This is a genomic window from Bacillus sp. MN7755 (genome assembly GCF_054771475.1).
Genome location: NZ_BTRL01000012.1, coordinates 369,518 through 425,802, shown reverse-complemented (window position 1 = coordinate 425,802; position 56,285 = coordinate 369,518). Strand labels below are relative to the sequence as shown.

67 protein-coding genes and 2 riboswitches (2 of these 69 running past the window's edge) are annotated in these 56,285 nt (G+C 35.6%); of the genes, 47 read left to right on the top strand and 20 right to left on the bottom strand.

The genetic code is table 11. From position 1 onward, the window contains the following. From spoIIM to corA, 9 genes are all read left to right on the top strand, one after another. Window positions 1-285 carry the end of a stage II sporulation protein M gene (spoIIM, locus tag ACYVEC_RS14315; protein ID WP_229200852.1) on the top strand. 333 nt of this gene lie to the left of the window's left edge, so the window shows 285 of its 618 coding nt (coding positions 334-618); the start codon falls outside the window, past its left edge; its stop codon occupies window positions 283-285. 106 nt (window positions 286-391) lie between these two features. Further along, window positions 392-847 carry a ferric iron uptake transcriptional regulator gene (fur, locus tag ACYVEC_RS14310; RefSeq protein WP_000392657.1) on the top strand — a complete coding sequence of 152 codons (456 nt, stop codon included), beginning with the start codon at window positions 392-394 and terminating at the stop codon, window positions 845-847. Between the two features lie 103 nt (window positions 848-950). Continuing rightward, complete coding sequence (locus ACYVEC_RS14305; RefSeq protein WP_060632164.1) at window positions 951-1,181, top strand: YqzK family protein; 231 nt, start codon at window positions 951-953, stop codon at window positions 1,179-1,181. Between the two features lie 6 nt (window positions 1,182-1,187). After that, the gene (xerD, locus tag ACYVEC_RS14300) at window positions 1,188-2,078 is read left to right on the top strand and encodes a site-specific tyrosine recombinase XerD (protein WP_016135298.1); all 891 of its coding nucleotides are present in this window, start codon (window positions 1,188-1,190) and stop codon (window positions 2,076-2,078) included. Between the two features lie 143 nt (window positions 2,079-2,221). After that, the gene (locus ACYVEC_RS14295; protein WP_063223068.1) at window positions 2,222-2,965 is read left to right on the top strand and encodes a FixH family protein; all 744 of its coding nucleotides are present in this window, start codon (window positions 2,222-2,224) and stop codon (window positions 2,963-2,965) included. 400 nt (window positions 2,966-3,365) lie between these two features. After that, window positions 3,366-4,550, top strand: a complete 1,185-nt coding sequence (gene deoB, locus ACYVEC_RS14290; protein ID WP_063223069.1) for a phosphopentomutase — start codon at window positions 3,366-3,368, stop codon at window positions 4,548-4,550. Window positions 4,551-4,562: 12 nt separating this feature from the next. Further along, window positions 4,563-5,384, top strand: a complete 822-nt coding sequence (locus ACYVEC_RS14285; RefSeq protein WP_001078444.1) for a purine-nucleoside phosphorylase — start codon at window positions 4,563-4,565, stop codon at window positions 5,382-5,384. A gap of 7 nt (window positions 5,385-5,391) precedes the next feature. Next, a complete protein-coding gene (locus tag ACYVEC_RS14280; RefSeq protein WP_001243077.1) occupies window positions 5,392-6,696 on the top strand; it encodes a pyrimidine-nucleoside phosphorylase in 1,305 nt (434 codons plus the stop codon). A gap of 62 nt (window positions 6,697-6,758) precedes the next feature. Beyond that, complete coding sequence (gene corA / locus ACYVEC_RS14275; protein WP_063223168.1) at window positions 6,759-7,721, top strand: magnesium/cobalt transporter CorA; 963 nt, start codon at window positions 6,759-6,761, stop codon at window positions 7,719-7,721. A gap of 34 nt (window positions 7,722-7,755) precedes the next feature. Here corA and ACYVEC_RS14270 read toward each other — a convergent pair whose 3' ends face one another. Together ACYVEC_RS14270 and ACYVEC_RS14265 are read right to left on the bottom strand one after the other, a co-directional pair. Continuing rightward, window positions 7,756-9,045, bottom strand: coding sequence for an NCS2 family permease (locus ACYVEC_RS14270; protein ID WP_063223070.1), 1,290 nt, complete (start codon window positions 9,043-9,045; stop codon window positions 7,756-7,758). 134 nt (window positions 9,046-9,179) lie between these two features. Further along, window positions 9,180-9,851, bottom strand: a complete 672-nt coding sequence (locus ACYVEC_RS14265; RefSeq protein ID WP_460506988.1) for an SIMPL domain-containing protein — start codon at window positions 9,849-9,851, stop codon at window positions 9,180-9,182. A 160-nt stretch (window positions 9,852-10,011) separates the two neighbouring features. Here ACYVEC_RS14265 and ACYVEC_RS14260 point away from each other — a divergent pair, with 160 nt between their 5' ends. Both ACYVEC_RS14260 and ACYVEC_RS14255 read left to right on the top strand, forming a co-directional pair. After that, window positions 10,012-10,431, top strand: a complete 420-nt coding sequence (locus ACYVEC_RS14260; RefSeq protein WP_001003313.1) for a MarR family winged helix-turn-helix transcriptional regulator — start codon at window positions 10,012-10,014, stop codon at window positions 10,429-10,431. A 102-nt stretch (window positions 10,432-10,533) separates the two neighbouring features. Next, window positions 10,534-11,079, top strand: coding sequence for a hypothetical protein (locus tag ACYVEC_RS14255; protein ID WP_063223072.1), 546 nt, complete (start codon window positions 10,534-10,536; stop codon window positions 11,077-11,079). A gap of 24 nt (window positions 11,080-11,103) precedes the next feature. Here the strand turns inward: ACYVEC_RS14255 and ACYVEC_RS14250 are convergent, their stop codons facing one another. The 4 genes from ACYVEC_RS14250 to ACYVEC_RS14235 are packed head-to-tail and all read right to left on the bottom strand — an operon-like array spanning window position 11,104 to window position 14,501. Beyond that, complete coding sequence (locus tag ACYVEC_RS14250; RefSeq protein ID WP_063223073.1) at window positions 11,104-12,168, bottom strand: ABC transporter permease subunit; 1,065 nt, start codon at window positions 12,166-12,168, stop codon at window positions 11,104-11,106. Window positions 12,169-12,180: 12 nt separating this feature from the next. Next, window positions 12,181-13,245 carry an ABC transporter permease gene (locus ACYVEC_RS14245; protein WP_063223074.1) on the bottom strand — a complete coding sequence of 355 codons (1,065 nt, stop codon included), beginning with the start codon at window positions 13,243-13,245 and terminating at the stop codon, window positions 12,181-12,183. Further along, complete coding sequence (locus ACYVEC_RS14240; RefSeq protein WP_063223075.1) at window positions 13,235-14,116, bottom strand: ABC transporter ATP-binding protein; 882 nt, start codon at window positions 14,114-14,116, stop codon at window positions 13,235-13,237. Before ACYVEC_RS14240 ends, ACYVEC_RS14245 begins: the two co-directional genes overlap by 11 nt. Further along, entirely contained in the window at window positions 14,082-14,501 is a 420-nt protein-coding gene (locus ACYVEC_RS14235; protein WP_000548038.1) for a GntR family transcriptional regulator, read from the bottom strand. The genes ACYVEC_RS14240 and ACYVEC_RS14235 overlap by 35 nt, the downstream gene beginning before the upstream one ends. Window positions 14,502-14,667: 166 nt before the next feature. Here ACYVEC_RS14235 and dacF point away from each other — a divergent pair, with 166 nt between their 5' ends. The 14 genes from dacF to ACYVEC_RS14165 all read left to right on the top strand — a co-directional run bounded on the left by dacF (window position 14,668) and on the right by ACYVEC_RS14165 (window position 25,288). Next, a complete protein-coding gene (gene dacF / locus ACYVEC_RS14230; RefSeq protein ID WP_063223076.1) occupies window positions 14,668-15,858 on the top strand; it encodes a serine-type D-Ala-D-Ala carboxypeptidase DacF in 1,191 nt (396 codons plus the stop codon). Between the two features lie 170 nt (window positions 15,859-16,028). Continuing rightward, window positions 16,029-16,379: an anti-sigma F factor antagonist gene (gene spoIIAA / locus ACYVEC_RS14225; protein WP_000059133.1), complete on the top strand. Its 351-nt coding sequence runs from the start codon at window positions 16,029-16,031 to the stop codon at window positions 16,377-16,379. Beyond that, entirely contained in the window at window positions 16,380-16,820 is a 441-nt protein-coding gene (spoIIAB, locus tag ACYVEC_RS14220; RefSeq protein WP_001243399.1) for an anti-sigma F factor, read from the top strand. It abuts the gene before it with no gap. A gap of 12 nt (window positions 16,821-16,832) precedes the next feature. Continuing rightward, window positions 16,833-17,591, top strand: coding sequence for an RNA polymerase sporulation sigma factor SigF (sigF, locus tag ACYVEC_RS14215; protein ID WP_063223077.1), 759 nt, complete (start codon window positions 16,833-16,835; stop codon window positions 17,589-17,591). 137 nt (window positions 17,592-17,728) lie between these two features. Next, entirely contained in the window at window positions 17,729-19,255 is a 1,527-nt protein-coding gene (locus tag ACYVEC_RS14210; protein WP_063223078.1) for a sodium-dependent transporter, read from the top strand. Next, a complete protein-coding gene (locus ACYVEC_RS14205; protein ID WP_000016826.1) occupies window positions 19,255-19,353 on the top strand; it encodes a methionine/alanine import family NSS transporter small subunit in 99 nt (32 codons plus the stop codon). The genes ACYVEC_RS14210 and ACYVEC_RS14205 overlap by 1 nt, the downstream gene beginning before the upstream one ends. A 116-nt stretch (window positions 19,354-19,469) precedes the next feature. Next, a complete protein-coding gene (gene spoVAA / locus ACYVEC_RS14200; protein ID WP_063223079.1) occupies window positions 19,470-20,090 on the top strand; it encodes a stage V sporulation protein SpoVAA in 621 nt (206 codons plus the stop codon). Then, window positions 20,083-20,499, top strand: a complete 417-nt coding sequence (gene spoVAB / locus ACYVEC_RS14195; protein WP_063223080.1) for a stage V sporulation protein SpoVAB — start codon at window positions 20,083-20,085, stop codon at window positions 20,497-20,499. Before spoVAA ends, spoVAB begins: the two co-directional genes overlap by 8 nt. A 14-nt stretch (window positions 20,500-20,513) precedes the next feature. Beyond that, a complete protein-coding gene (spoVAC, locus tag ACYVEC_RS14190) occupies window positions 20,514-20,972 on the top strand; it encodes a stage V sporulation protein AC (protein ID WP_199677478.1) in 459 nt (152 codons plus the stop codon). Between the two features lie 13 nt (window positions 20,973-20,985). Continuing rightward, complete coding sequence (spoVAD, locus tag ACYVEC_RS14185; RefSeq protein ID WP_063223082.1) at window positions 20,986-22,002, top strand: stage V sporulation protein AD; 1,017 nt, start codon at window positions 20,986-20,988, stop codon at window positions 22,000-22,002. Window positions 22,003-22,005: 3 nt separating this feature from the next. Beyond that, on the top strand, window positions 22,006-22,356 hold the full coding sequence (spoVAE, locus tag ACYVEC_RS14180) for a stage V sporulation protein AE (protein ID WP_063223083.1): 351 nt from the start codon (window positions 22,006-22,008) through the stop codon (window positions 22,354-22,356). A gap of 5 nt (window positions 22,357-22,361) precedes the next feature. Beyond that, a complete protein-coding gene (gene spoVAEA / locus ACYVEC_RS14175; protein ID WP_063223084.1) occupies window positions 22,362-22,931 on the top strand; it encodes a stage V sporulation protein SpoVABEA in 570 nt (189 codons plus the stop codon). Continuing rightward, on the top strand, window positions 22,918-24,390 hold the full coding sequence (gene spoVAF / locus ACYVEC_RS14170) for a spore germination protein SpoVAF (RefSeq protein WP_063223085.1): 1,473 nt from the start codon (window positions 22,918-22,920) through the stop codon (window positions 24,388-24,390). Before spoVAEA ends, spoVAF begins: the two co-directional genes overlap by 14 nt. Before the next feature lie 94 nt (window positions 24,391-24,484). After that, on the top strand, window positions 24,485-25,288 hold the full coding sequence (locus ACYVEC_RS14165; RefSeq protein ID WP_199677477.1) for a Cof-type HAD-IIB family hydrolase: 804 nt from the start codon (window positions 24,485-24,487) through the stop codon (window positions 25,286-25,288). Between the two features lie 32 nt (window positions 25,289-25,320). Here ACYVEC_RS14165 and ACYVEC_RS14160 read toward each other — a convergent pair whose 3' ends face one another. Continuing rightward, the gene (locus ACYVEC_RS14160) at window positions 25,321-26,187 is read right to left on the bottom strand and encodes a DUF1002 domain-containing protein (RefSeq protein ID WP_060632144.1); all 867 of its coding nucleotides are present in this window, start codon (window positions 26,185-26,187) and stop codon (window positions 25,321-25,323) included. 187 nt (window positions 26,188-26,374) lie between these two features. On the opposite strand from ACYVEC_RS14160, the gene ACYVEC_RS14155 reads away from it, so the two are divergent. Both ACYVEC_RS14155 and ribT read left to right on the top strand, forming a co-directional pair. After that, a complete protein-coding gene (locus ACYVEC_RS14155) occupies window positions 26,375-26,812 on the top strand; it encodes a peptidylprolyl isomerase (RefSeq protein ID WP_060632143.1) in 438 nt (145 codons plus the stop codon). 470 nt (window positions 26,813-27,282) lie between these two features. Then, window positions 27,283-27,651 (top strand): GNAT family N-acetyltransferase RibT, encoded by a 369-nt coding sequence (ribT, locus tag ACYVEC_RS14150; RefSeq protein WP_060632142.1) that lies wholly within the window; start codon window positions 27,283-27,285, stop codon window positions 27,649-27,651. 20 nt (window positions 27,652-27,671) lie between these two features. Here the strand turns inward: ribT and ACYVEC_RS14145 are convergent, their stop codons facing one another. After that, a complete protein-coding gene (locus tag ACYVEC_RS14145) occupies window positions 27,672-28,190 on the bottom strand; it encodes a DUF309 domain-containing protein (protein ID WP_063223087.1) in 519 nt (172 codons plus the stop codon). 98 nt (window positions 28,191-28,288) lie between these two features. Continuing rightward, on the bottom strand, window positions 28,289-28,384 hold the full coding sequence (locus ACYVEC_RS14140; RefSeq protein ID WP_000510194.1) for a YjcZ family sporulation protein: 96 nt from the start codon (window positions 28,382-28,384) through the stop codon (window positions 28,289-28,291). A gap of 169 nt (window positions 28,385-28,553) precedes the next feature. On the opposite strand from ACYVEC_RS14140, the gene scpA reads away from it, so the two are divergent. The 6 genes from scpA (at window position 28,554) to phnF (ending at window position 33,814) form a co-directional block, all read left to right on the top strand. Then, window positions 28,554-29,297, top strand: a complete 744-nt coding sequence (gene scpA, locus ACYVEC_RS14135) for a segregation/condensation protein A (protein ID WP_060632140.1) — start codon at window positions 28,554-28,556, stop codon at window positions 29,295-29,297. A gap of 158 nt (window positions 29,298-29,455) precedes the next feature. Continuing rightward, window positions 29,456-30,028 (top strand): segregation/condensation protein ScpB, encoded by a 573-nt coding sequence (scpB, locus tag ACYVEC_RS14130; RefSeq protein ID WP_000376224.1) that lies wholly within the window; start codon window positions 29,456-29,458, stop codon window positions 30,026-30,028. Between the two features lie 78 nt (window positions 30,029-30,106). Then, window positions 30,107-31,009 (top strand): ComEC/Rec2 family competence protein, encoded by a 903-nt coding sequence (locus ACYVEC_RS14125; RefSeq protein ID WP_063223089.1) that lies wholly within the window; start codon window positions 30,107-30,109, stop codon window positions 31,007-31,009. A gap of 208 nt (window positions 31,010-31,217) precedes the next feature. Next, complete coding sequence (nagA, locus tag ACYVEC_RS14120; protein WP_460507086.1) at window positions 31,218-32,360, top strand: N-acetylglucosamine-6-phosphate deacetylase; 1,143 nt, start codon at window positions 31,218-31,220, stop codon at window positions 32,358-32,360. A gap of 4 nt (window positions 32,361-32,364) precedes the next feature. Beyond that, a complete protein-coding gene (gene nagB / locus ACYVEC_RS14115) occupies window positions 32,365-33,153 on the top strand; it encodes a glucosamine-6-phosphate deaminase (protein ID WP_063223090.1) in 789 nt (262 codons plus the stop codon). Beyond that, window positions 33,083-33,814, top strand: coding sequence for a phosphonate metabolism transcriptional regulator PhnF (gene phnF, locus ACYVEC_RS14110; RefSeq protein WP_002194085.1), 732 nt, complete (start codon window positions 33,083-33,085; stop codon window positions 33,812-33,814). Before nagB ends, phnF begins: the two co-directional genes overlap by 71 nt. Window positions 33,815-33,884: 70 nt before the next feature. On the opposite strand, the gene ACYVEC_RS14105 is transcribed toward phnF, so the two are convergent. Next, complete coding sequence (locus ACYVEC_RS14105) at window positions 33,885-34,691, bottom strand: Cof-type HAD-IIB family hydrolase (protein WP_063223091.1); 807 nt, start codon at window positions 34,689-34,691, stop codon at window positions 33,885-33,887. Between the two features lie 165 nt (window positions 34,692-34,856). On the opposite strand from ACYVEC_RS14105, the gene glcT reads away from it, so the two are divergent. The 4 genes from glcT (at window position 34,857) to ptsP (ending at window position 40,220) form a co-directional block, all read left to right on the top strand. Then, window positions 34,857-35,705 (top strand): glucose PTS transporter transcription antiterminator GlcT, encoded by an 849-nt coding sequence (glcT, locus tag ACYVEC_RS14100; RefSeq protein ID WP_060632136.1) that lies wholly within the window; start codon window positions 34,857-34,859, stop codon window positions 35,703-35,705. A 339-nt stretch (window positions 35,706-36,044) separates the two neighbouring features. Then, window positions 36,045-38,108 carry a PTS glucose transporter subunit IIABC gene (ptsG, locus tag ACYVEC_RS14095; RefSeq protein ID WP_063223092.1) on the top strand — a complete coding sequence of 688 codons (2,064 nt, stop codon included), beginning with the start codon at window positions 36,045-36,047 and terminating at the stop codon, window positions 38,106-38,108. 136 nt (window positions 38,109-38,244) lie between these two features. Next, the gene (ptsH, locus tag ACYVEC_RS14090) at window positions 38,245-38,508 is read left to right on the top strand and encodes a phosphocarrier protein HPr (protein WP_000411080.1); all 264 of its coding nucleotides are present in this window, start codon (window positions 38,245-38,247) and stop codon (window positions 38,506-38,508) included. Further along, window positions 38,508-40,220 (top strand): phosphoenolpyruvate--protein phosphotransferase, encoded by a 1,713-nt coding sequence (gene ptsP / locus ACYVEC_RS14085; RefSeq protein ID WP_063223093.1) that lies wholly within the window; start codon window positions 38,508-38,510, stop codon window positions 40,218-40,220. Before ptsH ends, ptsP begins: the two co-directional genes overlap by 1 nt. A 97-nt stretch (window positions 40,221-40,317) precedes the next feature. Here the strand turns inward: ptsP and ACYVEC_RS14080 are convergent, their stop codons facing one another. The 3 genes from ACYVEC_RS14080 to ACYVEC_RS14070 form a co-directional block, all read right to left on the bottom strand. Continuing rightward, window positions 40,318-40,689 (bottom strand): DUF3915 family protein, encoded by a 372-nt coding sequence (locus tag ACYVEC_RS14080; RefSeq protein WP_063223094.1) that lies wholly within the window; start codon window positions 40,687-40,689, stop codon window positions 40,318-40,320. Between the two features lie 196 nt (window positions 40,690-40,885). Beyond that, a complete protein-coding gene (locus ACYVEC_RS14075) occupies window positions 40,886-41,104 on the bottom strand; it encodes a hypothetical protein (RefSeq protein WP_060632133.1) in 219 nt (72 codons plus the stop codon). A 235-nt stretch (window positions 41,105-41,339) separates the two neighbouring features. Beyond that, complete coding sequence (locus tag ACYVEC_RS14070) at window positions 41,340-41,957, bottom strand: nitroreductase family protein (RefSeq protein ID WP_000180385.1); 618 nt, start codon at window positions 41,955-41,957, stop codon at window positions 41,340-41,342. Between the two features lie 329 nt (window positions 41,958-42,286). Here ACYVEC_RS14070 and ACYVEC_RS14065 point away from each other — a divergent pair, with 329 nt between their 5' ends. The 4 genes from ACYVEC_RS14065 to ACYVEC_RS14050 all read left to right on the top strand — a co-directional run bounded on the left by ACYVEC_RS14065 (window position 42,287) and on the right by ACYVEC_RS14050 (window position 46,026). Continuing rightward, window positions 42,287-43,579, top strand: a complete 1,293-nt coding sequence (locus ACYVEC_RS14065; RefSeq protein WP_063223095.1) for a GGDEF domain-containing protein — start codon at window positions 42,287-42,289, stop codon at window positions 43,577-43,579. Between the two features lie 90 nt (window positions 43,580-43,669). Then, window positions 43,670-44,806: a serine hydrolase domain-containing protein gene (locus tag ACYVEC_RS14060; protein WP_275719482.1), complete on the top strand. Its 1,137-nt coding sequence runs from the start codon at window positions 43,670-43,672 to the stop codon at window positions 44,804-44,806. 4 nt (window positions 44,807-44,810) lie between these two features. Further along, window positions 44,811-45,692, top strand: coding sequence for an NAD(P)-dependent oxidoreductase (locus tag ACYVEC_RS14055; RefSeq protein ID WP_063223097.1), 882 nt, complete (start codon window positions 44,811-44,813; stop codon window positions 45,690-45,692). A gap of 1 nt (window position 45,693) precedes the next feature. Beyond that, window positions 45,694-46,026 (top strand): DUF3909 family protein, encoded by a 333-nt coding sequence (locus ACYVEC_RS14050; protein WP_063223098.1) that lies wholly within the window; start codon window positions 45,694-45,696, stop codon window positions 46,024-46,026. A 46-nt stretch (window positions 46,027-46,072) separates the two neighbouring features. Here ACYVEC_RS14050 and ACYVEC_RS14045 read toward each other — a convergent pair whose 3' ends face one another. The 6 genes from ACYVEC_RS14045 to ACYVEC_RS14020 all read right to left on the bottom strand — a co-directional run bounded on the left by ACYVEC_RS14045 (window position 46,073) and on the right by ACYVEC_RS14020 (window position 51,097). Further along, a complete protein-coding gene (locus tag ACYVEC_RS14045; protein ID WP_063223099.1) occupies window positions 46,073-46,348 on the bottom strand; it encodes a hypothetical protein in 276 nt (91 codons plus the stop codon). A gap of 308 nt (window positions 46,349-46,656) precedes the next feature. Then, the gene (locus ACYVEC_RS14040) at window positions 46,657-47,169 is read right to left on the bottom strand and encodes a 1,2-dihydroxy-3-keto-5-methylthiopentene dioxygenase (RefSeq protein WP_063223100.1); all 513 of its coding nucleotides are present in this window, start codon (window positions 47,167-47,169) and stop codon (window positions 46,657-46,659) included. Then, the gene (locus ACYVEC_RS14035) at window positions 47,147-47,785 is read right to left on the bottom strand and encodes a methylthioribulose 1-phosphate dehydratase (RefSeq protein ID WP_063223101.1); all 639 of its coding nucleotides are present in this window, start codon (window positions 47,783-47,785) and stop codon (window positions 47,147-47,149) included. Before ACYVEC_RS14035 ends, ACYVEC_RS14040 begins: the two co-directional genes overlap by 23 nt. Then, entirely contained in the window at window positions 47,782-48,441 is a 660-nt protein-coding gene (gene mtnX / locus ACYVEC_RS14030) for a 2-hydroxy-3-keto-5-methylthiopentenyl-1-phosphate phosphatase (protein ID WP_063223102.1), read from the bottom strand. The genes ACYVEC_RS14035 and mtnX overlap by 4 nt, the downstream gene beginning before the upstream one ends. Then, complete coding sequence (gene mtnW / locus ACYVEC_RS14025) at window positions 48,438-49,682, bottom strand: 2,3-diketo-5-methylthiopentyl-1-phosphate enolase (RefSeq protein ID WP_063223103.1); 1,245 nt, start codon at window positions 49,680-49,682, stop codon at window positions 48,438-48,440. Before mtnW ends, mtnX begins: the two co-directional genes overlap by 4 nt. Before the next feature lie 64 nt (window positions 49,683-49,746). Then, window positions 49,747-49,854: riboswitch (SAM riboswitch) on the bottom strand. A gap of 64 nt (window positions 49,855-49,918) precedes the next feature. Continuing rightward, window positions 49,919-51,097 carry a pyridoxal phosphate-dependent aminotransferase gene (locus ACYVEC_RS14020; RefSeq protein WP_063223104.1) on the bottom strand — a complete coding sequence of 393 codons (1,179 nt, stop codon included), beginning with the start codon at window positions 51,095-51,097 and terminating at the stop codon, window positions 49,919-49,921. A gap of 14 nt (window positions 51,098-51,111) precedes the next feature. Between ACYVEC_RS14020 and ACYVEC_RS14015 the strand changes: the two genes are divergently transcribed. The 4 genes from ACYVEC_RS14015 (at window position 51,112) to ACYVEC_RS14000 (ending at window position 54,746) form a co-directional block, all read left to right on the top strand. Continuing rightward, window positions 51,112-51,975 (top strand): carbon-nitrogen family hydrolase, encoded by an 864-nt coding sequence (locus tag ACYVEC_RS14015; protein ID WP_033691466.1) that lies wholly within the window; start codon window positions 51,112-51,114, stop codon window positions 51,973-51,975. A gap of 71 nt (window positions 51,976-52,046) precedes the next feature. After that, window positions 52,047-52,185: riboswitch (SAM riboswitch) on the top strand. Window positions 52,186-52,276: 91 nt separating this feature from the next. Then, window positions 52,277-53,458, top strand: a complete 1,182-nt coding sequence (mtnK, locus tag ACYVEC_RS14010) for an S-methyl-5-thioribose kinase (RefSeq protein ID WP_063223105.1) — start codon at window positions 52,277-52,279, stop codon at window positions 53,456-53,458. Continuing rightward, window positions 53,455-54,510 (top strand): S-methyl-5-thioribose-1-phosphate isomerase, encoded by a 1,056-nt coding sequence (mtnA, locus tag ACYVEC_RS14005; RefSeq protein WP_063223106.1) that lies wholly within the window; start codon window positions 53,455-53,457, stop codon window positions 54,508-54,510. The genes mtnK and mtnA overlap by 4 nt, the downstream gene beginning before the upstream one ends. A gap of 74 nt (window positions 54,511-54,584) precedes the next feature. Beyond that, window positions 54,585-54,746 (top strand): YvrJ family protein, encoded by a 162-nt coding sequence (locus tag ACYVEC_RS14000; RefSeq protein WP_000393331.1) that lies wholly within the window; start codon window positions 54,585-54,587, stop codon window positions 54,744-54,746. Window positions 54,747-54,775: 29 nt separating this feature from the next. On the opposite strand, the gene ACYVEC_RS13995 is transcribed toward ACYVEC_RS14000, so the two are convergent. Beyond that, a complete protein-coding gene (locus tag ACYVEC_RS13995; protein ID WP_063223107.1) occupies window positions 54,776-55,552 on the bottom strand; it encodes a 3-hydroxybutyrate dehydrogenase in 777 nt (258 codons plus the stop codon). A 195-nt stretch (window positions 55,553-55,747) separates the two neighbouring features. Between ACYVEC_RS13995 and ACYVEC_RS13990 the strand changes: the two genes are divergently transcribed. Beyond that, window positions 55,748-56,080 carry a PadR family transcriptional regulator gene (locus ACYVEC_RS13990; RefSeq protein ID WP_000107977.1) on the top strand — a complete coding sequence of 111 codons (333 nt, stop codon included), beginning with the start codon at window positions 55,748-55,750 and terminating at the stop codon, window positions 56,078-56,080. Then, window positions 56,080-56,285, top strand: partial view of a DUF1129 domain-containing protein gene (locus tag ACYVEC_RS13985; RefSeq protein ID WP_063223108.1) — the start only. The gene runs 562 nt beyond the window's last position; 206 of the gene's 768 nt are visible here — the first part of the coding sequence; the start codon lies at window positions 56,080-56,082; its stop codon lies off the right edge, out of view. Before ACYVEC_RS13990 ends, ACYVEC_RS13985 begins: the two co-directional genes overlap by 1 nt.

Below are 56,285 nucleotides of genomic sequence, written 5' to 3'. Positions count from 1 at the left end.
CATGGATGGAATGGATTATTATTAGCATTCGTTTCTGTATTGCCACAAAACCTCATTATTATTCCAGTATTTCTCGTTATGACAACAATTGCTGCAAGCTTTTCCTTACGCATGATTAGGCATCAATTTATCAGGAAAATAACCGAGCCGCTATTACCATTATTAATTCGTTATACATGCTTCTTTCTTATAATTGGAGCAGTGTTAGCTCTTGCTTCTAGTGTAGAAGCTTATGCATCGCCAGTTTTAATGAAAGAAGTCGTTGAGGCTATTAATAAACAATAAATACTTTTTGAGAATAATTATCAATTTGTTTTTATTGTTTTTCTTTTGACAGAAGCCCTTCTTCTGATATAATGGTGTAAGAGTGGCGAGGAGGGAGTAGTACCGAATGGAAGAAAGAATTGAACGAATTAAGAAGCAATTACATGCAGCGAGCTACAAATTAACACCGCAACGTGAAGCAACAGTTCGTGTGCTGCTAGAAAATGAAGAAGATCATTTAAGCGCAGAAGATGTTTACCTCCTTGTAAAAGAAAAGTCGCCAGAGATCGGATTAGCAACCGTCTATCGAACTTTAGAACTATTATCTGAGTTAAAAGTTGTCGATAAGATTAACTTCGGAGACGGTGTTTCACGCTATGACTTACGCCAAGAAGGTGCGCAGCGTTTCCACCATCATTTGATTTGTACACAATGTGGTGCTGTACAAGAAATACAAGAGGATTTACTTGGTGAAGTGGAAAGGAAAGTAGAACGTGACTGGAGCTTTAAGGTGAAGGATCATCGTTTAACATTCCATGGGATTTGTAAAAATTGTCAAGAAAATGAAACGGATGAAAAATAACCTTTTCCTATTTAACTAGGAAGAGGTTTTTTATTTGAATAAGGTATAAATTGGTGAAAGCTTGGCATATGTTGTAATAACTTATATTTTGGAGGAATTTACAATGCGCCGAGCTTTAAAATTAACTTTTGATGGGGTAAAAGTATTTTTATTATTTACAAGTTGTACGATTTTGTTTTATTTCGCTATACTATGGATAAATGAAGAATATGAAAGCTATCATCGTTATGAAAAGCCAAAAGAAGAGACTGTAGAAAAAGTATCAGGGAATGAAGAGCCGGCAAAGGATGCTTTCGTAAATAGAATGATGTTTTTCTATGAAAATGGGGAGTAGTGTAGATTGGAAGATCAATTAAAAGATTTTATTCATTATATGGTTGTCGAAAAAGGGCTAGCGAAAAATACAGTAGTATCTTATGAACGTGATTTAAAAAGTTATGTAAAGTACTTGCAAAACGTAGAACAAGCGAAAAGCTTTCATGAAGTGACACGCTTGCACATTGTTAATTTTCTGCAGCACTTAAAAGAAAACGGAAAATCTTCAAAAACATTAGCACGTCATATTGCATCGATTCGTTCGTTCCATCAATTTCTACTTCGTGAACGAGCGGTAGAGCACGATCCATCCGTACATATTGAAACGCCGCAAGGAGAACGGAAATTACCGAAAGTATTATCAGTCGATGAAGTAGAGGCGTTACTTCAGACACCAAAAATGACGAGTGCTTTTGGGGTTCGTGATAAAGCGATGCTAGAGTTACTGTATGCAACAGGACTTCGTGTTTCGGAATTAATTGCCTTAAATTTAGAAGATGTACATTTGACGATGGGATTTGTTCGTTGCATAGGGAAAGGGAATAAAGAAAGAATTATTCCACTAGGAAGTTTAGCGACGGAAGCGATTCAAAAGTACATTGAAAAGGGAAGAAGAGAATTGATGGGTAAAAAAGTAGTAGATGCACTCTTTTTAAACCATCATGGGAATCGATTATCAAGACAAGGATTTTGGAAAATTTTAAAACGATTGGCGAAAGAAGCAAATATTGAAAAAGAGCTTACACCTCATACGTTGCGTCATTCTTTTGCTACGCACTTATTAGAAAATGGAGCAGACTTGCGTGCTGTGCAAGAAATGCTTGGACATGCAGATATTTCAACGACACAAATTTATACGCATGTTTCAAAAGCTAGATTAAAAGATGTATATAAACAGTTTCATCCGAGAGCATAGTTACTATGCTCTTTTTTCATAGATTCAAAAGGCTATAGTACTTCACAGAAACTTCACAAATATTTCGTACATTGTTTTCAGCAGAAGACTGGAATATTACAATGTATTTCCTCTATACTAAATAAGGTATGAAGGAGGAAATGATGATGAAAAAACTTATTATGACTTTATTTATCGCGATGCTAGCATTGGCTGGCTGTAATACAAACAAAGAAGAACCGAAAAAAGAACAGAAACTGGAAGCTGTAAAAGTAGCAGTTCAAACAAATCCGAAAGAAATTAAACCTGGTGAAAAAACAGAAGTACAAGCACTTGTTACACAAGGAAAAGAAAAAGTAACAGATGCTGATGATGTAAAGTTTGAAATTTGGAAAGCTGGCGACGAAAAGCACGAGATGTTAGATGGTAAGCATAAAGGAAAAGGTGTTTATGCTGTAGAGAAAACGTTCGAGACGGATGGAGTATACCATATTATCGCTCACACAAATGCGCGTGAAATGCATGTTATGCCAGAAGTAAAAGTGGCTGTAGGAAATGCGAAAGTAGAAGATGCGAAAAAAGAAAATAATGATCACGGTGCAGGACATGGCGATCATAAAAGCGATACAATGATCCACCTTATGGCTGGTGATATAAAAGCAAATGCTGAATCAACAATGAAAGTTCATTTAAAACAAAAAGAAGAAGCGTTAACTGGTGCTGAAGTACAACTTGAGATTTGGAAAGATGGTGTTGAAAAACACGAATTTATTCCAGCGAAAGAAGGAAATAAAGGAGAGTATGAAACGAAACATACTTTCAAAGAAAACGGTTCTTACAAAGTAAAAGTTCATGTTAGAAAAGGTGAACTGCATGAACATAAAGAAGAAACAGTAGAAGTAAAATAAAAAGCAGCTCTTTAGAGCTGCTTTTTATTTTTGTCCCGTTATTTGCGGGTTAATTAAAATTTCATTTTATATGAAGAAATAAATCATAAAATAATTAGCACTTCTGTGCATAATGGATTACAATAGAAGTGTGAAGAAAATGAGAAATTCTACGAAAATGTATTAAAAAGAAAGCGTAAACATGTTATGATATCAGTATCAGATGTCTGACATCTGACTTAGAAAAAACTAGAAATGTTTTTGCGTCGTTTCAAGGTAAACGAAATAGGTTAGAGAATGATTTAAAGAAGTACTGTTTGATAATGAGAACGAAAGATAATTCTTATGGAGAACAGTTTCACTTTATAGCGTTTTGAACATACTACAAGAAGTAGAACTGAACTTATAGGAGGTCGCAGTTATGAATAAATATAAACGTATATTCCTAGTCGTAATGGACTCTGTTGGAATCGGTGAAGCACCAGATGCTGAACAATTTGGTGATTTAGGATCTGATACAATTGGTCACATTGCTGAACATATGAATGGATTACAAATGCCTAACATGGTGAAATTAGGCCTTGGTAACATTCGTGAAATGAAAGGCATCTCTAAAGTAGAAAAACCACTTGGATATTATACAAAAATGCAAGAGAAATCTACTGGTAAAGATACAATGACAGGACACTGGGAAATAATGGGTCTTTACATTGATACACCATTCCAAGTGTTCCCTGAAGGATTTCCGAAAGAATTACTTGATGAATTAGAAGAAAAAACAGGCCGTAAAATCATCGGTAATAAACCAGCTTCTGGAACTGAGATTCTTGATGAACTTGGTCAAGAACAAATGGAAACAGGTTCTTTAATCGTTTACACTTCTGCTGATAGCGTATTACAAATCGCAGCACACGAAGAAGTAGTGCCGCTTGATGAATTATATAAAATTTGTAAAATTGCACGTGAATTAACGTTAGATGAGAAGTATATGGTAGGTCGTGTTATTGCTCGTCCATTCGTTGGTAAGCCTGGAAGCTTTACACGTACACCAAACCGTCATGACTATGCATTAAAACCATTCGGCCGTACGGTAATGAATGAATTAAAAGATAGTGACTATGATGTTATCGCTATCGGTAAAATCTCTGACATCTATGATGGTGAAGGGGTAACTGAATCGCTTCGTACGAAGTCTAACATGGATGGAATGGATAAACTTGTAGATACATTAAATATGGACTTTACAGGTCTTAGCTTCTTAAACTTAGTTGACTTTGATGCATTATTCGGTCACCGTCGTGACCCACAAGGATACGGAGAAGCTCTGCAAGACTATGATGCGCGTCTTCCAGAAGTATTCGAAAAACTAAAAGAAGATGATTTATTATTAATTACAGCAGACCACGGTAATGATCCAGTTCATCCTGGTACTGACCATACACGTGAATATGTACCGTTATTAGCATATAGCCCAAGTATGAAAGAAGGCGGACAAGAGTTACCACTTCGTCAAACATTTGCTGATATTGGTGCAACTGTAGCAGAAAACTTCGGTGTGAAAATGCCAGAATACGGAACAAGCTTCTTAAACGAGCTAAAGAAATAGGGGGATAAACAAATGAATCGTGAACTTATTACAAAATCAGCTTCATACTTAAAAGAGAAATTTCAAGAGACACCACAAGTAGGACTAATCCTTGGATCTGGACTAGGTGTATTAGCAGATGAAATCGAGAACGCAGTAACAGTACCTTATAGTGAAATCCCTGAATTCCCAGTTTCAACTGTAGAAGGTCATGCAGGTCAACTAGTATTCGGTACACTTCAAGGTGTAACAGTAGTAGCAATGCAAGGACGTTTCCACTTCTATGAAGGATACGATATGCAAAAAGTAACATTCCCAGTTCGTGTTATGAAAGAACTAGGTGTAGAAACAGTTGTTGTAACAAATGCAGCTGGTGGTGTAAATACATCATTCGAACCAGGCGATCTTATGTTAATTTCAGACCACATTAACTTCATGGGTACAAACCCATTAATCGGACCAAATGATTCTGAAATGGGTGTACGTTTCCCTGATATGTCTACATCATATACGACAGAACTTCGCGAAATGGCGAAACAAGTTGCAGCAGACTTAAATATTAAAGTACAAGAAGGTGTATACGTTGGAATGACAGGTCCTGTATATGAAACACCTGCAGAAATTCGTATGCTTCGTACACTTGGCGGAGATGCAGTTGGTATGTCAACAGTACCTGAAGTAATTGTAGCGCGTCATGCTGGTATGAAAGTACTTGGTATTTCTTGTATTTCAAATATGGCAGCTGGTATTTTAGATCAGCCACTTCACCACGATGAAGTAATCGAAACGACAGAACGTGTTAAAGCTAACTTCTTAGCATTAGTAAAAGCAATCGTAAAACAAATGAAGGGGTGAACTCATAATGAGAATGGTGGACCTAATTGCAAAAAAACGTGACGGACATGCATTAACGACAGAAGAAATTAACTTTATTGTTGAAGGATATACGAATGGTGATATTCCTGATTATCAAGTAAGTTCACTTGCAATGGCAATTTTCTTCCAAGATATGAACGATCAAGAACGTGCTGATTTAACGATGGCAATGGTAAATAGCGGTGATACAATCGACTTATCGGCTATTGAAGGGGTAAAAGTAGATAAGCACTCAACAGGTGGTGTTGGTGATACAACAACACTTGTATTAGGTCCATTAGTAGCCGCTTTAGGTGTACCTGTTGCAAAAATGTCTGGACGTGGTCTAGGACATACTGGTGGTACAATTGATAAATTAGAAGCAGTTCCAGGATTCCATGTTGAAATCGAAAATGATGAATTCATGCGTCTTGTAAATGAAAACAAAATTGCAGTTATTGGTCAGAGTGGAAACTTAACACCTGCGGATAAAAAGTTATATGCACTTCGTGATGTAACGGCAACAGTAAACTCGATTCCGCTTATTGCAAGCTCGATTATGAGTAAAAAAATTGCTGCTGGTGCAGATGCAATTGTTCTTGATGTAAAAACTGGAGCAGGTGCATTTATGAAAACAGATGAAGATGCAAAACGTTTAGCAGAAGCAATGGTGCGCATTGGTAATAACGTTGGCCGTAATACGATGGCTGTTATTTCTGATATGAGTCAACCACTTGGTGAAGCTATTGGTAACGCACTTGAAGTACAAGAAGCAATTGATACATTACAAGGTAAAGGACCGAAAGATTTAGAAGAGTTATGTTTAACACTTGGAAGTCAAATGGTATATCTTGCTGGACAAGCTTCATCTTTAGAAGATGCACGTGAGAAATTAATTGAAGTAATGAACAACGGTAAAGCGCTAGAATCATTTAAAACGTTCCTATCAGCGCAAGGTGGCGATGCATCTGTTGTTGATGATCCTTCTAAATTACCACAAGCACAATTTAAAATTGAAGTGGAAGCGAAGGAAGACGGTTATGTATCAGAAATCGTTGCAGATGAAATCGGAACAGCAGCAATGCTTTTAGGAGCAGGACGTGCGACAAAGGAATCTGAAATTGATTTAGCAGTTGGTTTAATGCTTCGCAAAAAAGTAGGGGACAGCGTGAAAAAAGGTGAATCCCTTGTTACAATTTACGCAAACCGTGAAAATGTGGAAGATGTAAAAGCAAAAATTTATGAGAACATGAAGATTGCTAACGAGCATGTAGATGCACCAACATTAGTGCACGGCATCGTTACTGAATAATAAAGAAGGGCCAGGGAGTATTTCTCCTTGGCTTTTTTTGCTATTTTTTGTTTATAATAATAATGGGTGAAATTATGATTAGAATTTGTGCAATAACAAAAACAGATGAAGTATTATATGATGTTTCGCTAGAAGAAACAACGAAAGACCATATTGTATGGTATTGGCTAGATTTATATAAGCCAACGAAAGAAGAGTATATATACATTTTACAAGATCATTTTAAGTTCCATCCCCTTGCAATTGAAGACTGTATAGAATATGTACAGAGACCAAAAGTTGATTTTTATGATGGATATAACTTTTTAGTTCTTCATGCATTTGGGGAAGATGGACTAGAACCGCACGAAATCGATTTATTTATAAGTGATCGTTATATTGTTTCTTTCCACTTTTCTCATAACAATGCAATCGAAAGAGTATGGAAAACACTTGGAGAAAAGAAGCGTATTAAAAATAGTCCTTTACACGTAGCTCATACAATTATCGACCAAATTGTAGATGACTATTTTGCGCCTGTATATTACATTGAGGATCATTTAAATGCAATTGATGATAATTTAACGGGTGAGACAGCAGGAAGTGTACTAGAAGAGGTATTTGATATACGTGCAGATTTATCAAAGCTAAGGCGTACAATCATTCCGATGCGTGATTTATTGTATCGTATTTTAAATTCGACTCGTTTTTACGGTATAAGTGATCATGAAATTTACTTTAAAGATATACATGATCATTTGCTTAAACTGACAGAAATGATTGAGGCAAGCCGAGAGTTAACGGCAGATATTCGAGATAGTTATTTTTCATTAAACTCACATCATATGAATAACATTATGAAAACATTAACTGTATTCTCGACTATTTTCATGCCATTAACATTTATTGCAGGAGTATATGGAATGAACTTTACGCATATGCCAGAGCTTGGTGGACAATATAGTTATTTTATTTGTTTACTTATCATGGCGTTAATTGGCGGGGGAATGATGGCTTGGTTTTATAAAAAAGGTTGGTTTAAGTAAAAAAACACCGAGGAAAATTCCTCGGTGTTTTTACTTAACCAATAGCATGTAATACGAACATGGCTAAGAATAAGCATGTAATGATATACATAGACGGTGCGACTTCTTTACGCTTTCCAAGAGCAACTTTTAAGATAGGATAAGCAATAAATCCGAACGCAATGCCATCAGCGATACTATATGTGAGCGGGATCATGACGATAATTAAGAACGCTGGAAATCCTTCTGAAAAATCGTTCAGAGGAATTTGTTGAATGCTTGTAATCATCAGGCCGCCAATAATAATTAAGATTGGTGCAATGGCACTATCAGGAATTAGTTTGACAAACGGAAGTGCAAACAGTGATGCAAAGAATAACAACCCTGTAACGATAGACGTCAGACCTGTCTTTCCGCCTGCAGTAATACCTGCGGCACTCTCTACTGTCGATACGGTAGGGCTTGTGCCAAATAGACCACATGTCATTGCAGAAATTGCATTGGCTTGGTAAGCACGCGGGAATTTACGGTCATCTTCTAATAAACCGTGCAGAAGTCCCATGTTCTCAAAAATAAGCACCATGCTTAAGGAGAATGTTGCAATCCAAAATGGTAAGGAAGAAAGTTTGCCAAATGACATAGCTCCAAACACATCGCCGTAATTAGCGAATGAGAATGAACTATTTCCGATTTGACTTGTATCAACAAGACCAAATAGCCATGCGATACCAGTTCCTATTGCAATCGTCCATAAAAAGTTTCCACGTACGTTACGAATAAATAGTACAAGTGCAACGATAAGAGTAAGCACGGTCGCAAGAACGACAGGGTTACTTAATTTACCCATTGCAACAGCCGTATTTGGATTCGAAACGACTAAACCACCTTTTTGCAATCCGATAAATGCTAAAAATAATCCGATGCCGACAGTAATAGCTTCCTTTAATGACTTTGGAATTGATACTGAGAGCACGCGAGCGATTGGTGTAAACGCAGCAATTGCAAAAATAATACCAGAGATGAAAACAGCTGCTAATGCTTCTTGCCAAGCTAATCCGAGCGTATGCACAGCAGTGTACGTGAAGAATGCATTTACACCCATACCAGGGACAAGAATAGCAGGTGCATTTGCCCAAAATGCCATGAGCAGACATCCGACAAATGAACTGAAAACAGTTGCTAAAATTCCAGCTTCAAGAGGAATGCCAGCATCTGATAAAATTGATGCATTTACAATCATAATATATACGATTGTGAAAAATGACGTAACTCCAGCTAAAACTTCTTGTTTTGGTGATGTTTCGTGTAAACCTAATTTAAATGTACTTTCAAGTATTCCTTTCATGTTAAACCTTCTTTTTCATATCCCTCTCCCACCCGTGATATCTCTTTTGTAAGAGCTCACCGTCCTTTATTATATCAGAACATCATGTTTTTACAACAAGGAAAATGATAACGTTTACTTATAAATGAAATTATTTATAAATACGTAAAAATCGCTCGTATTGTGGAAATAATCTCTAGTTCTCCCGATTGAATGGGCGGGGCTGCCTGTGCATGTAAAGTAGCATAGGACGTCACTTCCCGTGGCAATTGGGCAGATTCTTCAACGAATGAGAGTGGAACAGGATTAATATTTAAATTGTATGTACTCGCAATAGCACGAGCTTTTTCTACCGCTTGTTGCAGAGCTTGAATGAGAGCTTGCTCATAATATTTATTTGGATGAGATATTCGAAACCGTAATCCTTTTGCTAAGTTTGCCCCATTTGAAACGGCTATATCATATACTTCCCCTGCTTTTTGTACATTTAAAACGGTAATTTCATACAAATGTTCCACACGATATCCTTGTAGTAATGCTTTATCATTTATATATTCGTATTGGGGCGTAATCGCATACGAAATGGTTTCTATATTTTTGTCGGCAATCCCTAATTGTTTCAGTGCATCTAGTAATTGTTTTGATTGCACTGCATTTTCTTCTTGTGCCTGTTTCACATTTTTATGATCTGTACGAATACCGATTGTTAATATAACAACATTTGGTTTTGCCTTTACAACACCTTCACCTTGCACCGTAATGGTAGCTTCTTTACCAGTATTAGCTGTACGTACGTTGTGTAAATAAGGGTTCATTCCACCTTGCATGTTCCATCACCATCCTTATTTATATATATATGTGTGAACAAAAAAGAAATTTGTATGAAAAAGTTACATAAATGGTAATGTTAAAAGAAAGAAAGCATATACAACAAGGGTATTTATAGATTATAATATGTGTAAATATGATAAAAAAGGGACGAGGCTAGTGAACGAAAAAAGAGAAACACTGATTTTAGAATTATCCGGATCATTTCGAAAGATGATACGTTTATTACAAAATGATATTAATACACGTTTTGCAGAACATATGCCATACAATGAATTTTCTGTATTACGCGCGTTATTTTTAAACAGTCCACAGATGGCTTCGCAAATTGCGAGTGAAGTAAACGTAACCTCCAGTCATATTACAGCTGTTACTGATCGTCTCGTACGAAAAGGGTTTGTAGAAAGAAAGCGTTCAAATTCAGACCGTCGTATCGTGTACTTAGAAATTACAGAACACGGAAGAGAAGTAACTGAAAAACTTGAAGCTGTGCGTAAAGAATATTATAAAGAGAGATTTAAAGGTTGGAGCGACCAAGAAATAGAAATGGTGTTAGAGCTATTTGGCCGCGTATTATAATAAATGAGGATAGGAAGCGAAAGCTTTCCTATCCTTTTTCTTTTGAATAAAAATATTTTGAAACTCCAATACTTTAATTAAAAAGAATCGGAGTGAAAAATTATGAAACGTATTTTTACGCTTTTCATTATGATTGGAAGTTTTTTCTGCTTTCATCAATTCGCGGATGCTGCAACGCCTCTTCAAGTCGTTCAAAAAGAATTACAACATATTTCAAATAAGCAACCTGTTTTATATTCAAAACTATGGATTCGCTCTATGCAGAGTGCTATTTTATTTCATCATAGTGATAACATTCGGCATGAAGACACGATCAGCAATGTAACAAAGTCTTCTCTTGTAAAAGTAAAACAACTTCCACTTCAGAAAGCATCGCAGTACATCCCAAGATTATCACAATATATTTCTAAGTTTGAGGCTGAGAATGTGCAAGTGTATTATGTTGCAGCTCGTTATGAAGTGAAAAAAGAGAACCCATACCAACTAAATGGAATGAATTATTTTATGCAAGTGTTTATTCAACAAGGCGGAGAATGGAGAATTGCTGAAAGCATAGTTGCTCCAACAGATCAAATCGTGGCAAATGGTGACGGGTTTGGAACGAAGCAAGAAAAAGAGTATGGGAAAAGAAGAGAGAATGTAAAATAACCTCCTCATCAAGAGGAGGTTATTTCATTTAAAATTCCAAGAGACTTTCCATTTTAATATTTTAGGTAGGAGGAAATACGTAATGAAACTAGTTACTAAAAATCCGATGTAAAAGCTGTACAATGACTGTGCGCGACTTAGTATTAAACCTCCAACGATTCCACCAAAGAAAATCGCACAACCTAATACTACTTTTTGTAGTTTTGGATATAGTAAATAGTTACCATTTCGCTCATTGACTGAACGGGCATATAAATATATACCGAGTGGTAATAAAATAATGATATGTGCGATAGGGCCAAGCAATGTTTTTGCCGGAGGAATCTTTGTAAAGTTTGGTTCGTTATGACGTATTCCATTTTGATCAGTATAAGCGCTTTGTGGATCATAATTAAAGTAAATATTAAAATCTTCTGCTGGACTAGAAATACGTATGTTTTCCATCACATTATGTATAAGGCCATTGTCCATATGAAATTCAGTGTTTGAGTGAACAGCAATGACTCCTGATATTAGAGATGGAAGTAACGCTGGGAAGATTAATATAGCTGCAGTAAGAAATCCTTGCGATATCACATTTCCAGCGATTGTTCCTATACATAAGGCAAGTGTATAAATAGCAATTAATACAATTAACATGTATATAAAGTAACTATGAAAGGGGGAGAATACTTGATATTTATTATGAAAAGTCAACTTTTTCATAATAGCAAATAGTCCCCAGTTTAAAACGACAACAGCGGCGATATTACAGATTCCAAACAACCACTTTGTTATATAAAGGTGCGAACGTTTAAAGGGCATAGACCATAACAAGTTGCTAGCGTTATTTTGTCTTTCCCATCCAATTAACGTACAAGCTAGAACGATTAGCAAACTACCTAACAGCATGATAGAATCTAGAAGTGTTAAATCAAAACTGTAATGATATATAGCTTTCCATTTTTTATTCATATTTAGAAAATATTGCTGTTGAATAGAAGTCATATAGTATTTATATGACAAAGTATAGAAGCCGACGAGCCAAAATAACCATACAACATATTTACTTTGTTGATATGTTCTTAGCCATAGTGCTTTTTGAAACATAGGATCTCTCCTTTAAAAAACTTTATAATTTGTTAGGCGTGATAATACAACATAAGTAATGATTCCAGCGAGAAACAAACTAATATAGTAGTTAGGTAAGAAAAAAAATTGATTGATTTTATAGCCACCTAGTAATGCAAAGTAAATGGTTGTCCCCCATATACATATTCGTAAATGCTTTTGGAAAATAAATATCTTTTGACTGTTTTCATTTGGCGATCGTGTATATAAATATGTTCCAAGTAGTAAGTAAACTATTGTATAAAAAATAGGGACTAACATCGATTTAGCTGAATAATAGTAATAAGATGCTGGATCTCTTAAAGTAGTTGAATCCTTTTCTTTTTTACGTAATTCAGGATCATAATGGTAATAAATCGTGAAATTATATATTGGTGCAACTATATTTGTTTTTTGATTGATTTCATAAAGTCGTTCATAGTGCTTATAATTTTTAGTATTGGTAGCCTCTAAATGGTTTAGCGTAAAAGTGTACACTAGTGGAATAAATGTAAGCCCCATTAGTAGCCATGGAATGCAAAAAATGACCTGTGAAACAATGCTTCCAGTAAAAGTACCGATACATAGTGCAGCTGTATAGACTGCAACATAAGAAACTATCGCATAAAGAAAGTATCGGTGAAATGGACTAAATGATTGATAATCAAAATGAATAGTTGTTCTATAAATAACATACATAAGAACCCAATTTATAAGTAACGAGCTCACAATACAAAAGGAACCAAAAATCCATTTAGATAAGAAAACATCTTTTCTTTTAAATGGCATTGTCATAAGTAGTGTATTAGATTGGTTGCTACGTTCCCATCCTATCAATAAGCAGGCTAAAGCAATGATAAGAACAGTTAACCAAAAACTATTACCTTCCCCTGGCGAAAAGGCATAAAAATAATAATAGTGTTTTCCTTTTTCTTGTAATTCGTAATACGCATCAAGTTGTCTCTGAGCACTTCTATAGTAGCCAAAAGATAAGAGATAAAGCGAACTAAAGAAGAATAGTAGTACAGCATATTTCCCGCGCTTCCAATTCCACATCCATAACGCCTTATGAAACATACCCATCCTCCTCAAGTGTCGTAACGAAGACATCTTCAAGTGACATTGTTAATTCTTCAATGAGTATAGGTTGCTCTTTATAAAACTTCTCAAGTGTTGTAGCCACATTTCCTTCGATTAAGATTGTATATACTTTTCCTGTTTGATTTAATATTTTAATATTGCTCAAGTTTTCTAGTTTTTGAGGTAGTGAACGTTCGTAAGCTACTTGTATTTTTGCAAATCGTGATTTTGCATCGTCTAGTGATGTAATAGAAGATATAGTATGGCCTTTTAATATAATGATTGTATCTGCAATTTGTTCCACTTCATCTAAATGGTGAGTTGAGATGAAAATCGTAATCTCTTTTTCTGCAACCTCTCCAACGAGAAACTGTAAAATCTGCCTTTTCACGATAGGATCAAGTCCGTTTGTCGGTTCATCTAAAATGATATATTCTGCTTTTGTAGAAACAGCTAAAATAATCGCAAGTAGTGCTTTCATTCCTTTTGAATAACTACGAATTCGTTTGTTTGGTAAGTTAAAACGTTCTAACAGTTCATAGAAATAGGCTTCATCAAATGCGGTGTAAACAGCTTTATAAAACTTTACAATTTCTTTTACTGTATATCCGTTCAGTATGTTAGTAGAATCCGGGACATATACGATTTTTTGCTTTATTTCAGGACACTGATGAATGTTTGTATCTTCATATGTAACAGTCCCTGCATCAGGGTCTAAAATGCCGACCATCGTTCGTAATAAAGTTGTTTTCCCCGCACCGTTTCTTCCGAGTAATCCGATGATACTCCCTCTTTGCAATGTGAAAGAAACATCATCTAAAATCGTTTGATTATCAATCGTTTTCTTCAAGTTTGTTACTTTCAACATCTGCATTTCCTCCAATCTCTTTATAGTATGAATCTATCCAATCATGAATTTTATCTTTCGTAACACCAAGATAAGAGGCTTCTAATAGTAATTGATGAAATTGCTTTTCAACCATAGCGATTTTCCTTTCGTCTAATGTTGGGGTAATCGATTGGGATACAAATGTTCCTTTTCCTCGTAATGTTTCAATAATCCCTTGTCGTTCTAACTCTTGATACGCTTTACTCACTGTATTTGGATTGATAACGAGTAAAGAAGCGAGTTCGCGTACAGAAGGAAGCTTGTCACTTGGAGCTAACATGTTTTTTAATACGAGTTCTTTTATATTCTGAACAATTTGTTCCCATATCGGAGTGTTGCTTCTTGGATCAAGTTGAATATGCAAGAGCAATGTCTCCTTTCTAGCATGTATTAGGTGTACTACTCCATGTAATACACTTAATACAATATAGGCAATGAATATATTTGTCAACCGAAAATATTAGAAAAATATGGTATTAAAAAATAATAAATTGGAAAAAATAGGTCTGATATAGAATGGAGGGTTAGTCATGAAGCGAGTTTTTGGAATACTTGTTTGTTTCATGTTATTGCTTTCTGGTACTTCAGTTAGTTTTGCACAATCTGAGAAGACGAAGCAGGAGAAAACAGAAGAAACAACGCCTAAGTTAGCAGAACAAGCATCATCAGCAATTGTAATTGAACAAGATACAGGTAAAGTTTTGTTTGATAAAAATCCAAATGAGAAGTTACCACCTGCTAGTATGACGAAGATTATGACAATGCTATTAATTATGGAACAAGTTGAAAAAGGAAAACTAAAACTGACCGATAAAGTTAGAGCGAGTGAACATGCAGCTTCAATGGGTGGATCACAAATCTTTTTAGAGCCTGGAGAAGAGATGACTGTAAATGAAATGCTAAAGGGTATTGCCATTGCATCAGGGAATGATGCATCTGTTGCAGTAGCGGAGCATATCGCTGGTTCAGAAGAAGGTTTTGTAAATATGATGAACAAAAAAGCAAAAGATTTAGGATTGAAAAACACTCATTTTCAAAATCCGACAGGTCTTCCGGCTAAAGACCATTATTCCACAGCAAATGATATGGCTATCATGGCGAAAGAATTGATGAAGTATCCACTTATTCGCAAATACACAGGTAAATACGAAGACTATTTACGTGAAGATACGGATAAGAAGTTTTGGCTCGTTAATACGAATAAGTTAGTGCGTTTTTATCCTGGAGTAGATGGTGTGAAAACGGGCTTTACGACAGAAGCAAAATATTGTTTAACAGCATCGGCTGAAAAGAATGGGATGCGCGTTATTTCAGTTGTTATGGGGGCACCTACATCGAAAGAACGGAACAATCAAGTAACAAAGCTTCTTGACTACGCATTTGGTCAATATATGACAAAGAAATTGTATACACGAGGCGAAAAAATTAAGACTGTCCAAGTAGGGAAAGGGAAAAAAGAAAAAGTAGATTTAATTGCGTCAGACAATGTGTCTCTTCTTATGAAGAAGGGCGAAAATATGGACAAAGTAAAGCAAGAAGTAATTGCTGAAAAGAAAGTGAAAGCGCCGATTAAAAAAGGTGACGCACTTGGTACACTTGTTATTAAAAAAGATAAAGATGTTTTATTAAAACAAACAATTGTAGCAAAAGAAGATGTTGCAGCAGCGAGCTGGTGGGAGTTATTTAAAAGAAGTTTTGGGATGTTTTCAACATCAAAATAGCGGCAAACATTTTGCCGCTTTTCTATTCGTATGTAAGTAAATAATTGCTGAATGGTTTCACTTTATGACGAAATAGTTCTTCTTTTGTCGGTAGGAAGGATTCTAATGTTGTATCACGAAAATCTTTATGTATGTAAATGAGTAAAGTTTGAGCATAAGGAGGAAATCGTGTGAGTCTTTCCATGCAATTAGAAGTAAAACGTGACGTCCTATGTGTGAGACTAGCGGGTGAATTAGATCATCATACTGCTGAAGAGTTGCGAACGAAAGTAACAGATATGATTGAAACACATGGTGTTCATCATATTGTTTTGAGCCTAGAGAACTTATCGTTTATGGATAGTTCTGGTTTAGGTGTTATATTAGGCCGATATAAGCATGTAAAGGGATTAGGTGGAGAAATGGTTGTTTGTGCAATTTCACCGCCTGTTAAACGTTTATTTGAAATGTCGGGCTTATTTAAAATCGTTCGCTTAGAAGAAAGTGAAGCGCATGCGCTCGCGACGTTGGGGGTGGCATAAATGAGAAATGAAATGAACCTTCAATTTTCAGCATTAAGTCAAAATGAATCGTTTGCTCGCGTTACAGTAGCTGCTTTCATTGCGCAACTTGACCCAACGATGGAAGAACTTACGGAGATTAAAACAGTTGTGTCAGAAGCAGTTACGAATGCAATTATTCATGGGTACGAAGGAAATGCAGAAGGTGTTGTTTATATTTCTGTAATTTTGGAAGAAGCAATGGTGAAACTCACGATTCGAGATGAAGGGATTGGCATCTTTGATTTAGATGAAGCGAGACAACCCCTTTTTACAACTAAACCTGAATTAGAGCGTTCCGGAATGGGATTTACTATCATGGAAAATTTTATGGATGAAGTAGAAGTTATTTCAAACGAATCTTTCGGGACAACAATCCATTTGACAAAATACTTATCAAATAGTAACGCTCTATGCAATTAAGGAGAATAGCCTATGGACATAGAGGTCAAAAATGAGAAGAAGAAACCTCAGTTAAAGGACCACGAGCTAAAAGCGTTAATTCAAAAAAGTCAAGATGGAGATCAACAAGCAAGAGATACAATCGTTCAAAGTAATATGCGTCTCGTATGGTCGGTTGTGCAGCGTTTTCTTAATCGTGGATACGAACCAGACGATTTATTTCAAATTGGATGTATTGGGCTCTTAAAATCGGTAGATAAATTTGATTTATCTTTCGACGTGAAATTTTCAACATATGCAGTTCCAATGATTATTGGCGAAATACAGCGATTTTTACGTGATGATGGATCAGTGAAAGTAAGTAGGTCTTTAAAAGAAACAGGAAACAAAATTCGAAAGATGAGAGACGAGCTTTCGAAAGAATTTGGAAGGGCTCCAACGATTAATGAAGTAGCTGAAGCGTTGGAACTAACGCCAGAGGAAGTGGTTCTGGCGCAAGAAGCGAGTCGTGCCCCTTCATCCATACATGAAACGGTGTATGAAAACGATGGAGATCCAATCACTATTTTAGATCAAATTGCAGATCAATCAGAAACAAAATGGTTTGATAAAATTGCTTTAAAAGAAGCAATTAGAGAATTAGATGACCGAGAACGTTTAATTGTGTATTTACGCTACTATAAAGATCAAACGCAATCAGAAGTAGCGGAACGAATAGGCATTTCGCAAGTACAAGTTTCAAGACTTGAAAAGAAAATATTAAAACAGATGAAAGATCGAATAGATGAATAGCTATCTATTCGATCTTTTTTTATGAATTTAATAGGAGGGGATTGTAAACTTTCGTAAAAATTAACAGAATTTATTGATAATTTAGTAAATTTAAAATATAATCCAAGTATGAACTTGTCACAAAGGGGGAAGGGAATATGGAAACGAGGCAACAATGGGGAACGAGGGCTGGATTTATTTTCGCAGCGGTCGGCTCTGCCGTTGGATTAGGAAACATATGGCGTTTTCCTTATACAGCGTATGAAAATGGAGGAGGCGCATTTTTTTTACCGTACTTATTCGCATTATTAACGACAGGTATTTCATTATTGGCGTTTGAATTTGCTCTTGGGCATCGCCATCGTGGTTCAGCACCACTTACATTTTTCCGTATTCATCCGCGTGCTGAATTTATTGGATGGTGGCAAATGTGTGTAACGTTTATCGTTTCAACATATTATGCAGTAATTATTGCTTGGTCTATTTCCTATACATATTTTTCAATTACTGGTGCATGGGGGGAAGACACGGAATCATTTTTATTTAAAGAATATTTACAGGTTGCAGATAAGCCAGGACAATTTGGAGGGCTTGTACCAGAAGTATTAATCCCGTTAGCTCTTGTTTGGATTATTGTGCTTGGTGTTGCATTCAAAGGAGTTAAAAAAGGAATCGAAGTCGTTAACCGCATTTTCATTCCTTTACTAGTTGTTATGTTCCTTATTATCGTAGTTCGTGCAGTGACGATGGAAGGTGCGATGCAAGGGTTAGATGCATTCTTCAAACCAGATTGGAGTCGTATTTTTGATGGGAAAGTATGGCTTGCAGCTTATGGCCAAATTTTCTTTAGCTTATCTTTAGCATTTGGAATTATGATTACGTATTCTAGTTATTTACCAAAAAACTCAGATACAACAAATAATGCTTTTATTACAGGATTTGCAAACTCAGGATTTGAATTATTAGCAGGGATTGGGGTTTTTGCAGCTCTTGGATTTATGGCAAATAATATGGGAGTACCGGTTGATAAAGTAGCGAGTGCTGGTGTAGGACTTGCGTTCGTAGTATTCCCGCAAATTATTAATGAATTACCGATGTCACCATTATTTGGCGTATTATTCTTCTTATCGTTAACAGTAGCCGGAATTACATCACTTATTTCACTTGCAGAAGTATGTTTTGCTGCTGTATCTGAAAAGTTCAGCCTAAGCCGCCAAAAAACAATTGGAATTATGGGGACGCTTCTCGTACTAGTTTCTCTTGTTTTTGCAACACGTGGCGGGCTTATGTTCCTAGATGTTGTTGATTACTTCGCTAATAACTTTGGATTAATCACAATTGCATTAGTGGAAGTAGTTACGATAGGGCTCATTCTACGCCGTTTACCAGTTTATCAAAACCACGCAAACTTCGTATCTGATATAAAGTTAGGGACGTTTTGGAGAGTGAGTTTACTCGTTATTACCCCGCTTATGTTAGGGTACATGTTAATTGATGGCACAATCCAAAATATTAAAAAGAACTACGGAGACTATCCAACGGAGTTTGTCGTAACATATGGTTGGTCAATTGCAGCAGCGTTCCTTATCGTTGCACTAATCATTAGTCTAAAGAAATGGAATGCACAAATACATTCAGATTCTGCTAAGCTTGAAAAAGAATGGAAAGATCGAGGTGTTTCATAATGAGTGGATCAGCGATTATGATGATGGTGATTGGTATAGTAGTCATTTGGGGAGGACTCGCATTAAGTATTGCAAATTTATTTAAGAAAAAGGCATAAACTAAAAAACATCTGTACCGAAATGGTACAGATGTTTTTTTATGAAAAAATTGTATTAGAAAAAAATTCAATAACCATACTACAACTACGAGGAAGAGTGAAGAGGTGAATGAAAATTGGAACAAACAATTTATATCAAAATGCGTAATCGATTAAAAGTTTCTCCTACGTATGAAGTAAAGCTGGGTGATGTTGCTCAACTTGCTGGAGATGCTCTGGTAGTTCAGTCGTTACAGGATGAGGTAGTTTACAAAATAACAGCGCATGATAAGACGCATGTTGTAATTGATGTTATGAAAATTATTGAGATTATTCAACAAAAAGCGGCCCATATACAAATTAATTTACTTGGTTCTGGACAAACTCTTGTTGAAATTATATATGAAAAAAAGAAAGTACATCCGATTTTCTTCGGACTTGTATGGTTGTTACTTTTCATTGGAGCAGCCCTTGCGATCATTTATTTCCATGAAGATGTAAGTATGCAACAAGTACATCAGCGGTTATATTACATGATTACGGGAGAATTTAAGGCGCAACCACTTCTATTTCAAATTCCTTATTCATTAGGTCTTGGGTTAGGTATGGTCTTATTTTTTAATCATGTATTTCAAAAGCGAATTAATGAAGAGCCGAGCCCGTTAGAAGTTGAGATGTTCCAATATCAGCAGTCACTGGATCAATATGTAATTGTCCATGAAAACAAGGATAATATGAAACAACTTACCGATGATTGAGTCTGGGCTTGTTATTTTAATTGGTTTAGCGGGAGGAATTGCAGTAGGTAGCGGATATGTCGCATTTTTAGCTGTACTTGGAATAATCCCCCGCTTAGCTCAATTAACGAGAAGTGGAAAGCATATTCAATATTTTGAGTGGGCGGTTATTGCAGGTACGTTAACAGGGGCTTGGTGTAGCTTGAAAAATGTTACATTTCAAACATCGCAATATTGGCTTGTTATATTAGGTATATTTTGTGGCACATTCATTGGAATGCTTGCGGCCGCATTAACAGAAGTTTTAAATGTTTTACCTATTTTAGCGAAACGAGTAGGGGTAGAAGGGAAAATCGTTGTTTTACTCGTTGCTCTTGTACTTGGAAAAGTAATAGGCTCGTTGTTTCACTGGATTTATTTCGTAAAGTAGGAGGCAATATATAAATGACAGGGCGAAAACTAAAGGATGATTACATAAATAAAGTGAAGGAGTACCATCCAAAACCAAACTATTTCATAAATTGTGTTAAGGCATTTCTTGTAGGCGGATTCATTTGTACTGTCGGAGAAGTATTGATGAAATTTTATATAAATTATTTTCATTTCAGTGAACAAGAGGCAGGAAATCCGACAGTTGCAACTCTTGTATTATTATCAGCGATTTTAACGGGTTGTGGTGTATATGATAAAATCGGTCAATTTGCTGGAGCAGGATCAGCCGTACCTGTTACAGGATTTGCGAATTCTATGGCGAGCGCTGCGCTAGAACATAAGAGTGAAGGAATTGTGCTTGGGGTTGCTACAAATATGTTTAAGCTTGCAGGAAGTGTTATCGTTTTTGGGGTCGTTGGTGCATACATTATTGGGTTAATAAGATATACATTTCAAATTTTGATGTCCTAAAGGAGGGGCTAGTATGAGGTTGACAGGAAAACAAACGTGGGTATTTCAAAATGATATTTATGTGAATGCAACCGGTACTGCCGTTGGTCCAAAAGAAGCTGAAGGACCTCTTGGAAAGGATTTTGATATTTCATATGATGATTTACATTGCGGAGAGGAAAACTGGGAACTTGCTGAACGAAGATTAATGTCAGATTCTATTCAACAAGTTGTACAAAAAGGAAATGTAGAAACATCACAAATTGATTTCTTTTTAGCGGGCGATTTATTAAATCAAACAGTGACAGCAAATTACGTTGCGCGTAAGTGGGGGATTCCTTTTTTAGGGATGTTTAGTGCTTGTGCGACTTCGATGGAGACTTTAGCGGTTGGATCAGCCTTTATAGATGGTGGATTTGCAAATCGTGTCTTAGCGACAGTAAGTAGTCATAATGCAACGGCTGAAAGACAGTTTCGTTATCCAACAGAGTATGGGGGACAAAAACCGGGAACCGCAAATTCCACTGTTACAGGTGCAGGATCTATATTAATTAGTAAAGAAAAAAGTGCCATTAAAATTACGGCAGCTACGATTGGAAAAGTGCAAGACTTAGGAATTGCGAATCCTTTAGATATGGGATCGGCGATGGCGCCGGCTGCTGCTCATACAATTCAACAACATTTTGAAGATTTGAAGAGAAGTGCAGCTGATTATGATTTGATTGTTACCGGTGATTTATCAGCTGTTGGGACACCAATTGCGAAACAGCTTTTACTGGAAGAAGGTTATGATATTGGGCATATATATAATGATTGCGGATTAATGATATATGATTCCGGTCAAGAAGAAGTATTTGCAGGTGGTAGTGGCTGTGCTTGTTCAGCTGTTGTCACATATGGTCATTTATTAAGTGAGATGCAAAAAGGGAATTTACAACGGATTTTTGTCGTTGCTACTGGTGCGTTATTAAGCCCGATGATGATGCAGCAGAAAGAAACAATTCCAACAATTGCACATGGTGTCGTATTTGAGAGAGTGAAGGGAGAGTGAATTGTGGATTTTATATATGCATTTCTTGTAGGAGGCGCTATTTGTGTAATTGGACAAGTATTGTTAGATTTCGCAAAGTTAACACCAGCCCATTTAATGGCTACCTTTGTAGTCGTAGGAGCAGTTTTAGATGGATTCGGGCTGTACGATAAGCTTATAAAGTTTGCTGGTGCTGGTGCGACAGTTCCTATTACAAGTTTTGGACATTCACTATTACATGGGGCAATGCATGCGGCAGAAAAACACGGATATATAGGGATTGGTATGGGTATGTTTAATTTAACGTCTGCAGGAATTTCTGCAGCGATATTATTTTCATTTTTTGTAGCACTTATATGTAAACCGAAAGGATAAATCAAATGAGACGAAGGGTTGTTTTGGTCACAGATGGAGATGAATATGCAAAGCGAACAATTGAGCTTTTAACGAAGGAATTTGGGGGAAGGTGTATTTCAGCATCACAAAGTAATCCAACCAAATTGACAGGGAAGAAAGTTGTTGAGCTTATTATGCAAACGCCATATGACCCTGTATTTGTCATGTTTGATGACAGCGGATTTATTGGAGAAGGATCTGGTGAAAAAGCTTTAAAATATGTAGCCACGCATAAACAAATTGATGTACTGGGGATTTTGGCAGTAGCGTCTAATACACATCATTGGGAATGGGCACGTGTAGATGTAAGTGTAGATCGAAATGGGAATTTAACCGAATACGGCGTTGACAAATTTGGACTTCCAGATGGTGAAGTTGGCAGAATTAGTGGAGATACAATTTATTGTTTGGATGACTTGAATGTTCCTGTCATTGTTGGTGTCGGTGACATTGGTAAGATGTGTGGAAATGATGAATGGGAGAGAGGGTCACCTATTACTAGAAAAGCGATTCAATTAATTTTGGAAAGGAGTGGTTTTTATGACGAAGCCTAAAAAGGTAGAAATCCCTATTTCATCTTTCATAAGTGATAATGAAAATTACTTAAAGCAAACAGCTGGACTGGGTATTACATACGATGTTGGTATTCGTAAATTTCAAATTTTAAATAAAGAAATTGGTGTGTTATTTGTAAACGGACTTTGTGATACAAATTATATTATCCCTATTTTAGAAGAAGCGGTGGATACGAATGAAATAAGAGATGTAGAAGAAGATACAGTGAAGCTTTTAGAGAATCGTTTAATTCATCAACAAGTAAGTAAAGTGAAAACGATGGATGAGGTAATGCTTCAAGTATTATCAGGACTCATTATTATATTTGTGGAAGGAGAAACGGAAGCTTTTGCGATAGATGTTCGTAGTTATCCAGGACGAACACCAACAGAACCAGATACAGAAAAGGTAGTACGTGGTGCAAGGGATGGATTTGTTGAAAATATCGTTGTAAATACAGCATTAATTCGTAGAAGGATACGTGACCCACGTCTTCGAAATGAAATGATTCGAGTAGGAGATCGATCACAAACGGATATTTGTATTACATATGTACAAGATGTTGCAAATCCGGATTTAGTTAAGATTATAAAACAAGAATTAAATAACATTGAAGTAGACGGGATTACGATGGCGGATAAAACGATAGAGGAATTTGTAGTTAAACAAGGCTATAATCCCTTCCCGCTTATTCGATACACAGAAAGACCAGATGTAGCGGCAAATCATCTACTAGAAGGACACGTGCTAGTACTTGTTGATACATCACCGAGTGCTATGATTACTCCAACAACATATTTTCATCATTTACAGCATGCAGAAGAGTTTAGACAAAATCCAGCTGTAGGTACATTTTTACGTTGGGTACGTTTTTTAGGTGTTATATTTTCGCTGTTCTTATTACCATTTTGGTTAGTTTTTGTATTTGATCCAACTCTTTTACCAGAAAGTCTTGCTTTCATTGGACCAAACAAGATGACGCACTTACCAATTTTATTACAAATTTTGATGGCTGAAATTGGACTTGAATTTTTAAGGATGGCTGCCATTCATACACCGACATCATTATCATCTGCAGCAGGATTAATTTCTGCCATATTAATTGGTCAAATTGCAATTGATGTAGGTTTGTTTGTACCAGAAGTAATTTTATACGTAGCAGTTTCTATGATTGGAGCATATGCAACACCGAGTTATGAACTAGGGCTTGGGAATAAAGTCGGAAAGCTATTCGTCATTATTTTGACAGGTATATTTCATGAAATGGGATTCGTAGTCGGAATGACGATATTGATTTTATTTTTAACGTCTATAAAAAGTCTGCAAACACCGTATTTATGGCCGTTTTTACCATTTGATTGGGGGGCATTAACAAAAATTCTACTCCGTCCAACGATGTCTAGTTTAAAAGTGCGCCCAAGTATTGTAAGACCTCAAAATGTAAGAAGGCAAAAATAAGCAGGATTAATCCTGCTTATTTTTTTATCGAAAATTTATTGTTTTTTAACAAAAATCAAACATTTTTTGTGTACACTTAGAGTAGATATTGTGTATGGAAGGGGAAGAGGACATGATTAAATTATTTGTAAGTGATTTAGATGACACGCTCGTTTACGATGTGAATCATATGCAAAAAGAAGATGAACGTGCACTTTGTTGGTTAGCTGAAAAAGGGACAAAGATTTGTTTTGCCTCTGGCCGCTTTACTCATCGAATTGATGAAGTCGTAAATAGGTTTGCATTCCCGTATTACACAACTAGTTTAAATGGAGCGACGATGTTACTGCCGGATGGAAAAATATTTCATGAATCAAGCTTTGAAGATGGGATTGCCCAGGAAATATATCGATATATCCATAAAAAGGGACTAGCAGATATTGTTTGTGCAAATGAGCAACGGTATACAAAAAGAAAGAATGAACATCATCATACTTTTGAAACGTATATGGGCGTACATATTGCTGAGATAGAAGCATTAGAAGAGGAATTTGGTAAGACTGTACATCCTGCGAAATTGTTTGTTTTTGGGGAAGAAGAGACGGTTGTAGCGTTAAATCAAGAGTTACGAGATACATTTCAGAGCGAAGCAGAAGTTTTTATGTCTGGTAAACGCTATGTTGACATTATGCCAAGGGGAGTAAGTAAAGGGAGTGCTTTAAGGCGACTAATGGAACATTTGCAAATTGAAGCAAATGAAGTCGCATGTATTGGAGATTCTTTCAATGATATTTCTATGTTTGAAGTAACCCCGCATTCATTTACTCTTCATCATGCTCATCCATATGTGAAGGAGAAGGCGAATCATGTTGTTCGGTCGGTAGAAGAAGCTATTATGAAATTGCCGTTACTTGTATAAAAAAAGAAGCTCGTCAGTGACGAGCTTCTTTTTTACTTGAATAACGATTTAACAAAATCAATGATACTTGAGAAGAAATCTTTTACTTTATCTAGGAAACTTTGCCCTTCTTCAGATCCTAAAAAGGCAGAAACGTGTTCTTTTGCTTTATTTAACTGACTGCCAACTTGATTCCAATCGATATTAAGATTTTTCATCTTATCAAATAACGCTACTAAGTTATCTAACTGTTCATCCGTTAATGTAATACCAAGTTGATCAGCAATTTTTTTAATTAATGAACGTAAATCTTCAGTCGTTTGTGGCTGCTCTTTTGCAATCTCTTCTTTAATTTTTGCAACAAGTTGAACTGCTTTTTCTTCACCAATTTTATCGCCGAGCTGGGCTGTTTGCACCATTTCTTCATTAGCTACTTTTTTTACTTCTTCAGGAATTGCTTTGTTCGATGTTGTTTCATAGGCCTTCATTAAACCTGTTAAAGCAGCAGTTCCTGAAACTTTAAATGGTGCGGTGATTTGAATCTCCGCATCTTTCACACCCGCTGTAATAAGTGCGTTTGTGTACATTGCATCTGTTATCGAATTAATGTTTTTTGAACGTACAATAAGACCAGATCCTGGTTTTGTGTATGTAATCATAGAAGAGGAAATTGCTCTCGTGCCAATTTGTGCTTTTGGAACAATGCCTTCTAGAAATTTATGTTCTTCCGCATTAGATACAGTAATGATCGTAGCATCTTTCGGTGCTTTCATTTCTTTTAACAGATCTTGCTTTTGCTGTTCGGATAAGTTCTCTCCTAGTGTAACAATTGATTCTCCCTCGATGATGTCTGCAAACGAAGCTGTTGGCATCATAAATACCGTTACAGCTAATAGCAGAGCTAGTAATTTCGTTTTCACGAAAAATCGCTCCCTTTCTCTTTCTAAAATTTTCGGGCAACACAGTTATTATAGTATATTTTTTTTATTTGTCACCTAGCTTTTTCCACATTTCAAAAAAGAAGTATGTAGATTGTCGGATTCTTTTTGTTTCTAGTCATGAATGTGGTAATATAGTGCTGAGATAGTTGAAAGGAGACATATACGTATGAAAACTTTAGGATACATATTAATGGAAAACGGTGAAAAAATCGACTTGGAATTTTTCCCAGAAGAAGCACCGAAAACAGTAGAAAACTTTAAAAAATTAGCAGAGCAAGGATTTTATGATGGTGTGTCATTCCACCGTGTTATTCCTGGCTTCGTAAGCCAAGGTGGAGACCCAACAGGAACAGGTGCAGGTGGCCCAGGTTACTCTATCGCATGTGAAACTGATGGAAATCCTCATAGACACCTTGTAGGATCACTTTCTATGGCTCATGCTGGCCGTAACACAGGCGGTAGCCAATTCTTTATCGTTCATGAGCCACAGCCACATTTAGATGGTGTGCATACTGTGTTCGGTAAAGCAACAAGCGGTATTGAAACAGTATTAAACATGCGTCAAGGTGATGTAATGAAAGAAGTTAAAGTTTGGGAAGAATAAGTTAATGAGAAAAGAGAGCAATTGCTCTCTTTTTTGTTTTTTTAATAGGAATGGGTATTCCGTTTACAGTACATGATACAAGTAGTATTGTAATTGTGGTGAAAATATGTCGCTTATGAGAACAAAATTTTAACAAATTACATAGAATACATTAGGTTACGTGTTTCAATAAATATTTTTTATTAAATTAATTTTGCTAGAATTCATTTGCTCTAAGGTGATGAATATTGAAGTGATAATGAGCAGTGGATGTTTCTTTTAACTTTCATATAACAGCATTTCTTCTTTTATCTACTTAGAAAAAATAGTACTGAAACATATATTTGACTTTCTTCTTTTCGCTTTGTATGATTATCAAGTTGTTTTAAGCCCTTCTCACTCTGTTGAAAATATTGTAAAATGAATGTGATATGAAAAGAGTGGTTGAGGGGATTAATAGTTTGTAACTTTTGTAAGAAGGGATAAGGGTTATGTTAATTCGTTTTAAAAAAAGTTATGAAAAGATTGCAATGGGGCTTCTTTCGTTTATGCCAACTGAAAAAGATGTGAAAACATTACAATTGACTATGAAAGAGTATGAAGCAAAAGATGATTGGCAATTGTATTTGTGGAAACAAAATGAAGATTTTGTTGGGATAATGGGGATTGTAAAAAAAGAGAATCAAGTTTTGGAAATTCAGCATTTGAGTGTGAACCCGTCTCACCGTCATATGGGTATTGGGACGAAGATGGTTCAAGAGTTAAAGAGTAAATTTCTTGAGTTTACAATTTGCGGAAATGAGCAAACAGCAAGTTTTTGCAAAAAGTGTAAAGGGCTTGAACAAAATATACATTCGTGAAAGCAGAGATAAGTAGTTTATTATCTCTGCTTTCTTTTTTGTAATTGTTCGTTTCGTTCAGCGATGACTTCTGTTCGATCACGTAATGTGTGTTTATGTATTATATATTCATTAGAAGTAGCATTTACGTCTTTCCAAGGGAGGTTTTGTTTCTGGCATAATTCTATGCAGTAATTTTCTAATGCTGTATCTGATAATGGTAAAAATAACGGTGTAAAATCTTCTTCTCTCTGTATAGATTGTAATCTATCCTCGAGTAAGAATAGAAGTTGTGTCTGATTTATTCCTAAACGTAGTAAAGGTGCACTGTTTTTTTCTAAAATCGTTATGGCGCTTTTCATCATCTTCTCTGCGCCATTCCAGTTAAAGCGTCTTTGATGGTATAAAGAAACTGCAATTTGAATAAGACCGACTAAATAATTATCACGATTTCCTCTCGGTTTTGTTTTCCAATATTCTTCCAGTATTTCGTGGCATTCAAAATAATCATAATCTCCATGAAAATGAATTAAAAATTGTATGTATTCGGTAGGATACATTTTCTTCACCCCTGTTTAACGGTTATAAATACAAGTGTATCATAGAAATATGAACAATAAACGACTAGGGAATTTTCCCTAGCCGTTTATTGTTCATATTAGCAGAAGCAAGCTGCCCCTACAATAATTAGTAAAATAAACAATACAACAAGTAATGCGAACCCACCGCTAAAACCGCAATCAACGTGACCCATAGTTTTTTGACCTCCTACATTGTTCTTACTACACTGTTATCATATGAAGTGGTGGGCATGATGGCATAGGCATCGGTCTATTTTTAATTAAATTTCTTAAAAAGGTTGGATAGAACATGAGTATGCTCTATACTTATGTTGTTATAGAAAAAATGTGGTGGGATGCTTTGTGCAGTATAATTTTAAAGTAGAGGCTTTTGAAGGGCCTTTAGATTTATTGTTACATTTAATACATCGTTATGAAATTGACATATATAATATTCCTGTAGCGGAAATTACAGAGCAATATTTATCTTATGTTCATACGATGAAAGAACTACAATTAGATGTTGCAAGTGAGTATTTAGTAATGGCTGCAACGTTATTACAAATTAAAAGTAAAATGTTGTTGCCCAAACATGAGGAAGATGTACTTGATAACGGTGATGACTTTATAGATGATCCTCGTCAAGAATTGATGGAGAGGTTAATTGAATATAAGAAATATAAGCAAGTTGCTACTGAGCTAAAAGAAAGAGAACAAGAAAGAGCACAGCTATATACACGTCCGCCAATTGATTTTACATCATTGCAACAAGAAGAGGAGACAAGCTTGCCTCTTGATGTTACGTTATATGATATGCTAGCGGCATTTCAAAAATTAATGCGCCGTAAAAAAGCAAAGACACCTGTAACAACACGTATTACTCGTCAAGAAATACCGATTGAACAGCGCATGACTGATATTTTAAAGCAGTTAGAAATACAAGGTGGTCGTCAAAGTTTTTATGATTTGTTTGTTGATGATGAACGAGAAATAATGGTTGTAACATTCTTAGCGGTACTTGAGCTTATGAAAAATCAACAAATCATAATCGAACAAGAACATAATTTTGATGAAATTTTCGTATCAAGCTCTACTAAATCTGCATAGAGTTAGTATGGAAAATGAGATAGAAATATTATACCTCATGCTAGGTTTGAATGTATCGTTTGGAACAAGAGAAAAAATATTGAACCGAACGCATTAATTGTGATTCGGTTTTTTGATGTGTATTTTTATAGAGAAAATAGGAGGAAGGAGCTCGTAAAATGGATAGAACAGAACAGAAATCAATCATTGAAGGGCTTTTATTTGTTTCTGGTGATGAAGGGATTTACCCAGAACAAATAGCGAAAGTCCTTGAAATTGAAGGAAATGAAGTAATCGATATTTTAGAAGAAATGCAAAAAGAATGTGAAGGTGCACACCGCGGTTTGCAAATTGTACAGTATGCAAAAGTATATCGTTTTGCTACAAAGAAAGAACATGCGTCGTACTATCAAAAACTAATAGATATCCCAACAGCTGCTTCACTCTCTCAGGCCGCTCTAGAAACGTTAGCGATTGTTGCATATCGTCAACCAATCACGAGAACTGAAATGGAAGAGATTAGAGGAGTAAAAACCGATAAAGCGTTACAAACGTTAGTTTCACACTTACTTATAAAAGAAATGGGAAGAGCAGAAGGGCCAGGGCGTCCTATTTTATATGGAACGACGAAAGAATTTTTGGATACGTTTGGATTGAAAACATTAGATGATTTACCTCCGCTTTCTGAAGAGAACGAACAAATGAATGAAGCGGATTTATTCTTCGGTTCTTTACAAGAGATATCGAAATAAAAGCTTAGCATTTTGCTAAGCTTTTTTTGTATATCAATTATATACCGTGCCATACTAATTGAAAAAAGGAGACGAGTTATGAGAAGTATGCGAAGTATTTTATTATTAATTTCTGTTTTGTTATGCTTTTCCTTAAATAGTGCATCGGCCAAAAGGTATATGATGTCTATTCATACCGCGTCTCCTTTACATATGCAACGGCAACATTTTGGTAAAATGAAAGTGAGTTTCTTAAAAGTTGGACAAGGTGATGCAACACTTATTACATTGCCAAATGGACAAACGATGTTAATTGATGGAGGACCTTATGAAGCTGGTGAGGTTATCATCCAAAAACTAATTGAAAAAGGAATTAATCATTTAGATGCTATCGTCAGTACTCATCCTGATATGGATCACATTGGAGGGCTCATTCCGATTGTAGAGCAAATGCCGGTATCACTTATATTAGATAGTGGAAAAACATATAGTTCTCTTACTTATCATACGTATCGAACTAATATAAAGAAAAGGGGAATCCCTTTCATTTCAGTAAAAGAGGGCCAACACATACCGCTAGATCCGCATGTTTCCATACAAGTATTAAACAACGGGAAGTCCAAAGATGAAAATAATGAATCTTCAATTGTATTAAAGATTCGGTATGGTAAGGCAGATTTTTTACTAATGGGTGATGCTGATGTGCGGACGGAAAATGAAATATTAAAGCAATTTGATGTACATGCAGATGTGTTAAAGGTGGGACATCATGGCTCATATACTTCAACAAGTGAAAGGTTTATAAAGAAGGTAGAACCACAGTTCGCGATTCTTTCATATGGGAGCAGAAATCCGTATGGACATCCGCATCAAAGTGTAGTGAGACGATTAAAACGACATGGTATAATGATGTATGGAACAAATAGACGTACAGTAGAAATGGAAACAGATGGCGAACATATTACAATAGAATCTAGCGGATTAATGCCATTACTGAAGTGATTCATACGATAGATGATATTGTTCCTTTTTGGAAAAAATGAATAACATATATTATAATTGCGAGAGACGTACTAAGCTTCCTTTTTGTTAAACAAAGAGGAAATTTCATTCGAATGTATAGACAACTACTCGTGCATATATTAAGATGGAATTAGGCGAATAAGGTAATAATAACAAGTAGGTATTTCATGGGAAAGGATCGATGAAAATGAAAACGCAAGTTGTCATCAATGCCAAAATTTATACAGGTCAAGAAGTAGTGGAAAACGGATTTATTCGTTACGCAGAAACAATTAAAGAAATTGGTTTGATGGCTCTATATGTATCACAAGAAAATGAAGCGGTTTTAGATGCGGCAGGGAAAATTGTGATTCCAGGTATGATTGATGTTCATATTCATGGTGGATACGATATTGATGCGATGGATGCAAATAGCGATGGGTTAGTAACTCTAGGTAAAGAAATGTTAAAAGAAGGAGTTACAACTTACTTCCCAACAACAATGACACAAGCTCCAGAAGCAATCGAAGCAGCACTACATGCTGCGAAGGAAGCGAAAGAAAAAGGAGCACATTTCGAATACATTCACTTAGAAGGACCGTATGTTTCAAAAAAACGTGCAGGTGCACAACCACTTGAACATATTGTTCCTGCGAATATTGAACAATTTAAACAATGGCAGGAAGCAAGCGGAAATTTAATTAAATTAGTAACATATGCACCTGAAGAAGAAGGTGCATTAGAGTTTGAGCAGTATCTTGCTGAAACTGGTGTTGTTGGCACAATGGGACATACCGATGCAATTGATGCGCAACTAAAAAATAGAAACATTACACATGCAACGCATTTATACAATCAAATGCGTGGATTACATCACCGTGAACCAGGAGTTGTGGGTCATGTGTTATTAAATCCAGATGTAATGGTTGAGGTAATTACAGATGGTATTCACATTCACCCCGATATGGTGAAATTAGCATATAAATTAAAAGGACCGAAAAAAGTAAGTGTTATTACTGACGCAATGCGTGCAAAAGGTCTTGAAAATGGATTATATGAGCTTGGCGGACAGCCAGTACATGTAAAAGATGGTAGTGCTCGATTAGAAGATGGAACATTAGCTGGTAGTATTCTAAAAATGGATCAAGCTTTCCGAAATGTAATTGAATTTACAGGTTGTTCAATCGAAGATGCAGTATTAATGACATCAGTGAACCAAGCAGAAGAGTTTGGATTAAATAATAAAGGTGCATTAGCGGTAGGAAAAGATGCAGACTTTGTTGTGATGAATGAAGATTTACATGTATATGATACGGTTCGTTTAGGAATTCATATGAAGGAAGGGAAGTAATTAAATGAATATTCTTGTTGTAAAAACTCCAGAAGAACTAGCAGAAGCAGGTTATAAATTAATTGAAGAAGTTGTAAAAACAAAAGAAAATCCAGTGTTAGGAATGGCTACAGGAAGCTCTCCATTAGGTATTTATGCAGAAATGCGAAAAAATAAACTTGATACAAGCCGTGTAACCACTGTAAACTTAGATGAGTACGTAAATTTACCACATGAAGATAAAAACAGCTATCACTATTTCATGCAAGAACAGTTGTTTGATCATCTTCCATTTAAACAAACTTATGTACCAAACGGGATGGCAAGTGATTTAGAGGAAGAGTGCAAACGTTACGAGGGCATTCTAGCTGCTAACCCAGTTGACCTACAGATTCTTGGAATCGGTGAAAACGGTCACATCGGATTTAACGAGCCAGGAACACCGTTTAATTCTCCAACAAACATTGTTGAATTAACAGAATCTACACGCCAAGCAAACCTTCGCTTCTTCGAAAAAGAAGAAGATGTGCCAACTCATGCGATTACAATGGGAATTGGAAGCATTATGAAAGCGAAACAAGTTCTACTTGTTGCTATGGGTTCTAAAAAGGCAGAAGCTCTTAAAGAATTATTGCAAGGTGAGTATAGTGAAGCGTGTCCTGCTACAGTTTTACAACGTCATCCGAATGTAACCGTAATTGCTGATCAAGAAGCTCTATCTTTATGCAGTGAGGCGATTGCTGATGAACATCGACAAGTATTCACCATTTCCGATCTATTATCAGATTCAAGAGTGGGTGAAACAGCTAATTGAGGACGGCGAATGGAAGCCGGGAGATAAAATCCCATCTGAGAATGAACTTTGCGATAAGTTCGAAGTGAGTCGTATGACAATCAGACAGGCGATTAATAATTTAGTGGAACAAGGTTATTTATATCGAAAGCGTGGAATCGGTACGTTTGTCCAACTTCCGAAAGTGGAACAAAAATTGCAAGGAATGACGGGATTCACAGAAGATATGATTTCTCGTGGGATGAACCCAAGTAGTCAATTACTTAGTTTCCGCCTAGTTCCAGCTACTGCGAAAATAGCAGACCGGTTGAGAATACAGGAGGGAGAGTCGGTTTATGAAGTGAGGCGTATTCGCTTAGCTGATGATGAACCGATTGCTTTTGAGACGACATATTTGTCGCCAGCTCTTGTAAAAGATATTAACGAAGAAATATTGCAACAATCTTTATATGAACATTTAGAGAAAAAACTGGGCTTTAAACTTGTTAGCGCTACTCAATCAATTGAAGCTTCAATTGCAACGGATAATGAAGCTGAACATCTGCATATTCCTAAAAAGGCGCCAGTGCTTGTAATGCGTCAATGGTCATATTCAGAAGGGGAAGTACCGTTAGAGTATGTGAAATGTATTTATCGCGGGGATCGTTATAAGTTTATTACAAACATCGCACGTAACAAATAATATATTTCAGTTTGTGAAGTACAGTAAATGTCAAATTGTTTAACATGTAAAGAAAAAATACGACTCATCCTTAAAAGGAGTGAGTCGTATTTTTATTATGAGCAATTACGTGGTTAACAGCATCTTTAACCGTATTTACTACATAATGAGCGTGTTCTTTTACTGCGTCATCTGCTTGCGACATAGCAAAACTGTGAGGAGTTAAAGAAAACATTGGAATATCATTATAAGAATCCCCTATGCAAGCAATTTCCTCTGGTTGTATTTGAAACTCTTTTAATAAAACAGAAATAGCAGAACCTTTACTAATATTCGGTGGCATTACATCTAAACATTGTTCTGCTGAAATGAAAGTACTAACTTTTCCGTGGAACTTTTCATCAATTTTTTTCTGAAGGAGTTGTAAGCTCTCCTTTGTTCCACCGACAGAGATTTTATTTGGAAAAATTGTATCATCTATTTTCTGTAATAAATTTGGTTCTTCAACAGAAGTCATTGTTACTTGTTGTTCCAGTTCGTGAATAAAAGGTGTTTTTTCTTCAATATAGTAATTATGTTCATCACTTACATAACGAAAATAAGGCTCTTCATTCGTCATATCTAACAATTCAGGAAGAATGCTGGAATCAAAAGTTGCAGATAAGAGTTGCTTATTTTCATCTGTATATACGAAAACACCATTAACACTAATACGATGGAAATTTGTAGTTACAGCTTTCATTAAGTCTGCGATTTCATTATCAAGTCGTCCAGAGGCGAAACAAAGAATAACATTTTGCTCAGCAAGACTGCGCAGTGCCGCAACATCCTGCTCATCAATGAGACCTCCGTGTTGCATCATTGTACCATCGATATCACTTACAAACATTTTAATCATATTGTTATCTCCTTTCTATGTACAGTTGCTCTTACATTATACGCATCATATATAAACATGTCTAAAAAATGAATTTTTATGAAATGGTAGATGTTTTACATTGACGACAAATAAGAATGTTCTGTAACATAAAAGCAGGCTATTTAAGTACGAGGGTGGTGTTATATGAGTAATTATCTAGAAATTAAAAAAGTTTTAAATAATAATGTCATCATTGCTAGCCATCCTGAACACGAGGAAGTAGTAGTGATTGGTAAAGGGATTGGATTTGGAAAGAAAGCGAAAGATGTATTGGAGCAAGAACAAATTGAAAAAATGTTTGTTTTAAAAAATGAACGTGATCGTGAACAATACAAACTGTTAGTGCCGCATGTGAGCGAAAAATTAATTGAATTAATGAATGATATTATGTTCTATATTCAAGAAAAAGCAAAATCACCATTGAATGAACATATTCATATCGCTTTAACAGATCATATTTCTTTTGCAATTAAGCGATTAAAACAAGGACTTACAATTGATAATCCTTTTTTAGTTGAAACGAAAATGCTCTATCCAGAAGAATATGAAATTGCTGAAGGTGTCGTAGATCTTTTAAATTCTCGTTTGCAAATTACATTGCCAGAGGGAGAAGTTGGTTTTATTGCACTCCATATTTACAGTTCACTTACAAATTCAGATCTATCTTCAGTTAATCAAAACTCCCGTCTCATTGCACAGCTTGTATCTTTAATTGAGACAAACTTACAAATTACATTAGACCAAGAAAGTATCCACTATTTACGCCTTATCCGTCATTTGCAATATGCTATTGAACGGGTGAAAAAAGGGGAGAAAGTAGAGGAATCGCAAAGTTTTGCTGAGTTATTAAAGGCGGAATATCCTGTCTGCTATAATTTAGCTTGGAAGCTAGTTAAGGTCATGCAAAAAGAATTACAACTTCCTGTTTATGAAGCAGAGAGCATATATTTAACGATGCACCTGCAGCGCTTAGTGAAAGCAGAGCATGTGTAAAAAGACATATATTTTTGTCTAAAATGAAAACGTTAAAAAAAATCATTGAATCGCTTACAATAGTTATGTATAATAACTATTGCAAAGTTATACAAATTTCGACAAACACATTAAGGTAAATAACGAAAACGTTTGCCTTAATTATAGTGAACTTATACGTAAACCTATTTTTGACACGTGTTACTGATTCGATCAGGCATGAGTGGAGAAAAGTAAGGAATGTAAGCTAGAGAAAGGGATATACTACCCTTTGTATAGCTATCGTTCTATCTTTTTTTCCTCATGTCTTTTTGGCGTTTGTCGGAAGGTATCAATATAGATAAGAGAGGAAGGGTTTCCATGTTTAAGAAGATCTTTGGTGTTCTTCAAAAAGTCGGAAAAGCGTTAATGCTTCCAGTTGCGATTTTACCGGCAGCAGGTATTTTACTTGGATTTGGTAATGCATTTCAAAATCCACAGTTAACAAATGTTATTCCTGCATTAAAAGCAGATTGGTTCGTAATGGTAGCAAAAATTATGGAACAATCTGGTGATATTATTTTCGCTAACCTTGCATTATTATTCGCAGTTGGGGTAGCAATTGGTTTAGCTGGTGGAGATGGAGTAGCTGGTTTAGCAGCATTCGTCGGTTACTTAATTATGAACAAAACGATGAGTGTGTTCTTAGAAGTAGATAAGCTAGTGAAAGTAACAAGTTCTGGAGCAGATCCAGTGAAAATTGGATTTACAGATCCAGCATATGCAAACGTATTAGGAATTCCAACACTACAAACTGGAGTGTTTGGTGGTATTATCGTCGGTATAGTAGCGGCATATTGCTATAATAAATACTTCAACATTGAATTACCATCATACTTAGGTTTCTTCGCAGGTAAGCGTTTCGTACCGATCGCAACTGCAACATTCTCTTTAGTAGTAGGTATTATCATGTGCTTCGTTTGGCCATACATTCAAGGTGGCTTAAATACGTTCTCACATCAAATGATTGATGCGAATAGAACATTAGCAGCATTCATATTCGGTTTAATTGAACGTTCATTAATTCCATTTGGATTACATCACATTTTCTATTCACCATTCTGGTTCGAATTTGGTCAGTATACAAATGCAGCTGGTGAATTAATCCGTGGTGACCAAAAAATCTTTATGGCACAGTTAAAAGACGGTGTAGAATTAACAGCAGGTACATTTACAACTGGTAAGTATCCGTTTATGATGTTCGGTCTTCCAGCAGCAGCTTTAGCAATGTATCATGAAGCACGTCCAGAAAATAAAAAATTAGCAGCTGGTATTTTAGGTTCTGCTGCATTAACATCTTTCTTAACAGGTATTACAGAGCCACTTGAATTTTCATTCTTATTCGTAGCACCAGTACTATTCGGAATTCACGCCGTATTCGCTGGTCTATCATTTATGACAATGCAAATTTTAGGTGTTAAAATTGGTATGACATTCTCTGGTGGTTTAATTGACTTTATGTTATTCGGTGTACTACCAGGCCGTACAGCATGGTGGTGGGTAATTATTGTTGGTCTTGTGCTAGCAGTTATTTACTACTTCGGATTCCGCTTTGCAATCCGTAAATGGGATTTAAAAACACCTGGTCGTGAAGTAGCAAATGCTAATGACGGTGCAGGTAAAGCAGAAGCTGGTGAACTTCCTCGTGAAGTATTAGTAGCACTTGGTGGTAAAGAAAACATTGCTTCTTTAGACGCTTGTATTACTCGTTTACGTGTTCAAGTTAACGAACAAAAGAATGTAAACAAAGATCGCTTAAAAGAGCTTGGAGCAGCTGGTGTACTTGAAGTTGGAAATAACATTCAAGCTATTTTTGGACCGAAATCTGACACATTAAAATCACAAATTCATGATATTATGTCAGGTCGTACACCTCATGTTGAAAAAGAAGAGCCTGTAAAAGTAGAAGAAGCTCCTCAGCAAGTTGATGCAAACGAAACAATCGTTTCACCAATTGAAGGGAAAATCTTATCGATTACAGAAGTACCTGATCAAGTATTCTCAGGAAAAATGATGGGAGACGGATTTGCAATCGAGCCAACAGAAGGAACAGTAGTTTCTCCAGTTAATGGTGAAATCGTCAACGTATTCCCTACAAAGCATGCGATTGGTATTCAATCTGAAGGCGGAAAAGAAATTTTAATCCACTTTGGTATTGATACTGTAAAATTAAATGGTGAAGGTTTTGAAGCACTTGTAGCACAAGGCGACAAAGTGAAACAAGGACAACCATTATTAAAAGTAGATCTTGCATTTGTAAAAGAAAATGCACCATCTATCATTACACCAATTGTCTTTACAAATTTACAACAAGGGCAACAAGTCGAATTGAAAAAAGATGGAAATGTTAAGAAGGGCGAAAACGCAATTATTGACATTCAGTAGGAATTTGACGCAAAATGTTTATAATTATAATAGGCGATGTGGTTGACCGAACATCGCCTATTATATACAATAGATGATGTAGTACTCACGTCTATACAACTAAAAAAATACTGTAATTTAAAGGAGATAAATTATCATGGAAAAAATCTTTAAAGTAACTAGCGACTCAGGAATTCATGCTCGTCCAGCAACTCTACTTGTAAACACTGCAAGCAAATTTGGGTCTGACATTAACTTGGAGTATAACGGAAAAAACGTTAACTTAAAATCAATCATGGGCGTTATGTCTTTAGGCATTCAACAAAACGCAGAAATTAAAATCACTGCAAATGGTGATGATGCAGCTCAAGCACTAGCAGCTATCGAAGAAACTATGAAAAACGAAGGATTAGGAGAATAATGACTCTTAACATTCAAGGGATCGCTGCATCAAGTGGGATTGCTATTGCAAAGGCTTTCAGACTTGAAAATCCTGAATTTAACATTGAAAAGAAATCAATTACAAACGAAGCTGCAGAAATTGCACGCTTAGAAGCTGCGCTTGAGAAAGCAAAAACTGAATTAGAAGCTATTAAGGATCACGCTTTTGCTGAGCTAGGTGCTGATAAAGCTGCGATCTTTGAAGCACATTTATTAGTGTTAAATGATCCAGAATTAGTAAACCCAGTAAAAGATAAAGTAAATGGCGAAAAAGTAAATGCTGAATTTGCAATGGATGAAGTTGCATCAATGTTTATTTCTATGTTTGAAAACATGGATAACGAATATATGAAAGAACGTGCTGCGGACATTCGTGACGTAACAAAGCGTGTTCTTGCACATTTACTAGGCGTTAACTTCTCAAATCCTGGTACAATTTCTGAAGAAGTAATCATCATTGCTGAAGATTTAACACCATCTGATACAGCTCAGTTAAACCGTAAGTATGCAAAAGGTTTCACTACTGATATCGGTGGACGTACATCTCACTCTGCAATTATGGCTCGCTCTATGGAAATTCCAGCTGTTGTTGGTACGAAAGTTGTTATGGAGAAAATCCAAAACGGCGATATCGTAATCATCGACGGTTTAGATGGAGAAGTAATTGTGAATCCATCAGAAGAAACTCTTCGCTCGTTTGAAGAAAAGAAAGCGAAATTTGAAGAGCAAAAAACTGAATGGGCAAAATTAAAAGACCAAGCTACTGTAACAAGTGACGGACATCACGTTGAGCTTGTTGCAAATATCGGAACACCAAATGATGTACAAGGTATTATCGATAATGGCGGAGAAGGCGTTGGTTTATACCGTACAGAATTCTTATACATGGGCCGTGACAATCTTCCAACAGAAGAAGAGCAGTTCGAAGCGTATAAAGCAGTTCTTGAAGGTGTAAAAGAAGGTCAACCTGTTGTTGTTCGTACACTTGACATCGGTGGAGATAAAGAGCTTCCATACTTACATTTACCAAAAGAAATGAACCCATTCTTAGGATACCGCGCAATTCGCTTATGTCTTGATGAGCAAGATGTGTTCCGTACACAACTTCGTGCATTACTTCGTGCTAGCGTATACGGTAACTTAAAAATTATGTTCCCAATGATTGCAACTCTTGATGAGTTCCGTCAAGCGAAAGCGATCTTATTAGAAGAGAAAGCGAAACTTGTAGAAGCGGGTACAACTGTTTCTGATTCTATTGAAGTTGGTATGATGGTTGAAATCCCAGCTTCAGCAGTATTAGCAGATCAATTCGCGAAAGAAGTTGATTTCTTCTCTATCGGAACGAATGACTTAATTCAATACACAATGGCTGCAGACCGTATGAACGAACAAGTATCATACTTATACCAACCGTATAACCCATCTATTTTACGTCTTGTAAAAATGGTTATCGATGCTGCTCATAAAGAAGGCAAATGGGCTGGTATGTGTGGTGAGATGGCGGGAGATTCACTTGCTATCCCATTATTATTAGGATTAGGTTTAGATGAGTTCAGTATGAGTGCAACATCTATTCTTCCTGCAAGAACACAACTAAGCAAGTTGTCAAAAGCAGAAATGGAAACATTAGCAGAAAAAGCATTAATGATGTCAACTGCTGAAGAAGTTGTTGAACTAGTTAAAAGCATATAATCAATAAAAAAACCTGAGTCGATTTGAAATCGGTCTCAGGTTTTTTCTATGAGAAAAGTAAATCTTATTTTCTTACTATAGAGGATAAGGAACAGAATTAGATAGCGATAGCAACGATATCAGTTGGGCATACACGTAAAATACCAGTAAAAGTATTTCGGTTTTGATTGTGCTTATCATCTTTGTCGTTATCTTTATTGTCTTTATCATTGTTATTACGAGCTAAAGCAGAGAAAAGAGCAACACCGTTAGCGAAACCTTCAAAAATTACATTGTTGAAAGTGCCATTACCTCTAATGCTTAAAAGAGAAAGTTCTGTTCCAACTGAAATGCTAGCAAGTACGTTACATACAGCTGGTTGTTGTGGTCTAACTACTTCTTTCTCTTTCTCTTTCTCATGATGTCTGCACTCTCTTTCATGATGATGACAGTCTCTAAAGTTATCACAGCATCCAAATGATCCAAACATAATCCTCATCACCCCCTTCACACTTATAATCTATGTAAGTTCGGTAATGAGTGACTGGACAGAGAGTGGAATTTTTTCTAGGGGATTTTCTCATTTTAAAAGACTAGTTGGGTGTTTATTACGGGATGATGTTTAAAATAGGATAGATATCACAAAAAAATGTAAAGACCACCGCAATGAATGAAATAGGTAGCCTTTACACTTTTTTGCTTTTATATAAAACGATGATATATACAGGAAGAGCTAAGAGTAGTGGTACAATGGATCGTGCAGTATGTTTTTCTGCTTCTAATTGGAATGCTTCTTCTTTTGGAAATTGTAAAACTGAAATGTTTGCAGCATCTCCAATAAAATATAGAAGCAGTACAGTTACTATGTAACATAAAAGTGCAATAAAGCTTCCGTATGAACTCAATGAAAATCCCTCTCTTGTTATCTATTTGTTATCATTGTATCACAATTGTAACAAAAATACACGGTTATATTTCGTTACTTTAACAAAATTCGACACAAAACGCCATTTGTTTGTATGGAAATAGCATGAAATTTACTATTTTTTTATATGTAGATGTCGAATAATACATTGTAATATTACGGATGTGTGACAGAACATAAAAAAACGAAGGTAATGAAATTACCTTCGTTTTTTATTATTTTGCCCATTCACTCACTTGTTCTACGCTCATTCGAGGTGCAGGATGACCTTTTAAAGTTGATTCACCAATTGTAATAAGCATAATTGGTACGTAACGAGATGAAACATTGAATTCTTCTGTAAGTGCTTGTGGGTTGAAACCACCAATAGCACAAGTATCCCAGCCAGTTGCTTTAGCCGCAAGCATAAGTTGCATTGCTGCTAAAGATGCATTTGAAAAGGCTGCATCTCTTGGGAATTGTTCACGAGCATATGCAGACTCAATATTTTTAGCTAAGCGCTCTTTTGCTTCTTCTTTCATAAATCCTTGTTCTACAATTGGACCATAAACTGGTTCAACGTTTTTATAAGCTTCTAAATCACCTAAAATAGCGACTACAGCTGAAGCATCAAGTATTTGTTGCTGGTTATAAGCAATTGGATGCAATCGTTTCTGTACATCTTCACCTTGGAATACGAGGAATTTCCAGTGCTGTAAGTTCCAAGCAGAAGGTGCTTGAGCAGCTCCCTTTAAAATCTCGTGTAACTCTGTAGATGAAATTTCTTTCTCTGGGTTGAATGCACGTGTAGATGTGCGTTCGTATAGAACATTAAAAAAGTTGTCGTTTGTCATTATATATCCTCCAAATTACAAATCAAATTATGAAAAAATACATGTAATATATTCTACTTACATTTTGTAAGTTGTCGAATTTAAGAATATAATATATTTATTTTAATTGTCAAGTTTTAAAGAGGAAGCTAGGGCATTCATACAAACGATACAATTCTTATAATCATACACTAAAAAAGGAATTTATAGAGTGAAAAAACGAAGAGAACATTCTCAATTAGCTTGTTAATATGAATTCCTCACTGATTAGAGTTTTTAGAGAACAATCTTTTAAAATGTTTGTGAGGAATTCAGTAGAACAAGATATATGAAGTGAGTGAAGACTAGTGATGAACATACTACATTTTTTATTAGAGAATACGGTTTTCCAAAATGTATTACAAGATCTTCAGTTAAATGTCCTTTATATAGAAAATGGATGCACACATCAACAAACGATAGAAAATATCCATCCAAAATGTATGTTTATAGCAAATAGTTTCGAAGAAGGAGAATTATTGTTTCAGAGGACTAAACCACATATTGTAATTATGTATGTAACAGATTTTTCTCAAATAAAATATATAAAGAATATGTATAATCCACAGGGTACATTTATTGTCATTTGGGATCAACATATAACAAGCAAGTTTGCAGAAGTGCTGACGTTAGGAATACGTAATATTGTAATAGCCCCTGTGACTCCACAAATGGTGTTAGAGGAAGTGAATAAGAGTTTGTATCAGCTTTCTTTAGTACGGCAAGTAAGTTTGCAACAAGAACTACTTCAAACGATGTTTGATTTTCAAAATGATCTATTATTTATAGTAGAAGATGATGAGATTGTTGATTGTAATACAAATTTTTTAGAGTTTTTTGGATATGAAAATTTGTTTGCCTATCGTGAGCAACATTTAGTATTTGCTGAACATTTCATTAGAGAAAATGGATACTATTCAACAACTCATGATATAACATGGTTAGATGATACATTATCATATGATAGAAGAATTAAGATGACCAATTATGAAGGGGAAGTGTCAACTTTTTTATTGCGTGCGACACCATTGCCAGAAGATTTATCAAGATTTATTGTGAAGTGTACAGAGATTACAGAATTAGATGAAATCTATCAAGAACAAGAAAGGCTTGCTATGATAGATTCGTTAACAGAGATTTATAATCGTTTGAAATTCCAACAAATACTAGAGGCAGAATGGGATAATGCGATGCGTAATAATGAAAACATAGCACTTATTTTATTTGATATAGATAATTTTAAAACAGTAAATGACACGTATGGCCATGATTTTGGTGACTTAGCATTAATTCAGCTTGCAGAGCTTATGAAATCTAAAGTGGAGCAGCAACATGTGTTTGCAAGGTGGGGAGGAGAAGAATTTATTATTTTAGTAACTAATACAGTAGAAAAAGAAGCATTTCAGGTTGCGGAATCATTACGATTTTTCATTGAAACAAAGCAATTCTCAGGAATTTCAAAATTAACAGCGAGTTTTGGAGTTGCATTATATGAACAAGGAATTACAAGAGAAGAATTAATGCAACGAGCGGATATTGCATTATATGAAGCGAAAAAAAATGGGAAAAATCAAGTGTGTGTATATAGAAAAGAAAAAAAGTGATTTTTCGCAACAAATTGTTGCGATTTTTTTTTATTGTTCGATAATAGAATGTAGGGGGGATTTTGAACGAAGGAATTATGGAGGAACAACATGATAAAAAAAATAATGACGATGGCTTCGCTGTCAGTTGTAGTTTGTGGTGAAGTATACTATTTTCTCTATAACCCCAATATAAAGGAAAGCACTGTATTAACCACTAAGGTGAATCCTACTATTGAATCAGAAGTACAAGAGAATATAGAAGAAAAAGAAGAACAGCAAATTGATTATGCTAGTATATCTCAAAAGTTAGATCAATATTTAATAGGAAAGCAATTTAATGGAACAGTTTTAGTAACAGATAAAGAGCATGTTATATTGAATAAAGGATATGGGTATGCTGATGTTCAAAATAAGATAGAGAATACACCTCAAACGAAATATCGTGTCGGTTCTATTACGAAAACAGTTGTGGCCACATCTATTTTGCAGCTACAGGAACAAGGGAAGCTAAATATTCAAGATAATGTAAATAAATATATTCCCTCTTTTCCAGTAGATAAAAATATTACTTTATATCATTTGTTAACACACACATCAGGTTTACCAGAAAGCGGAAAAGGGAAAGTGAATGCCGCTTCTCGTATAAACTTAGTAAATTGGATTGGAAGCCAAAAATTAGAATTTCCACCAGGCACAGGTTGGAAATATACAGATTATAATTATATGGTGCTTGCCTACATTATAGAAAGCATATCAAAAAAACCTTTAGGAGATTACATAAAAGAAAATATATTTACTAAAGCAGAAATGCATGAATCCGGTATGGGAAATATGGCTCAGGGAGATCAGCATTTTACTAAAGGATATGTAAAGAAAGAGAATGTACTTGAACCTGCACAAAAATTGTTAATGGATTGGTTATATGGATGCGGTGAGATGTATACAACAGTTGGCGATATGAAGAAGTTAGACGAAGCGATTATAAATGGGAAACTTCTTTCTGAACAAAGTATACAAGTGATGTTTTCACCGTCAACAGAACGAAAATATGCATTTAGTTTTTACATATATCCGGATTATTTTCATAATCATGGTGTACTATCTGGTTGGAACACTTTCAATAATTTTAATAAAGAAAAAGGGACTTTTGTTATTTTATTTTCAAATGTGAAAAATAGTATGGATGATGATTTTAATAAAGAGTTCCGAAAGATGGTAAGTGATTTATTAGAACAAAGGGGATGAGAAAATGGAAAATAAAAATTTATCAATAGGTTTCATCGGTATTGGAGTAATGGGAAAAAGTATGGTTCATCATTTAATGCAAGATGGTCATAAAGTATATGTATATAATAGAACGAAAGCGAAGACAGACTCTTTAGTGCAAGATGGTGCAAATTGGTGTGATACACCGAAAGAGTTAGTAAAGCAAGTTGATGTTGTAATGACTATGGTTGGATATCCACATGATGTAGAAGAAGTGTATTTTGGGATAGATGGGATTTTGGAGAATGCAAATGAAGGAACAATCGCAATTGATTTCACGACATCTACACCAACATTGGCAAAGCGTATTAATGAAGCTGGTAAAAGAAAGAATGTATATACGTTAGATGCGCCTGTATCTGGAGGAGACGTCGGTGCGAAAGAAGCAAGACTCGCAATTATGGTCGGTGGCGCGAAAGAAATATATGAAAAATGTTTACCGTTATTTGAAAAACTAGGAACAAATATTCAGTTGCAAGGACCAGCTGGAAGTGGACAACATACAAAAATGTGCAATCAAATTGCGATTGCTTCTAATATGATTGGGGTATGTGAAGCAGTTGCTTATGCGAAAAAAGCTGGATTAGATCCCGATAAAGTATTAGAGAGTATTTCTACTGGGGCAGCAGGTAGTTGGTCATTGAGTAATTTAGCTCCTCGAATGTTAAAGGGAGATTTTGAACCAGGATTTTATGTAAAGCATTTTATGAAAGATATGAAGATTGCTTTAGATGAGGCTGAAAAATTAAAATTACCAGTACCGGGTTTAAGTTTGGCGAAGGAATTGTATGAAGAGTTAATGAAAGACGGGGAAGAGGATAGCGGAACACAAGTGTTATACAAAAAATACATAGGGGGTAAGTGAGATGGATCTTCAAAAATTTGATGAGATGATTGATGCTGTACAACGAGCAACTTGTGTACAAATTAATGAAAAACAAAAAGAAGCTTTTAAACAAAAATATGATTTTGAACCGAAATTCGAATATGGAAGAGATGAGAAAGGGCATTACGTTATTCGAACTTCAAAAAAGATGCTAGAAGAAATGGAGTTTTATTTGGCATTGAAATATGATCAAGATGGAGTTAATCTTTATATGCAAGCAGAGATTGATGGTATATGCCACGTATCTGTTAGCTATAGTGAAGATGTCCTACATTTACAAGAATTGTTTCAATTTCTAGAAGAAAATAAATAAAAGTCCTCATTTGAGGACTTTTATTTATTTATATTTAATTTTATAATTATAAGCTAGAAGCACGGCGGCATCGTTCAATTGGGAATGGAATAACTTGCGCGATGTGATTAGGACCAAATTGTTTTGCACGAGCATGGCGTATTATATAAAATGCAGACAGAATTGAAACAGGAATAGCGCCGAACAAACCAAAAAGTAAAGCGCTTACACAAGATGCAACAAAACCTAAAACACCAACTTCTAACTCTTCCATAATAGCTCCTAGAATAACAGGAAGTGCTCCACACGTAACCCCTAGTATAAGTGCGATAAGTAAACTCATGATTATCCCCCTCTGTTTGCGATATTCTTTTCCTTCTTAGTTATTTGTAGTATATCATATACAAAACAGAATTTTCAGAAAAAATTCAAAAAAAGTTCAATAAATGTTCAAAAAGTGTTAAGAAATACACTTAAAAAATAGAAGGAGAAGATTGTTTTTGAACAGAAGGACTCATACGTTTGAGAAAATAAAAAATCAGGCTTATTTCATTTTTTGAAATAAGCCTGTTCCATAGGAGGATGTATATATGTAGAGTGAATAAAAGGTTGGAAAAGGGGATCCAAGTTCCTTTTATTCAACTAACTACCTTAATAGATTGGAACCCAGCCTTCAGCTGTAACAAAAATACGAATAGCTACAACTTGACGATCATCTTGCAAGGTGAAATAATGTCTTGCATTTTCAGGAACAGATATGAGATCACCTGGCTCAAGTTCAACGTCAAAGAATTTCCCATCTTTGCCTTCAATAGCAAAGATGCCATGCCCGCTAACAATAAAGCGAACTTCATCATCAGTATGATGGTGTTCTTTTTGAAAATTAATTAATAATTCGTCAAGGTTAGGTGTGCTATTTGAAAGTGAAATTACATCATGTGCTTTATAACCTCGACGTGCTGAAACATCAGCGATTTCTTTTGAAAACACAGCTAATATTTCAGCTTTGTTTTCATCTGTTAACGAATAATTTTCATTTAAATGAGGAGGAAGTTTAGAAATATTCCATTTCTCATATAAAACACTTTCCTCTTGTAAAAATTTAGATACTTCCACTTCATTTTCAATGCGAGTATTTACTTCATGAATACGAATTTGCGCCATTAGAAACGCCTCCTTGAATTGATAATAGTTTTATATGAAATTGGAATAAAAACTCATAAGCTTCTAATCTTTTCTTTGCATCAAAGCTATCTCGGCCCCACACGGTAATACCATGGTTACGGATTAATACTGCTCCCGAATCTCCTTGTATATGCTTTCGGAAGGTTTCTCCAAGCGTTGGGATGTGGGCATGGTTTTCAATAATAGGAATGTGGATTGTTGCACCTTCTTCCCAAATATCGAGAGCTTTAATAATTTCTTGATTTTGAAGGGTGACGGTATCACTATATAAGTTTGTGATGACATTATTATCAGTTGTATGAACATGAAGTACGCATCCAGCATTCGTATTGTTATAAATATGCGTATGCAAGATTGTTTCTGCTGAAGGGCGTAATTCAGTCTCTAATACGGGAACCCCTAGATGATCTACTAGGAGAAAATCATCTGGAGTCGTTTTTGTTTTATCTTTACCACTTGCTGTAATAAGAAAAGTAAGTGGCTCATGACTAACCTTTATAGAAATATTACCACTCGTTGCTGGAAACCAATTTCGTGTTGTTAATTCTTTTTTTATCTCGCTTAAGTCAAACCATTGACGAAACAGTTGTTTCATAATTTCACCTCCAACAAATGTTTTAATGCAAATTGAACATCATGAAATGTTTCAAAAGGTGTATAAGCAATATGATTCTCTTCACATTTTGTAATAAGGAAGTCACGGGCAAATACTTTATCTGCTTGTTTTGCAGCTTGTAAATCAGTAATTGAATCTCCAATCACAATATGGAAGTCATTCGTATCACTTAATTTACGGATTAAAGATGATTTGCATAATCCGCAATGATTTTGACAATGATGATCACAAGGATGAGGCCATTTAACGGTAATGTATTCACTTGAAAAGTCAGTTTCATTACAGTAAATTTGCTCTTTAGGAATGAGTCCTTGTAAGAGTGGATAGACGAAGAAATCCATTCCACCTGATATAACGTAAAAAGAAATGTCATTTTCATTTACAAATTGTATAAATTCATGAAAACCATTACGAATTTCAGCAGTCTCTATTAAAAATTGAATAATTTCATCGTGCAGATTAGTAGGTATTAATTGAAATAATTGAGAAACACCTTCTTGAATAGATAGCTCTTGTGATAAAATTCTATTCTTTACTTCTTCGGCTTCTGGTGGTGCGAATTTTTCCATAATGGACATAATGTTATCATTATTTGTAATCGTGCCATCAAAATCACAAAATACTTGAATACTCATAATTTCACCTCATGAGAGGGATTTCCCCATATTTGTAGTGCACTATGCAAGTTTATGTCATCTACTTCATGGAGTGGTTTATTTTGCAAAGTAGCATCAATTGCAGCACGGAAAGCTTTACCGCCGCCTTGCGCCCCATTTGGATGTCCGTGTATTCCGCCACCAGCATTAATAACAACATCTTTACCGAAATCTCGTAGAATAAAGGGAACGAAACCAGGATGAATACCAGCAGACGGAACAGAAAAGCTCTTCTTGAAAAATGCATCGTCTTCAGTTAAATATTTTGAGATAGCAAGAGCCTCCTCTTTTTCTAGCGCAACACTTCCGTATGGAGATGGGAATAATGAAAAGTCAGCCCCAGCATAACGTAGTAGCTTTCCGAGTAATAATGGAGATGAAACTCCATATAACTTGGATGCTGAATAAGCACCACTTACAGCAGGATGTGCCATAATAGGAACTGGGATTTCATCATCTTCTGCAAGTGATTGTAGTACATCTAGTCCGTAAGCAAATACGTTAAATAATAGAATATCAGCTCCAGCTTGCACTGCACGTTTCGCATTTTCTTTTAAATCAAAAGTTCGTCCTGTTAAATTTACGGCATATAACGTTTTATGTCCGTATGTTTCATATACGGATTGTAAAACTTCTTTTCCCGATACAATGCGTTTCGTAAGAGGTGTTAATGCATTTTCAAATAATATTTCATCATCTTTTACTATATCTACACCACCAATTGCTTGATCGCGTAATTGCGTTTTTAAATACCCAATATTTCGTCCAATCATTCCTTTAAAAATACTCATTAAAAGGGGACGCTCATGTACTTGTAAAAGGTTTCGAATACCATCTATCCCGAATTTTGGACCAGGAAAATGCTCTTTTAACTCATCTGAAAAAGTTAAATCAATTAATTTTACTTCGCCATCAAGTGATAGCTTTCCAAAGGTAGTCGTTAAAATCGCTGGTAAATCTGGACTGAAGTTTAATAACGGATATTCGATTTTAATAATCCCGCGTTTTACTTTTTTTCGTAAATACGAATTGGTATGTTCTTGTTCAGCTAATTCCTCAATATGAATGACATTGCCTTTATGCTGTTTTAATTGTTCTTGTAATAAATTTGGTAAATGGGTCCAAGAGCCAATTGTTAATCCGAGTGCAATTTGCTCGGCCTTTTTTTCTAAGTTATGTGAATCATCATGGATTAAATACGTCGCTATTATTCCGCTCATTGTTAAAACCTCCTAGTTAAATAAAAAAACCTCTCAGCTAAGGAGAGGTTTTTTTATAACCAGCTCCTTATCTGTCAGCGTAATGCTGCGAGAATTAGCACCGTGTCTACAATTATGTAGATCGGTTGCCGGGTTTCGTCGGGCTCGTCCCTCCACCTGCTCTTGATAAGAAGTATTTAGAAATGTTTAAATTTTTAAGATAACTGAATTTTGTCAGATATTATTCGCGTTGTCAATTATTTTTTGAAAAAATTTAATTTATCAATTCGATTAATGGCTTCTCGTAATCTATCTTCTGTATGCAAGAGACCAACACGGACGTACCCTTCGCCATGTTCACCAAATCCAACACCAGGAGCAACTGCAACGTGTGCTTTGTCTAGTAAAATATCAGAAAATTGCTCAGATGTATAACCTTCTGGTACAGGAAGCCATGCAAAGAATGAACCTGTTGGAATGTCTACATTCCAACCAATTGAGTGACAAGCTGAAATAAGAGCGTTTCTTCGAGATTCGTAACTATTTACAAGGTCTATTACGCAAGACTGTGAACTTAATAGTGCTTCGCGGGCAGCATCTTGAACTGCACCAAAAATACTAACATACATATGATCTTGTAATAAGTTAATTGTTTCGATCACACTTTCATTCCCTACAGCAAAAGCGATACGCCAGCCAGCCATATTGAAAGTTTTCGATAATGTGTAAATTTCGATTCCTGTATCTTTGGCACCGTCTGCTTGTAAGAAACTAACAGGCTTTTGACCATCGAACCCAATAGCACCGTAAGCAAAATCATGAACAACTAATATATTGTGTTTATTAGCAAAATGAATAGTTTCATCAAAAAAATCTTTTGATGCAGTAGCACCTGTAGGATTATTTGGATAGTTTAAAAACATTAATTTTGCACGCTCGGCAATAGAGTCATCAATTTTCGTATAATCTGGTAAAAAATTATTTTCTGCAATAAGCGGCATTGTTTTAAATTGTGCTTTTGCTAAAGCAACTCCTGATAAATAATCTGGATAGCCTGGATCGGGAACGAGAATAGTATCACCAGGGTTTGTAAAACAAACTGGTAATTCTACTAATCCAGCCTTTCCACCAAACAAAATAGCAACTTCAGTTTTTGGATTTACTACTACATCATATTCACGTTGATAGAATGTTGCCACGGCTTCTTTTAAACTTTCATGTCCGCGAAATGGCGGATATTTATGATGAATGGTCTTTTCTGCAGCATCTTGTAAAGCTTTTACGATATGCTGCGGTGTTGGTTGATCTGGATTACCTTGACCTAGATTAATAACATCGTGATCAGCTGCAACGACTTTATTAACTTTTGCAACAAGTGAAGCAAAAAATTGTGTTGGCAATGATGTTACTATCTCAGAAGGTTGGAATAATTTCATACTTTCCACCTCTTTTGAAAGTTGTTACAATTCTAGTGACAAATGATATAATCTTTCCAGTATTTTGTAAAGAAAAAAATGAGAATGGGGCTGAAAAAATGAAAGTCGCATGTATTCAAATGGATATTGTCTTTGGAGATGTAGAAAAAAATATTGAGAATGCTAAAAATAAAATAAGCGAAGCAATGAAGGAAAGACCAGATGTTATCGTCTTACCAGAACTATGGACAACAGGTTATGATTTAACGAGACTTTCTGAAATTGCAGATAGGGATGGATTGGAAACGAAAGAAAAGTTGATAGAATGGTCGAAACAATATGGTGTACATATTGTTGGTGGTTCTATAGCAAAGCAAACAGAACAAGGTGTTACAAATACAATGTATGTTGTAACTAATAAAGGAGAACTAGTCAATGAATATAGTAAAGTACATTTATTTCAGCTTATGGATGAACATAAATATTTAATCGCTGGAAATAGTACAGGTGAATTTAAGTTAGATGATGTAGAGTGTGCCGGCACAATTTGTTATGACATTCGTTTTCCAGAGTGGATGCGCGTTCATACTGCTAAAGGTGCAAAAGTTTTATTTGTTGTAGCAGAATGGCCATTAGTTCGTTTAGCACATTGGCGTTTGTTATTGCAAGCAAGAGCAGTTGAAAATCAGTGTTATGTTGTTGCATGTAATAGGGCAGGAAAAGATCCGAATAATGAGTTTGCCGGTCATTCTTTAATTGTCGACCCTTGGGGCGAAGTTGTTGTAGAAGCGAATGAAGAAGAATCAATTTTATTTGGAGAACTTACATTCGAGAAAATTAAAGAAGTACGCAAAGGAATTCCAGTTTTTGCAGATCGTCGTCCAGAATTATACAAATAAAATGTTGACAAGTGATTTTTATTCTTGGTATAGTCTTCAACATAAAGTTAAAAATTCAAAAAATTATACAACTCTTATCAAGAGCAGGTGGAGGGATTTGGCCCGATGAAGCCCAGCAACCGACCGTAATACCATTGTGAAATGGGGCGTTTACGCCAAAAGGCACGGTGCTAATTCCAGCAGAAAGTAAAACTTTCTGGCAGATAAGAGGGGAGAAGATAAACTTCAAACCTCTTTCTTAGTGGAAAGAGGTTTTTCTATGTCAGAAAAACCTCTGAATTTAAAAAAGGGGGAGAAGACGATGGGATATTATTCATTAACTGAAACAACAGCTATACAATATGCGAAAGAACACGGTTATTTTGCAAAGAAAGCAAATGTTGTTTGTCATGAAATTGGAGATGGAAATTTAAATTACGTGTTCAAATTAGATGATGGAGAGAAGTCTATTATAATAAAACAGGCACTGCCATATGCAAAAGTAGTTGGTGAGAGCTGGCCGTTATCTATAAAAAGAGCGACGATTGAAAGCAAGGCATTACAAATTTTTGCGAAGTATGTACCGGATTATGTTCCAGTAGTGCACAGTCATGATGAAGAGTTAGCAGTAACAGTAATAGAAGACTTATCAAGACTAACAATTACAAGAAAAGGATTAATAGATGGAGAAGAGTATCCACTTTTATCCCAACATATCGGTCGTTTTCTAGCGCATGTTTTATTTTATACTTCAGATTTCGGGTTAGAGTCAGAAGAGAAAAGGGTACTAGAAGGTACATTTGTAAACCCAGACCTTTGCAAAATTACAGAAGATTTAGTGTTTACAGATCCATTTGGCCATTACGATACAAATGATTATGAGCCAGATTTGCAGCTAGCTGTAGATGAACTATGGAGTGATAAAACGGTCAAACTAAAAGTGGCTCAGTATAAATATAAATTTTTAACGAGAAAAGAGGCACTCATTCATGGAGATTTACATACTGGAAGTATTTTTTCATCACCTTCTGAAACGAAAGTAATTGATCCAGAATTTGCAACGTACGGTCCATTTGGGTTTGACATCGGTCAATTTATTGCAAATCTATTATTGAATGCTTTATCTAGAGAAGAAGAACAGAGAAGGGTACTATTTTTCCATATAGAGAAGACGTGGAGTTATTTTGTAGAAACTTTTACGAGGTTATGGATTGGAGAAGGTGTAGAGGTATATACGAAAGAAAAGCAATGGCTACCAATTATTTTGCAAAATATTTTTACGGATGCTGTCGGATTTGCGGGATGTGAAATAATTCGTAGAACAATTGGCTTAGCTCATGTAGCAGATTTAGATGAAATAGCAAATAAAGAAGCGAGAATTCAAGCTAAGAAACAAGCGCTATCCTTAGGTAAAGAACTAATAAAGTATGAATCTAAGAGTGCTGATATTCAGCTGTTCCGAACACTATTTCAACAGACGGTTTCTGGAGGGATAAAAGCATGAGTACAATTGTTACTATTCCGAGGTCTGTCAGTTGGAAAGGGGATGCTATTGCAGTATTAAATCAAACAAAGTTGCCGCATAGCACAGAATATAAAACATTAACGACGATTGAAGAGGTATGGAAAAGCATTGTCATGCTAGAAGTACGAGGAGCACCTGCAATTGGAATTGTAGCTGCATTTGGCTTGGCGCTTGCATCAAAAAAATATACTACTTTACATATTGAAGAATTTCAAAAGAAGTTTAATAGGGATTGTAATTATTTGGGAACGTCACGCCCGACAGCAGTCAATTTATTTTGGGCAATTGATCGTATGAGAGAATCTATTCGAGACATTACTACAATAAAAGAAGCACAAAAAATATTAGAAGAAGAAGCGCTTCTCATTCAGCAAGAAGATGAAGCGGTATGCCGGAGTATTGGAGAACATGCCTTAACATGTTTTAAAGACGGTGATAACATTTTAACAATTTGTAACGCTGGCAGTATCGCAACTGCTAAATATGGTACTGCATTAGCACCGTTTTATATTGGGAAAGAAAAAGGTATACGTTTACATGCGTATGCGTGTGAAACAAGACCAGTTTTACAAGGCGGACGTTTAACAACTTGGGAATTAAAACAGGCAGATATTGATGTAACACTTATTATAGATAATACGGCAGCTCATGCTATTCAAACGAAAGAAATAAATGCGATTATTGTGGGAGCGGACCGAATTGTTGCAAATGGAGACACCGCAAATAAAATCGGAACAATGAATTTAGCTATATTAGCAAAGTATTTTGATATCCCATTTTACGTTGCAGCTCCGTTATCTACATTTGATATTACGAAACAAACAGGCTCTGAAATTGTTATTGAAGAAAGAGACGAAACAGAAGTTACGAAAATTTTTGGCAAACAAGTGGCACCAATTGGAACTGATGTTTATAATCCTGCATTTGACGTAACACCGAATGAATTAATTACAGGTATTGTTACTGAGAAAGGTATTATACGTGGAAATTATAAGCAAGAAATTGCATCATTGTTTGAAACAACAAGCTAATACATAATAGCTTGTTTTTTTATGCCTAAATGTGTTCGTTTCTCTTATTTATATAATGAAAGGAGGCGAAAAAGATGGAAGAGTGGATTAAGATGATAGGTAATGTAGGGTTTCCAATTGTTGTAACATTATATTTACTCCATCGGATTGAAAGTAAATTAGATGGGGTAATTGTTGCAATAGAAAAGTTGCCGCGGCAATTACTACAGTATGACGATCCACGGGATAAAAAATAAAGTTTGCTCTTCGTGAGCAAACTTTATTTTTATTGAGCAGTATAACCACCATCGATAACAACGGCTTGCCCGGTTATACCTTTCGCTTTTTCACTCGCTAAAAACATCGCATAATCAGCAATTTCTTGTACTTGTAATAAGCGTTTTTGTGGCACAAGTGGATAAATGACTTCTTCTAAAACATTTTCCAGTGGTACATTTCGAGTCGTGGCTAAGTCTTGTAGTTGGTTACGGACGAGAGGGGTATCGACATAACCAGGACAAAGGGCATTTACAGTAATACCATGCGTAGCGCCTTCTAAAGCAGCAACTTTTGTTAATCCAATTACGCCATGTTTGGCACTATTGTAGGCGGATTTTCCTGCAAATCCAACGAGGCCATTAATGGAAGCGACATTAATAATTCGGCCATACTTTTGTTTTTTCATGATTGGGAAGACATGCTTAATTGCGATAAAAGGAGCGATTTGCATAATTTTAATAAGTAGTTCGAACTTTTCGGTTGGAAAATCTTCAATCGGTGAAACGTGTTGCATTCCTGCGTTATTAATTAATATATGTAATGAACCAAAATGAGTAACTGTTTGAGAAATGGCAGCTGTAACTTCTTCTTCAGATGTAACATCACATTTTAAACCGATAGCTTGATAGCCTTCTTTTTGTAATTTTTCAGCAGCTTCTTTTGCACGTTCTTCAAGACGATCGGTAATAACAACTTTTGCACCTTCTTTTGCAAAAGCGTTTCCCATTTCATAACCAATACCACTTGCAGCGCCTGTTAAAAAAATAACTCGATTTGTAACCATGATGAAAAACATCCCTTCATAATAAAGTTTTCATATTGCTCTATTTAGAGAGGGTATAATAAAATTCCTGCAAACATTTGGAAAAATATTGTTAGCTATCTTGTTTTGCAAAATAGTCTCTGCTATACTATTTTGTAAAGCAAGATACTTACGCTTATCTATCTTGTAAAACAAGATAGTGGGAGGATTTGAATTATGTCGACAAGTCAAATGCTGAAAGGGATTTTAGAAGGATGTTTACTTGCTATTATTTCTGAAGGTGAAATATACGGTTATGAAATGAGTGAAAAGCTAGCGAAGTATGGCTTTACCATGGCAAGTGAAGGAAGTATTTATCCGTTATTAATACGGATGCAAAAGGAAGGATTAATAACAAGTGTAATGAAGGAATCTCCATCTGGCCCAAAGCGAAAATATTATACATTAACAGAAAAAGGTGAGGAAGCACTTGATGAATTTATGGATCGCTGGGAAGCGATGCAAAGTAGTGTGGAACGTCTACTTGAAGGGAAGGGGAGAAGAAAATAATGTTATCAAATGAAGCACGGAAGTTTTTATTAGATATGAGATTATTTTTGACCGCAAAGGGTGTGAAAGAAAGCGACATTGAGAGCTTTATCGAAGACGCAGAACTTCATTTAATAGAAGGTGAAAGTGATGGGAAAAGAGTAGAAGATATTTTCGGAAGCTCACCGAAAGAATATGCAAATGAACTTGTAAAAGTGATGGAAAA

Coding starts and splice junctions, on each gene's coding strand:
- ACYVEC_RS14155 (WP_060632143.1), top strand. CDS start 26,375: ATGAAAACTTTAGGATACATATTAATGGAAAACGGTGAAAAAATCGAC.
- ACYVEC_RS13995 (WP_063223107.1), bottom strand. CDS start 55,552: ATGGTTACAAATCGAGTTATTTTTTTAACAGGCGCTGCAAGTGGTATT.
- ACYVEC_RS14040 (WP_063223100.1), bottom strand. CDS start 47,169: ATGGCGCAAATTCGTATTCATGAAGTAAATACTCGCATTGAAAATGAA.
- ACYVEC_RS14265 (WP_460506988.1), bottom strand. CDS start 9,851: ATGCAAGGTGGAATGAACCCTTATTTACACAACGTACGTACAGCTAAT.
- mtnW (WP_063223103.1), bottom strand. CDS start 49,682: ATGAGCGGAATAATAGCGACGTATTTAATCCATGATGATTCACATAAC.
- scpB (WP_000376224.1), top strand. CDS start 29,456: ATGGATAGAACAGAACAGAAATCAATCATTGAAGGGCTTTTATTTGTT.
- sigF (WP_063223077.1), top strand. CDS start 16,833: ATGGACATAGAGGTCAAAAATGAGAAGAAGAAACCTCAGTTAAAGGAC.
- spoIIAB (WP_001243399.1), top strand. CDS start 16,380: ATGAGAAATGAAATGAACCTTCAATTTTCAGCATTAAGTCAAAATGAA.
- ACYVEC_RS14020 (WP_063223104.1), bottom strand. CDS start 51,097: ATGAAATTATTCCAACCTTCTGAGATAGTAACATCATTGCCAACACAA.
- ACYVEC_RS14055 (WP_063223097.1), top strand. CDS start 44,811: ATGGAAAATAAAAATTTATCAATAGGTTTCATCGGTATTGGAGTAATG.
- ACYVEC_RS14255 (WP_063223072.1), top strand. CDS start 10,534: ATGAAACGTATTTTTACGCTTTTCATTATGATTGGAAGTTTTTTCTGC.
- ptsP (WP_063223093.1), top strand. CDS start 38,508: ATGACTCTTAACATTCAAGGGATCGCTGCATCAAGTGGGATTGCTATT.
- spoVAD (WP_063223082.1), top strand. CDS start 20,986: ATGAGGTTGACAGGAAAACAAACGTGGGTATTTCAAAATGATATTTAT.
- mtnK (WP_063223105.1), top strand. CDS start 52,277: ATGGGATATTATTCATTAACTGAAACAACAGCTATACAATATGCGAAA.
- ACYVEC_RS14165 (WP_199677477.1), top strand. CDS start 24,485: ATGGAAGGGGAAGAGGACATGATTAAATTATTTGTAAGTGATTTAGAT.
- ACYVEC_RS14305 (WP_060632164.1), top strand. CDS start 951: ATGCGCCGAGCTTTAAAATTAACTTTTGATGGGGTAAAAGTATTTTTA.
- ACYVEC_RS14080 (WP_063223094.1), bottom strand. CDS start 40,689: ATGTTTGGATCATTTGGATGCTGTGATAACTTTAGAGACTGTCATCAT.
- ACYVEC_RS14240 (WP_063223075.1), bottom strand. CDS start 14,116: ATGTTGAAAGTAACAAACTTGAAGAAAACGATTGATAATCAAACGATT.
- glcT (WP_060632136.1), top strand. CDS start 34,857: ATGAGTAATTATCTAGAAATTAAAAAAGTTTTAAATAATAATGTCATC.
- ACYVEC_RS14285 (WP_001078444.1), top strand. CDS start 4,563: ATGAATCGTGAACTTATTACAAAATCAGCTTCATACTTAAAAGAGAAA.
- ptsG (WP_063223092.1), top strand. CDS start 36,045: ATGTTTAAGAAGATCTTTGGTGTTCTTCAAAAAGTCGGAAAAGCGTTA.
- nagB (WP_063223090.1), top strand. CDS start 32,365: ATGAATATTCTTGTTGTAAAAACTCCAGAAGAACTAGCAGAAGCAGGT.
- ptsH (WP_000411080.1), top strand. CDS start 38,245: ATGGAAAAAATCTTTAAAGTAACTAGCGACTCAGGAATTCATGCTCGT.
- ACYVEC_RS14070 (WP_000180385.1), bottom strand. CDS start 41,957: ATGACAAACGACAACTTTTTTAATGTTCTATACGAACGCACATCTACA.
- ACYVEC_RS14280 (WP_001243077.1), top strand. CDS start 5,392: ATGAGAATGGTGGACCTAATTGCAAAAAAACGTGACGGACATGCATTA.
- dacF (WP_063223076.1), top strand. CDS start 14,668: ATGAAGCGAGTTTTTGGAATACTTGTTTGTTTCATGTTATTGCTTTCT.
- ACYVEC_RS13990 (WP_000107977.1), top strand. CDS start 55,748: ATGTCGACAAGTCAAATGCTGAAAGGGATTTTAGAAGGATGTTTACTT.
- deoB (WP_063223069.1), top strand. CDS start 3,366: ATGAATAAATATAAACGTATATTCCTAGTCGTAATGGACTCTGTTGGA.
- ACYVEC_RS14105 (WP_063223091.1), bottom strand. CDS start 34,691: ATGATTAAAATGTTTGTAAGTGATATCGATGGTACAATGATGCAACAC.
- ACYVEC_RS14210 (WP_063223078.1), top strand. CDS start 17,729: ATGGAAACGAGGCAACAATGGGGAACGAGGGCTGGATTTATTTTCGCA.
- ACYVEC_RS14060 (WP_275719482.1), top strand. CDS start 43,670: ATGATAAAAAAAATAATGACGATGGCTTCGCTGTCAGTTGTAGTTTGT.
- ACYVEC_RS14140 (WP_000510194.1), bottom strand. CDS start 28,384: ATGGGTCACGTTGATTGCGGTTTTAGCGGTGGGTTCGCATTACTTGTT.
- ribT (WP_060632142.1), top strand. CDS start 27,283: ATGTTAATTCGTTTTAAAAAAAGTTATGAAAAGATTGCAATGGGGCTT.
- ACYVEC_RS14045 (WP_063223099.1), bottom strand. CDS start 46,348: ATGAGTTTACTTATCGCACTTATACTAGGGGTTACGTGTGGAGCACTT.
- spoVAF (WP_063223085.1), top strand. CDS start 22,918: ATGACGAAGCCTAAAAAGGTAGAAATCCCTATTTCATCTTTCATAAGT.
- ACYVEC_RS14205 (WP_000016826.1), top strand. CDS start 19,255: ATGAGTGGATCAGCGATTATGATGATGGTGATTGGTATAGTAGTCATT.
- spoVAEA (WP_063223084.1), top strand. CDS start 22,362: ATGAGACGAAGGGTTGTTTTGGTCACAGATGGAGATGAATATGCAAAG.
- mtnA (WP_063223106.1), top strand. CDS start 53,455: ATGAGTACAATTGTTACTATTCCGAGGTCTGTCAGTTGGAAAGGGGAT.
- ACYVEC_RS14145 (WP_063223087.1), bottom strand. CDS start 28,190: ATGTATCCTACCGAATACATACAATTTTTAATTCATTTTCATGGAGAT.
- spoVAC (WP_199677478.1), top strand. CDS start 20,514: ATGACAGGGCGAAAACTAAAGGATGATTACATAAATAAAGTGAAGGAG.
- nagA (WP_460507086.1), top strand. CDS start 31,218: ATGAAAACGCAAGTTGTCATCAATGCCAAAATTTATACAGGTCAAGAA.
- ACYVEC_RS14050 (WP_063223098.1), top strand. CDS start 45,694: ATGGATCTTCAAAAATTTGATGAGATGATTGATGCTGTACAACGAGCA.
- ACYVEC_RS14035 (WP_063223101.1), bottom strand. CDS start 47,785: ATGAAACAACTGTTTCGTCAATGGTTTGACTTAAGCGAGATAAAAAAA.
- spoVAB (WP_063223080.1), top strand. CDS start 20,083: ATGATTGAGTCTGGGCTTGTTATTTTAATTGGTTTAGCGGGAGGAATT.
- phnF (WP_002194085.1), top strand. CDS start 33,083: ATGAACATCGACAAGTATTCACCATTTCCGATCTATTATCAGATTCAA.
- ACYVEC_RS14125 (WP_063223089.1), top strand. CDS start 30,107: ATGAGAAGTATGCGAAGTATTTTATTATTAATTTCTGTTTTGTTATGC.
- fur (WP_000392657.1), top strand. CDS start 392: ATGGAAGAAAGAATTGAACGAATTAAGAAGCAATTACATGCAGCGAGC.
- ACYVEC_RS14245 (WP_063223074.1), bottom strand. CDS start 13,245: ATGTTTCATAAGGCGTTATGGATGTGGAATTGGAAGCGCGGGAAATAT.
- ACYVEC_RS14270 (WP_063223070.1), bottom strand. CDS start 9,045: ATGAAAGGAATACTTGAAAGTACATTTAAATTAGGTTTACACGAAACA.
- ACYVEC_RS14295 (WP_063223068.1), top strand. CDS start 2,222: ATGATGAAAAAACTTATTATGACTTTATTTATCGCGATGCTAGCATTG.
- ACYVEC_RS14065 (WP_063223095.1), top strand. CDS start 42,287: ATGAACATACTACATTTTTTATTAGAGAATACGGTTTTCCAAAATGTA.
- corA (WP_063223168.1), top strand. CDS start 6,759: ATGGGTGAAATTATGATTAGAATTTGTGCAATAACAAAAACAGATGAA.
- mtnX (WP_063223102.1), bottom strand. CDS start 48,441: ATGAGTATTCAAGTATTTTGTGATTTTGATGGCACGATTACAAATAAT.
- ACYVEC_RS14250 (WP_063223073.1), bottom strand. CDS start 12,168: ATGTTTCAAAAAGCACTATGGCTAAGAACATATCAACAAAGTAAATAT.
- ACYVEC_RS14000 (WP_000393331.1), top strand. CDS start 54,585: ATGGAAGAGTGGATTAAGATGATAGGTAATGTAGGGTTTCCAATTGTT.